At 68.4% G+C, this 55,095-nt stretch carries 52 protein-coding genes (2 of these 52 running past the window's edge); 19 read left to right on the forward strand and 33 right to left on the reverse strand.

Features of this window, described 5'->3' with window-relative positions:
• Positions 1–341, forward strand: partial view of an ABC transporter permease subunit gene (locus tag HSX14_RS02120; protein ID WP_173176589.1) — the final stretch only. The gene continues 544 nt to the left of window position 1, outside the view; only the last 341 of its 885 coding nucleotides appear in the window; its start codon lies beyond the left edge, outside the window; the stop codon is at positions 339–341.
• A 111-nt stretch (positions 342–452) separates the two neighbouring features.
• Here HSX14_RS02120 and HSX14_RS02125 read toward each other — a convergent pair whose 3' ends face one another.
• From HSX14_RS02125 to HSX14_RS02180, 12 genes are all read right to left on the reverse strand, one after another.
• Positions 453–2,105, reverse strand: coding sequence for a GMC family oxidoreductase (locus tag HSX14_RS02125; protein WP_173176587.1), 1,653 nt, complete (start codon positions 2,103–2,105; stop codon positions 453–455).
• 48 nt (positions 2,106–2,153) lie between these two features.
• Positions 2,154–2,990 carry an ABC transporter ATP-binding protein gene (locus tag HSX14_RS02130; protein ID WP_173176585.1) on the reverse strand — a complete coding sequence of 279 codons (837 nt, stop codon included), beginning with the start codon at positions 2,988–2,990 and terminating at the stop codon, positions 2,154–2,156.
• On the reverse strand, positions 2,978–3,781 hold the full coding sequence (locus tag HSX14_RS02135; protein WP_173176583.1) for an ABC transporter permease: 804 nt from the start codon (positions 3,779–3,781) through the stop codon (positions 2,978–2,980). Before HSX14_RS02135 ends, HSX14_RS02130 begins: the two co-directional genes overlap by 13 nt.
• A 10-nt stretch (positions 3,782–3,791) precedes the next feature.
• On the reverse strand, positions 3,792–4,775 hold the full coding sequence (locus tag HSX14_RS02140; protein ID WP_173176581.1) for an ABC transporter substrate-binding protein: 984 nt from the start codon (positions 4,773–4,775) through the stop codon (positions 3,792–3,794).
• A gap of 445 nt (positions 4,776–5,220) precedes the next feature.
• Positions 5,221–6,618 carry an aspartate aminotransferase family protein gene (locus tag HSX14_RS02145; RefSeq protein ID WP_173176579.1) on the reverse strand — a complete coding sequence of 466 codons (1,398 nt, stop codon included), beginning with the start codon at positions 6,616–6,618 and terminating at the stop codon, positions 5,221–5,223.
• A gap of 16 nt (positions 6,619–6,634) precedes the next feature.
• Positions 6,635–8,068: an APC family permease gene (locus tag HSX14_RS02150; protein ID WP_173176577.1), complete on the reverse strand. Its 1,434-nt coding sequence runs from the start codon at positions 8,066–8,068 to the stop codon at positions 6,635–6,637.
• Positions 8,069–8,190: 122 nt separating this feature from the next.
• Positions 8,191–9,243, reverse strand: a complete 1,053-nt coding sequence (locus HSX14_RS02155; protein WP_173176575.1) for an ABC transporter substrate-binding protein — start codon at positions 9,241–9,243, stop codon at positions 8,191–8,193.
• A 147-nt stretch (positions 9,244–9,390) separates the two neighbouring features.
• Positions 9,391–10,881 carry an aldehyde dehydrogenase gene (locus HSX14_RS02160; protein WP_173176573.1) on the reverse strand — a complete coding sequence of 497 codons (1,491 nt, stop codon included), beginning with the start codon at positions 10,879–10,881 and terminating at the stop codon, positions 9,391–9,393.
• Positions 10,882–11,408: 527 nt separating this feature from the next.
• Positions 11,409–12,572: an acetylornithine deacetylase gene (gene argE, locus HSX14_RS02165; RefSeq protein WP_173176571.1), complete on the reverse strand. Its 1,164-nt coding sequence runs from the start codon at positions 12,570–12,572 to the stop codon at positions 11,409–11,411.
• A complete protein-coding gene (locus tag HSX14_RS02170; RefSeq protein ID WP_173176569.1) occupies positions 12,565–13,242 on the reverse strand; it encodes a DUF1028 domain-containing protein in 678 nt (225 codons plus the stop codon). Before HSX14_RS02170 ends, argE begins: the two co-directional genes overlap by 8 nt.
• A gap of 10 nt (positions 13,243–13,252) precedes the next feature.
• Positions 13,253–13,681, reverse strand: a complete 429-nt coding sequence (locus tag HSX14_RS02175) for a RidA family protein (protein WP_173176567.1) — start codon at positions 13,679–13,681, stop codon at positions 13,253–13,255.
• A complete protein-coding gene (locus HSX14_RS02180) occupies positions 13,681–15,027 on the reverse strand; it encodes a flavin-containing monooxygenase (protein ID WP_173176565.1) in 1,347 nt (448 codons plus the stop codon). Before HSX14_RS02180 ends, HSX14_RS02175 begins: the two co-directional genes overlap by 1 nt.
• 328 nt (positions 15,028–15,355) lie before the next feature.
• On the opposite strand from HSX14_RS02180, the gene HSX14_RS02185 reads away from it, so the two are divergent.
• On the forward strand, positions 15,356–16,285 hold the full coding sequence (locus HSX14_RS02185) for a LysR substrate-binding domain-containing protein (RefSeq protein WP_173176563.1): 930 nt from the start codon (positions 15,356–15,358) through the stop codon (positions 16,283–16,285).
• Between the two features lie 290 nt (positions 16,286–16,575).
• Positions 16,576–17,547: an IS110 family RNA-guided transposase gene (locus tag HSX14_RS02190; protein ID WP_116858044.1), complete on the forward strand. Its 972-nt coding sequence runs from the start codon at positions 16,576–16,578 to the stop codon at positions 17,545–17,547.
• A 187-nt stretch (positions 17,548–17,734) separates the two neighbouring features.
• Here HSX14_RS02190 and HSX14_RS02195 read toward each other — a convergent pair whose 3' ends face one another.
• From HSX14_RS02195 to HSX14_RS02215, 5 genes are read right to left on the reverse strand one after another with little or no spacing between them, the layout of a single operon-like run.
• On the reverse strand, positions 17,735–18,832 hold the full coding sequence (locus HSX14_RS02195) for a DmpA family aminopeptidase (RefSeq protein WP_173175259.1): 1,098 nt from the start codon (positions 18,830–18,832) through the stop codon (positions 17,735–17,737).
• Positions 18,825–19,688, reverse strand: a complete 864-nt coding sequence (locus HSX14_RS02200; RefSeq protein WP_173175257.1) for an ABC transporter permease — start codon at positions 19,686–19,688, stop codon at positions 18,825–18,827. Before HSX14_RS02200 ends, HSX14_RS02195 begins: the two co-directional genes overlap by 8 nt.
• The gene (locus HSX14_RS02205) at positions 19,685–20,590 is read right to left on the reverse strand and encodes an ABC transporter permease (protein ID WP_173175255.1); all 906 of its coding nucleotides are present in this window, start codon (positions 20,588–20,590) and stop codon (positions 19,685–19,687) included. Before HSX14_RS02205 ends, HSX14_RS02200 begins: the two co-directional genes overlap by 4 nt.
• Positions 20,587–21,717, reverse strand: a complete 1,131-nt coding sequence (locus HSX14_RS02210; RefSeq protein WP_173175253.1) for an ABC transporter ATP-binding protein — start codon at positions 21,715–21,717, stop codon at positions 20,587–20,589. The genes HSX14_RS02205 and HSX14_RS02210 overlap by 4 nt, the downstream gene beginning before the upstream one ends.
• A 43-nt stretch (positions 21,718–21,760) precedes the next feature.
• The gene (locus HSX14_RS02215; protein WP_173175245.1) at positions 21,761–22,819 is read right to left on the reverse strand and encodes a polyamine ABC transporter substrate-binding protein; all 1,059 of its coding nucleotides are present in this window, start codon (positions 22,817–22,819) and stop codon (positions 21,761–21,763) included.
• A 196-nt stretch (positions 22,820–23,015) separates the two neighbouring features.
• Between HSX14_RS02215 and HSX14_RS02220 the strand changes: the two genes are divergently transcribed.
• Complete coding sequence (locus tag HSX14_RS02220) at positions 23,016–23,849, forward strand: MurR/RpiR family transcriptional regulator (RefSeq protein ID WP_173175243.1); 834 nt, start codon at positions 23,016–23,018, stop codon at positions 23,847–23,849.
• A 168-nt stretch (positions 23,850–24,017) separates the two neighbouring features.
• Here the strand turns inward: HSX14_RS02220 and HSX14_RS02225 are convergent, their stop codons facing one another.
• Positions 24,018–26,399 carry a penicillin acylase family protein gene (locus HSX14_RS02225; RefSeq protein ID WP_173175241.1) on the reverse strand — a complete coding sequence of 794 codons (2,382 nt, stop codon included), beginning with the start codon at positions 26,397–26,399 and terminating at the stop codon, positions 24,018–24,020.
• Between the two features lie 106 nt (positions 26,400–26,505).
• Between HSX14_RS02225 and HSX14_RS02230 the strand changes: the two genes are divergently transcribed.
• Both HSX14_RS02230 and HSX14_RS02235 read left to right on the forward strand, forming a co-directional pair.
• A complete protein-coding gene (locus HSX14_RS02230; RefSeq protein WP_173175239.1) occupies positions 26,506–27,525 on the forward strand; it encodes an AraC family transcriptional regulator in 1,020 nt (339 codons plus the stop codon).
• Between the two features lie 115 nt (positions 27,526–27,640).
• Entirely contained in the window at positions 27,641–28,432 is a 792-nt protein-coding gene (locus HSX14_RS02235; protein ID WP_173175237.1) for a substrate-binding periplasmic protein, read from the forward strand.
• A gap of 7 nt (positions 28,433–28,439) precedes the next feature.
• On the opposite strand, the gene HSX14_RS02240 is transcribed toward HSX14_RS02235, so the two are convergent.
• Entirely contained in the window at positions 28,440–29,021 is a 582-nt protein-coding gene (locus HSX14_RS02240; RefSeq protein ID WP_173175235.1) for a DUF6436 domain-containing protein, read from the reverse strand.
• A gap of 134 nt (positions 29,022–29,155) precedes the next feature.
• On the opposite strand from HSX14_RS02240, the gene bipL reads away from it, so the two are divergent.
• On the forward strand, positions 29,156–30,100 hold the full coding sequence (gene bipL, locus HSX14_RS02245; RefSeq protein ID WP_173175233.1) for a phospholipase BipL: 945 nt from the start codon (positions 29,156–29,158) through the stop codon (positions 30,098–30,100).
• 63 nt (positions 30,101–30,163) lie between these two features.
• On the opposite strand, the gene HSX14_RS02250 is transcribed toward bipL, so the two are convergent.
• Positions 30,164–30,931 carry a DUF2059 domain-containing protein gene (locus HSX14_RS02250; RefSeq protein WP_111264507.1) on the reverse strand — a complete coding sequence of 256 codons (768 nt, stop codon included), beginning with the start codon at positions 30,929–30,931 and terminating at the stop codon, positions 30,164–30,166.
• 239 nt (positions 30,932–31,170) lie between these two features.
• On the opposite strand from HSX14_RS02250, the gene HSX14_RS02255 reads away from it, so the two are divergent.
• Positions 31,171–31,794 (forward strand): 2OG-Fe(II) oxygenase, encoded by a 624-nt coding sequence (locus HSX14_RS02255; RefSeq protein WP_173175231.1) that lies wholly within the window; start codon positions 31,171–31,173, stop codon positions 31,792–31,794.
• A 12-nt stretch (positions 31,795–31,806) separates the two neighbouring features.
• Here the strand turns inward: HSX14_RS02255 and HSX14_RS02260 are convergent, their stop codons facing one another.
• Positions 31,807–32,364: a DUF6160 family protein gene (locus HSX14_RS02260; RefSeq protein WP_173175229.1), complete on the reverse strand. Its 558-nt coding sequence runs from the start codon at positions 32,362–32,364 to the stop codon at positions 31,807–31,809.
• A 192-nt stretch (positions 32,365–32,556) separates the two neighbouring features.
• Here HSX14_RS02260 and HSX14_RS02265 point away from each other — a divergent pair, with 192 nt between their 5' ends.
• The gene (locus HSX14_RS02265) at positions 32,557–33,054 is read left to right on the forward strand and encodes a 2-thiouracil desulfurase family protein (protein ID WP_173175227.1); all 498 of its coding nucleotides are present in this window, start codon (positions 32,557–32,559) and stop codon (positions 33,052–33,054) included.
• Here the strand turns inward: HSX14_RS02265 and HSX14_RS02270 are convergent.
• Positions 33,051–33,713: a substrate-binding periplasmic protein gene (locus HSX14_RS02270; RefSeq protein ID WP_173175225.1), complete on the reverse strand. Its 663-nt coding sequence runs from the start codon at positions 33,711–33,713 to the stop codon at positions 33,051–33,053. The two genes, HSX14_RS02265 and HSX14_RS02270, sit on opposite strands and share 4 nt — an antisense overlap.
• Before the next feature lie 137 nt (positions 33,714–33,850).
• Between HSX14_RS02270 and HSX14_RS02275 the strand changes: the two genes are divergently transcribed.
• On the forward strand, positions 33,851–34,285 hold the full coding sequence (locus tag HSX14_RS02275) for a DUF4399 domain-containing protein (RefSeq protein WP_173175223.1): 435 nt from the start codon (positions 33,851–33,853) through the stop codon (positions 34,283–34,285).
• A gap of 438 nt (positions 34,286–34,723) precedes the next feature.
• Here the strand turns inward: HSX14_RS02275 and serA are convergent, their stop codons facing one another.
• Positions 34,724–35,953: a phosphoglycerate dehydrogenase gene (serA, locus tag HSX14_RS02280; protein WP_111263505.1), complete on the reverse strand. Its 1,230-nt coding sequence runs from the start codon at positions 35,951–35,953 to the stop codon at positions 34,724–34,726.
• A gap of 177 nt (positions 35,954–36,130) precedes the next feature.
• Here serA and HSX14_RS02285 point away from each other — a divergent pair, with 177 nt between their 5' ends.
• From HSX14_RS02285 to HSX14_RS02300, 4 genes are all read left to right on the forward strand, one after another.
• Positions 36,131–37,522, forward strand: a complete 1,392-nt coding sequence (locus HSX14_RS02285; protein ID WP_173175221.1) for an FAD-binding oxidoreductase — start codon at positions 36,131–36,133, stop codon at positions 37,520–37,522.
• Positions 37,523–37,584: 62 nt separating this feature from the next.
• Positions 37,585–38,250, forward strand: a complete 666-nt coding sequence (locus HSX14_RS02290) for a fumarylacetoacetate hydrolase family protein (protein WP_173175219.1) — start codon at positions 37,585–37,587, stop codon at positions 38,248–38,250.
• Positions 38,251–38,313: 63 nt separating this feature from the next.
• Positions 38,314–39,237, forward strand: a complete 924-nt coding sequence (locus HSX14_RS02295; protein ID WP_373874687.1) for an SdiA-regulated domain-containing protein — start codon at positions 38,314–38,316, stop codon at positions 39,235–39,237.
• A gap of 93 nt (positions 39,238–39,330) precedes the next feature.
• Positions 39,331–39,678, forward strand: a complete 348-nt coding sequence (locus HSX14_RS02300) for a NirD/YgiW/YdeI family stress tolerance protein (RefSeq protein WP_173175215.1) — start codon at positions 39,331–39,333, stop codon at positions 39,676–39,678.
• A 118-nt stretch (positions 39,679–39,796) separates the two neighbouring features.
• Here the strand turns inward: HSX14_RS02300 and HSX14_RS02305 are convergent, their stop codons facing one another.
• From HSX14_RS02305 to HSX14_RS02335, 7 genes are all read right to left on the reverse strand, one after another.
• Positions 39,797–40,828 carry a histone deacetylase family protein gene (locus HSX14_RS02305; RefSeq protein ID WP_173175213.1) on the reverse strand — a complete coding sequence of 344 codons (1,032 nt, stop codon included), beginning with the start codon at positions 40,826–40,828 and terminating at the stop codon, positions 39,797–39,799.
• A gap of 38 nt (positions 40,829–40,866) precedes the next feature.
• Entirely contained in the window at positions 40,867–42,225 is a 1,359-nt protein-coding gene (locus tag HSX14_RS02310) for an APC family permease (RefSeq protein WP_173175211.1), read from the reverse strand.
• Positions 42,226–42,498: 273 nt separating this feature from the next.
• Positions 42,499–43,542, reverse strand: a complete 1,044-nt coding sequence (locus tag HSX14_RS02315; RefSeq protein WP_173175209.1) for an ABC transporter substrate-binding protein — start codon at positions 43,540–43,542, stop codon at positions 42,499–42,501.
• 17 nt (positions 43,543–43,559) lie between these two features.
• Complete coding sequence (locus HSX14_RS02320; RefSeq protein ID WP_173175207.1) at positions 43,560–44,348, reverse strand: ABC transporter permease; 789 nt, start codon at positions 44,346–44,348, stop codon at positions 43,560–43,562.
• Positions 44,345–45,259, reverse strand: a complete 915-nt coding sequence (locus tag HSX14_RS02325; RefSeq protein WP_173175204.1) for an ABC transporter permease — start codon at positions 45,257–45,259, stop codon at positions 44,345–44,347. The genes HSX14_RS02320 and HSX14_RS02325 overlap by 4 nt, the downstream gene beginning before the upstream one ends.
• Positions 45,256–46,305 carry an ABC transporter ATP-binding protein gene (locus tag HSX14_RS02330; RefSeq protein WP_173175202.1) on the reverse strand — a complete coding sequence of 350 codons (1,050 nt, stop codon included), beginning with the start codon at positions 46,303–46,305 and terminating at the stop codon, positions 45,256–45,258. The genes HSX14_RS02325 and HSX14_RS02330 overlap by 4 nt, the downstream gene beginning before the upstream one ends.
• Positions 46,306–46,638: 333 nt before the next feature.
• Positions 46,639–47,619, reverse strand: a complete 981-nt coding sequence (locus HSX14_RS02335; protein ID WP_228723531.1) for an AraC family transcriptional regulator — start codon at positions 47,617–47,619, stop codon at positions 46,639–46,641.
• Between the two features lie 160 nt (positions 47,620–47,779).
• Between HSX14_RS02335 and HSX14_RS02340 the strand changes: the two genes are divergently transcribed.
• Positions 47,780–48,703 carry an SdiA-regulated domain-containing protein gene (locus HSX14_RS02340; RefSeq protein ID WP_173175198.1) on the forward strand — a complete coding sequence of 308 codons (924 nt, stop codon included), beginning with the start codon at positions 47,780–47,782 and terminating at the stop codon, positions 48,701–48,703.
• A 52-nt stretch (positions 48,704–48,755) separates the two neighbouring features.
• On the opposite strand, the gene HSX14_RS02345 is transcribed toward HSX14_RS02340, so the two are convergent.
• Both HSX14_RS02345 and rpiA read right to left on the reverse strand, forming a co-directional pair.
• Entirely contained in the window at positions 48,756–49,997 is a 1,242-nt protein-coding gene (locus tag HSX14_RS02345; protein ID WP_173175196.1) for a tetratricopeptide repeat protein, read from the reverse strand.
• Between the two features lie 146 nt (positions 49,998–50,143).
• Positions 50,144–50,815, reverse strand: coding sequence for a ribose-5-phosphate isomerase RpiA (gene rpiA / locus HSX14_RS02350; protein WP_173175194.1), 672 nt, complete (start codon positions 50,813–50,815; stop codon positions 50,144–50,146).
• A 111-nt stretch (positions 50,816–50,926) separates the two neighbouring features.
• Here rpiA and ilvA point away from each other — a divergent pair, with 111 nt between their 5' ends.
• The 4 genes from ilvA to HSX14_RS02370 are packed head-to-tail and all read left to right on the forward strand — an operon-like array spanning position 50,927 to position 54,694.
• A complete protein-coding gene (ilvA, locus tag HSX14_RS02355; protein WP_274384598.1) occupies positions 50,927–52,471 on the forward strand; it encodes a threonine ammonia-lyase, biosynthetic in 1,545 nt (514 codons plus the stop codon).
• A 50-nt stretch (positions 52,472–52,521) separates the two neighbouring features.
• Positions 52,522–52,965 carry a DUF2269 family protein gene (locus HSX14_RS02360; RefSeq protein WP_173175190.1) on the forward strand — a complete coding sequence of 148 codons (444 nt, stop codon included), beginning with the start codon at positions 52,522–52,524 and terminating at the stop codon, positions 52,963–52,965.
• 2 nt (positions 52,966–52,967) lie between these two features.
• Complete coding sequence (locus HSX14_RS02365) at positions 52,968–54,224, forward strand: SDR family oxidoreductase (RefSeq protein WP_173175188.1); 1,257 nt, start codon at positions 52,968–52,970, stop codon at positions 54,222–54,224.
• The gene (locus tag HSX14_RS02370) at positions 54,221–54,694 is read left to right on the forward strand and encodes a DUF2269 family protein (protein ID WP_173175186.1); all 474 of its coding nucleotides are present in this window, start codon (positions 54,221–54,223) and stop codon (positions 54,692–54,694) included. Before HSX14_RS02365 ends, HSX14_RS02370 begins: the two co-directional genes overlap by 4 nt.
• 6 nt (positions 54,695–54,700) lie before the next feature.
• On the opposite strand, the gene HSX14_RS02375 is transcribed toward HSX14_RS02370, so the two are convergent.
• Positions 54,701–55,095 carry the 3' portion of a histidinol-phosphatase gene (locus HSX14_RS02375; RefSeq protein ID WP_173175184.1) on the reverse strand. 259 nt of this gene lie beyond the right edge of the window, so only the last 395 of its 654 coding nucleotides appear in the window; its start codon lies beyond the right edge, outside the window — the gene reads right to left on this strand; the stop codon is at positions 54,701–54,703.

The raw sequence follows: 55,095 nt of genomic DNA on the forward strand, positions 1-55,095 counted from the left end.
TGATCACCATCCCGATGATCGCGCCGTCCCTGGCGGCAGGCGGCATGATGTCGTTCGCCCTGTCCCTGGACGACCTGGTCCTGGCGAGCTTCGTCTCCGGCCCCGGCTCCACCACCCTGCCGATGGAGGTCTTCTCCGCCGTGCGCCTGGGCGTGAAGCCGGAGATCAACGCCGTGGCCAGCCTGATCCTGCTGACCGTCTCGCTGTTCACCTTCTTCGCCTGGTACTTCAGCCGCCAGGCCGAGGAGCGCCGCAAGCGCGCCATCCAGGAAGCCATGGAATCCATGGCCGCCGAAGCCGCCTCCAGCAACAAGCGCCGCGCCGCCAGCCAACCGGCCTGACCGCGCGCCGCCAACGAGAAAGGCCACCTTCGGGTGGCCTTTTTCATGTCCGACAGGGTGGCGCACCTCGCGGGGTGTGCGCACCGTCATCCCCGCGAGCGCGGGGACCCACTAGACCGCTGCCACCGCCACCTCCTCCCGTGCATCGGCCTCGGCCACTCCACCTTCCAGGATCAACTGCGCCGCCTTCTCGCCGATCATGATGCACGGCGCGTTGGTGTTGCCGCTGACCAGGGTCGGCATGATCGACGCATCGGCCACGCGCAGGCCCTTCACCCCGCGCACCCGCAGTTGCGGGTCCACCACGCTCATGGCGTCCACGCCCATCTTGCAGGTGCCCACCGGGTGGAACACCGTGGCCGCGTGCTCGCGGATGTAGGCCATGAGCTGCTCGTCGCTCTGCACCTCGGCCCCGGGCAGCATCTCCCTGCCGCGCAGGCCATCGAAGGCGGCGCCGGCGAGGATGCGCCGCGCCAGGCGGATGCCCTCGATCAGCACCCGGGCGTCCTCTGGGTCGGCGAGGAAGTTGTAGTCGATCTCGATCGCCCCGCGCGCCTTCACCCGCAGCTCGCCGATGCTGCCGGGGCGCAGCACGCAGGTGTGCACCGCGTAGCCGTGGCCCCATTCGAACAGGCGGCCGCGATGGCTGCGGTAGCCCGGCACGAAGTGGAACTGCACGTCCGGCAGCGCGCCGGCCAGGGGCGTGCGGGCGAAGCCGCCGGCTTCCACGTAGTTGGTGGTCAGCCAGCCCTTGCGTTGCGCCAGGTACCTGAAGGGCGAGAGCAGCACGCTGGGCAGCGAGCCCCAGGAGAAGCCCAGGGTCAGCGGGCTCGGCGAACGCACCGTGACCAGGCCGTCGAGGTGGTCCTGCAGGTTCTTGCCGACGCCGGGCAGGTCGACCTGCACCGCGATGCCCGCCGCCTCCAGCTCCGCCCGGGGGCCGATGCCGGAGGCCAGGAGCACCTGCGGCGAGCCGATGGCGCCGGCGGCGAGTATCACCTCGCGCCCGCACTCCAGGCGCAGTTCCGCGCCGTCGCGCTCGACCCGCACGCCCTGGGCGGCGCCGTCCTCCAGCAGCAGCGACAGCACCGTGCAGCCGGTCAGCACCTCCAGGTTCGGCCGCTCGCGCACCGGCGCGACGAAGGCGCGGTAGCTGGACAGCCGTCGCGCGTCCTTCTGCGTCAGGTCGTAGATGCCGACGCCTTCGAGCTGGCCGCCGTTGAAGTCGTCGTTGCGCTTCAGGCCGATGGCCTCGGCGGCCTTGATGAACAGATGCGACAGCGGGTTGGGGTCGCGGGCGCGGTCCACCGCGAGCTCGCCCCGGGTGCCGTGGTAGGCCGGGTCCTGGCCCAGGCGGTTGCCCTCGGATTTCCTGAACAGCGGCAGCACCTCGCGCCAGCTCCAGCCGTCGCAGCCGAGTGCGGCCCAGCGGTCGTAGTCGGAGGCGTCGCCACGGATGTAGATCATCGAGTTCATCGAGCTGGAGCCACCCAGTGCCTTGCCGCGCGGGCAGTGCAGCTGGCGGCCGTTGAGGCGCGTCTGGGGCGCGGAGAAGAAGTTCCAGCTGAAGCGCCGGCTCTTGTACAGGGTGATGGTGCCGGCCGGCGTCTGCACGCGGGGGCTGGCGTCGCTGCCGCCGGCCTCGATCAGGCAGACGCGCACGGTGGGGTCGGCGCTGAGACGGTTGGCCAGGACGCAGCCGGCCGATCCGGCGCCGACCACCAGGTAGTCGAAGCGCCGGGGCGATGGAGTCGAAGCGGGCATGGGGCCCTCCTTGCGGTGGTGCCGGGGCGGGCGCGCCGCCCCGGGCTGTCAGTGCATCTCTTCGAGGTCGTCGTGGAGCAGGCCGAGGATCTCGCGCTTCATCTCGATGAAGGCGCGGTCCATGACCATGTCCAGGTCGCGCGGACGGGGGATGGGCACGTCGAGCTCGCGCTTGATGTGGCCGGGGCGGGCGCCCATGACGTAGATGCGGTCGCCCAGCAGGATGGCCTCGTCGATGTCGTGGGTAACGAACACCACGGTCTTCTTGCTGTGCTCCCACACCCGCAGCAACAGCTTCTGCATCTGCATGCGGGTCTGGCTGTCGAGGGCGCCGAAGGGCTCGTCCATCAGCAGGATCTGCGGGTCGTTGGCCAGCGCGCGGGCGATCGCCACGCGTTGCATCATGCCGCCGGAGAGCTGCTTGGGGTAATGCCCGGCGAAGCTCGCCAGGCCCACCTCGGCCAGGTAGAAGTCGACGATCTCCTGGCGTTCGCCCTTGGGCATGCCCTTGCGCTTGAGGCCGAACTCGATGTTCTCGCGCACGCTGAGCCAGGGGAACAGGGTGTAGCCCTGGAACACCATGCCGCGGTCGGCACCCGGCCCCTCGACGCGCTTGCCGCCCACGTGGATCTCCCCGGAGGTGGGCTCGGCCAGGCCGGCGGTGAGGTACAGCAGGCTCGACTTGCCGCAGCCGGAGGGCCCCACCAGCACGGCGAACTGCTGGTCCGGCACGCTCAGGGAGACGTTCTCCAGCGCGGCGAAGGTCTGTCCGCCCGGGCTCTGGTAGCGCAGGCAGACGTTGTCCACGCGCAGGCGCTCGGCGGGGTTCGCGGGCAGCGCAGGCGCGGCCACGGATTGGTTGTGCATGGCTGCTACTGCGCCCATGAGGCCACCTTCAGTCGGAGGAGTCGGAACAGTTGGTCGGTCACCAGCCCGAGCAGGCCGATGATGGCGATGGCGAGGAAGATCACGTCCACCTGGAAGCCGCGCATGGCCTTCAGGCTGATGTAGCCCAGGCCGCTGCTGGCGGCGACCAGCTCGGCCACCACCAGGTAGGTCCAGGCCCAGCCCATGGTCACCCGCAGGGTGTCCAGCACGCCGGGCAGTGAGGCCGGGCCGAGCACGTGCAGCACCACGTCGCGGCGGCTCGAACCCAGGGTGTAGGAGGCGTTGATCAGGTCCCGCGAGACGCCCTTGGAAACGTCCGCGATCATCACCAGCTGCTGGAAGAACACGCCAAAGATGATCACCGTCACCCGCTGCTCCAGGCCGATGCCGATCCACAGGATGAACAGCGGCACGAAGGAGGTCACCGGCAGGTAGCGGACGAAGTTCACCAGCGGCTCGAGGAAGGCCTGGACGATGCGGAAGCTGCCCATCAGCAGCCCCAGCGGCACCGCCACCAGGGACGACACCGCGAAGCCGATGAGCACCACCTCGACACTCGCCAGCACGTGCTTGCCGAGGGTGCCGTCGCCGGCCAGGCGCGCGGCCGCCTCCAGCACCGCGCCCGGGGTGGGCAGGAACATCGCCGGCACCACGCCGCCGTAGGACAGCCCGGCCCAGAGGCCGAGCACCAGCAGCCAGCCGAGGCTGCCCGCACCGAGTATCAGCTTCGCCGGCAGCTCGACCTTGGGGGTCAGGCAGCGGTTCAGCCAGGAGTGTCGAGAGGCCATGGTCTTCCCCTTACTGGCTGACGAAGCGGGTGTCGACGAGGTCGTCGTAGCTGACCTCGTAGCGCTTGCCCTGCAGGGCGCTCCAGGTCTCGTTGGCCAGGCGGATCACGCCCTTGATGTCACCGGGCTTGCCGGGCACGCCGAGCAGCCCCTCGCTCATGGCCTGGTCGTAGAAGCGCACGCCCTTGGCCGCGTTGGCCAGCTCCACCGGGTCGGCCAGGTAGCCGCCGACGCCCTTGGCCATGATCTCGTGGGCCTTCTCGGGGTTGTCCCTGGTGAACTGCACGGCCTTGTACAGGCCCTTGACCAGCGCCTTCACGTCCTCGGGCTGCTTGTCGATCACATCGCAGGAGAGCGCCACCACGTCGACGATCACGCCGGGGGTCTTGCTGCTGTCGATGAGCACCTTGCCTTCCCCCTTCTGGCGCACCAGCGACAGGTGCGGCTCCCAGGTCACGGCGGCGGGCACGCGGCCGGCGATGAAGGCGGTGGCGGCGTCGTCGGCCGTCATGTTCTGGATATCCAGGTCGGCCATGGTCATGCCGTTGTGCTTGAGCAGGTAGGACAGCCAGAACTGCGAGACCGAGCCCTCGTTGACCGCCACCGACTGGCCCTTGAGCTCCTTCAGGCTGGTGACCCCGTTGCCCACCAGCACGCCGTCGCCGCCGTAGCTCTCGTCCAGCGCGGCGACCGCCTTGAAGCAGAAGTCCTTGGAGCGGTACTTGAGGATCTCGTCGATGGTCGAGGCCGAGCCGGAGAGCTTCCCGGAGGCCTGGGCGGCCATGTACATCGAGGCCTCCTCGATGGTGGTCAGCTCGACATCCAGGCCCTGCTCCTTGAAGTAGCCGAGATCGCGAGCCAGGTACAGCGTGCCGTAGCCGACCCAGGTGGTGTGGCCGATGGACAGGGTGCCCGCCTGCGCGCCGGCGGCGGAGAGCGCCAGCGCGGTGCAGGTGAGGGGAAGGGTGAAGCGACGAAGCAAGGACTGGATCATTGGAACACTCCCGCATTAGTTGTTGGAATTGCTGGGCAGTACGGGCCATTGGCCGAATTCGTTCCGCGCCCCGGGCCTGCGTGGGCTCGGGGTCCTGTTCTGCTGCGGCTCCCTCCATGGGCCGTGGGGCGGTCGGTGCGTCTTGCGGTGCCGCGCCGTGGAGCGGGACCGGGCCATCGCGGCGCCGGCCCCTTTTTGCCGCCACCGAAGTGGGTTCCCGTTATGTAGGGTGGGCTTCAGCCCACCTTTTCCTCCTGCACCGCGGCCTGGAGACGGCCCCGGTTTATCTAGCCGTTGGGAAGGACGGGGCACGTGCGCGGCCCCGTCGCGGGTTGATGCATTGCTGGTGGGCTGAAGCCCACCCTACGGTGCTGTGGCCCCGTCGCGGGTCAATGCATCGCTGCCCACCCTACGGTGCCGTCATTCCCGCGAACGCGGGAACCCACTAGGCAGCGGGCAAAGCCCCCGCTTCGATCTCCCGCGCCGTGCGCTCCACCGCGCGGCGGGTCTTGTCCACCAGCTCGTCCAGCTCGGCGCGGGTGGCCACCAGTGCCGGCGCCATGATCATCCGGCCCAGGGTGGAGCGGATGATCACGCCCTCCTCGAAACCGAGGGTGCGGCAGCGCCAGGCGATGTCGTTCTCGTTGTCGAAGCGCTTGCGCGTGGCCTTGTCCTGGACGAACTGCAACGCCGCCACCAGGCCGGTGCCCTGCACCTCGCCGATCAGCGGGTGGTCGGCGAAGACCTCGCGCAGGCACTGCTGCAGGTAGGGGCCGGTGTCGTTCTTCACCTGGGCGACCACGCCCTCGTCGCGCAGCGCCTTGAGGTTGGCGATGGCCACGGCGGCGGCCACCGGGTGCCCGGAGTAGGTCAGGCCGTGGGCGAACACGCCGCCCTGCTCCACCAGCACCTCGGCGATGCGCTTGCCCAGCACCAGGCCGCCCATGGGCACGTAGCCGGAGGTCAGGCCCTTGGCTATGGACAGGGTGTCGGGCTGGAAGCCGAAGTGCTGGTGGGCGAACCATTCGCCGGTGCGGCCGAAGCCGCCGATCACCTCGTCCGCGCACAGCAGCACGTCGTACTGGCGGCAGATGCGCTGGATCTCCGGCCAGTAGGACTCCGGCGGGAAGATCATCCCGCCCGCGCCCTGGAAGGGCTCGGCGATGAAGCCGGCGACGTTCTCGGCACCCAGTTCGAGGATCTTCTCCTCCAGCTGGCGGGCGCAGCGCAGGCCGAACTCGGCCGGCGTCAGGTCGCCGCCCTGGGCGAACCAGTAGGGCTCGTCGATGTGCGCGACGTCGGGGATCAGCCCGCCCATCTCGTGCATGAACTTCATCCCGCCCAGGGCGGTGGCCGCCAGGGTGGAGCCGTGGTAGCCGTTCCAGCGGCCGATCATCACCTTCTTCTGCGGCTGGCCGAGGATCTGCCAGTAACGACGCACGGTGCGGATCAGCACCTCGTTCGCCTCGGAACCGGAGTTGGTGTAGATCGCGTGGCTGTAGTGGCCGGGCAGCAGGCTGAAGAGCAGTTCGGAGAGTTCCACCACCGCCGGGTGGGTGGTGTGGAAGAACATGTTGTAGTACGGCAGCTGCTCCAGCTGGCGGGCGGCGGCGGCGGCCAGGTCCTTGCGGCCGTAGCCCAGGTTGGTGCACCACAGGCCCGACATGCCGTCGAGGTAGCGCTTGCCGTCGTTGTCCCACAGGTACAGGCCCTCGCCCCGGGTGATCACGCGCGGGCCCTCGGCGTTCAGTGCCTTCTGGTCGAGAAAGGCATGGATGTGGTGCGCGGCATCGGCTGCCTGGTAGTCCTCGGTACTGCGCTGCGGGGTGATGGGAGCGTTCATGGTCTTCTCCTGCTCGTCAAAGCGGTTCGGGGGAAAGGGCGGCGCGGGTCAGCGGCGCCGGCTCGGAAGGGGTCAGCGGCTCGGGCACGAACAGCGGCTTGCCCATCACCAGCCTGATCCAGGCCACGGCGATCACCGAGATCAGGCCGAGCACCACGCCGGCGGTGCCGAAGATCTTCGCGGTCATCTCCGGGGTCGGCGAGACGTGGTAGATGGCAAAGAGCATGCCGGCGATGCCGAGCACCTGGGGCCAGGGATAGAAGGGCGAGCGGAACGGCCGCGCGATGTGCGGGTAGCGGCGGCGCAGGGCGATCACATCGATGTGCACGATGATGTAGGCCAGCAGCCAGGCCAGCGCGGCGGCCAGCAGCAACAGGCTGATGGCGTCCGGGTCCTGGCCGAGCAGCAGGATCGGCAGGCCGGTGATGGCGGCGATGAACAGCACCGCCACCCAGGGCGTGCGGGCGCGGCGGCTGAGGCGCTTGAACTGCGGGAAGGCCTGGCCGTTCTGCGCCATGCCGTAGAGCATGCGCGGCAGCGCGGCCAGGGAGGAGTTGACCGTGCTGCAGGTGGCGGTCACCGCGGCGGCCACCAGGAACAGCTTGCCGGCCTCGCCGAACACGGTGGTGGCGAAGAGGAAATGCGGCAGCGGGTCGGCCGCCAGCTGCTCGCGGGGGATGCACAGCAGCGCGCCGAGGCAGTAGAGGACGATGATGCCGAAGATCAGCGTGAGGCCGATGATCATCGAGCGCGGGATGTTGCGTTCCGGGCGGCGCGTCTCCTCCACCAGGGGGCAGACGAACTCGGCGCCGACGAAGCCCCAGATGGCCATGGCCGCCAGGGTCAGCGTGCCGGCTTGCAACGGGTTCCAGCCCTGGTCCAGGGGCGTCGTGGTGGCGGCCAGGTCGCTGCCGACGGCACCCAGCCCGAGGGCCAGCAGGCTTACCACCATCACCAGCGCCAGGGCGCTCTGCAGGCGGGCGAAGACGTCGATGCCCAGCAGGTTGAAGCCGGTGAACAGGGCGAGCACGCCATAGGCGACCAGCATGGGCGGCAGCGCGCCGGGGTAGACCTTGCCGATGATCAGGTCGAGCAGCAGCAACTCGGCGGAGAGGGCGAACATCGCCACCACCATGTAGCCCGAGAAGGTGGCGAGGATGGCCGGGAAGTGGCCGATGGCGACTTCGGTGTAGCTGCTCAGGCTGCCGGCGCGGGGGATCATCAGCGAGAGTTCGGAGAACGACAGGGCATAGGTCAGCGCCAGCAGGTAGGCGATGCCCAGGGGAATGATGAAGCCCAGGCCGGCCAGGCCGGCGCCTTGCAGCATCAGCACCATCACACCCTGGGACACCACCAGGCCGACGGCGACCGCCACCAGCGGGCCCAGTCCGAGGACGCGGCGCAGGCCGCCCGATTGCCCCGTGGCAGGGATGGAAACACTCGCACTCATGACGCTCTCCCGATCTTCTTGTTATCCGCCTGCGGCTCAGGGGCCGCCGGCTGGTGCGACGGATGCACCCGTCGTTCGGCCCCTCCCGCGCAGGGTTCGCCCGGCGCGGGCGGGGCCATGGCTCAGCGCGCCGCCCAGGCGTTGAAGCGTTCCTCCAGCTCCTCGCCGTGGTTGACCCAGAACTCCGCATCCACCAGCTGCGCCTCGGCGAGGTTCGCCGGCGCGGTGGGCAGTTGTGCCTGGGTGGCCGCGGGCAGCTGCGCCAGGGCGTCCTGGCGCACCGGCCCGTAGGGGATCTGGCTGGAGAACTGCTTCTGGGTCTCGGCCTGGCTGGCGAAGGCGATGAAGCGCTCGGCCAGCGCCTTGTTCGGGCTGCCGCGGACGATGGCCCAGTGGTCCGGGTCGTAGAGGTTGCCGTTCCACACGATGGCGAGCGCGGAACCCTCCTTCTGCGCGGCGGCGATGCGGCCGTTGTAGGCGGCGGACATCACCACGTCGCCGGCCGCCAGCCACTGCGGCGGTTGCGCACCGGCCTCCCACCACTGGATGTGCGGCTTGATCTGGTCGAGCTTGGCGAAGGCGCGGGTGACGCCTTCCGGGGTCGCCAGCACGCTGTACAGGTTCTCGCGCTTCACCCCGTCGGCCAGCAGCGCCGCTTCCAGGGTGTACTTGGCGCCCTTGCGCAGGCCGCGCTTGCCGGGGAAGCGCTCGAGGTCCCAGAAGTCGGCCCATGAGGTGGGCGCCGCCGCCAGCTTGCCGGCGTCGTAGGCCAGCACCATGGACCACACGTAGCTCGCCACGCCGCACTCGCTCAGGGTGCCGGGCATGAAGCTCGCGGCATTGCCGAGCAGGGCCGGGTCGATGGGCTCGAACAGGCCTTCCTCGCAACCGCGCAGCAGCTCGGGGCTCTCCACCTCCACCACGTCCCAGCTGACCTGGCCGATATCGACCATGGCCTTCACCTTCGACAGCTCGCCGTTGTATTCGCCGGCCACCACCCTGGCCGCGCCGCTCTGCTCGAACGGCCTGAAGTAGGCGGCGTCCTGGGCGGCCTTGGTGGCACCACCGAAGGAGATCACGGTGAGCTTCGCGGGCTGGGCCTGGGCGATGCCGAGGCTGCTGAGCAGGGCCAGCCCGAAGGCCGTGGACAGGGTGGGACGCAAGGATCTGGACATGAGAACTCCCTCACTACTTTTTCAGTCGTGTTCAGTTGTCGAGGCAGTTGTGGCCCTGGGGCCGGGGCTCCGCGCGTGCACGGGCGCGGATGGTTTTCTTGTCATGGCGGCCGCGCGGCGAGGCGCGGCCGGGTCGTCGTCGCGACCTCAGCGCAGCTGGAACCAGGTGGTCTTCAGCTGGCTGTACTTGTCGAAGGAGTGCAGCGAGAGGTCGCGCCCGAAACCCGATTGCCGGCCGCCGCCGAAGGGCACGGTGACGTCCAGCGCGTCCACGGTGTTCACCGACACGGTGCCCGCCTTGAGCGCGCGGGCGACGCGGTGGGCGCGGTGCAGGTCGTCGCTCCACACCGAGGCGGCCAGGCCGTAGACGCTGTCGTTGGCGAGGCGGATGGCTTCCTCCTCGCTGTCGAATGCGCTGATGGCCAGCACCGGGCCGAAGACCTCCTCGCGCGCCAGGGTCATGTCGCTGCGCACATCGGCGAAGACGGTGGGCTCGACGAAGTTGCTCGAGCCGTTGAAGGTCAGGCGCCGGCCACCGGCCAGCAGCCGCGCGCCCTGGCCCTGGGCGCCCTCGATGAAGGCCATGACGCGGCCGGTCTGCGCCGCATCGACGATGGCGCCGGCACGGCTGGCCGGGTCCAGCGGGTCGCCGGGCATCCAGTCGCGGGCCTTGGCCAGCAGGCGCTCGATGAATTCGTCCTGGATGGAGCGCTGCACGTAGAGGCGCGAGTTGGCCGAGCACACCTCGCCCTGGTTGAAGAAGATGCCGAAGGCGGCCTTCTCGGCGGCCAGGTCGAGGTCGCGGCAGTCCTCGAACACCAGGTTCGGGCTCTTGCCACCGCACTCCAGCCAGACCTGCTTGAGGTTGGACTGGGCCGAATAACCCATGAAGTACTTGCCCACCTGGGTGGAGCCGGTGAACACCAGGCAGTCCACGTCCGGGTGCAGGCCGAGGGCGCGGCCGGCGCTCTCGCCCAGGCCCGGCACCACGTTGAGCACGCCCTCGGGGATGCCGGCCTCCAGGGCCAGTTCGCCCAGGCGCAGGGCGGAGAAGGGCGACTGCTCGGCGGGCTTGAGCACCACGCTGTTGCCGGCGGCGAGCGCCGGGGCCAGCTTCCAGGCGGCCATGTCGAGGGGGAAGTTCCAGGGCACCACGGCGGCGACCACGCCCAGCGCTTCGCGGGTGATGGTGGCCAGGGTCCCGGGGGCGGTGGGCGCCACCTGGTCGTAGAGCTTGTCCAGCGCCTCGCCGTACCAGGCGAAGACGTTGGCGGCGCCGGGCACGTCGATGGTGTAGGCGTCCATCACCGGCTTGCCCATGTCGAGGGAGTCCAGCAGGGCCAGCTCCTCGCGGTGGGCCAGCATCAGCTCGGCCAGGCGCAGCAGCACCTTCTTGCGCTCCACCGGCGCCATGCGTGCCCAGGGGCCCTGCTCGAAGGCGCGGCGGGCGCTGCGCACGGCGAGGTCCACCTCGGCCTCGCCGCAGGCGGCGACGCGGGCCAGGAGCTGGTTGGTCGCGGGGTTGATGGAATCGAAGGTGGCGCCGGATGCGGCGGATACCAGGCGGCCGTCGATGAGCGCCTGGTCAATGAATGCTTGCCGGGCAGCTCGCTGCTGCCAATAGCCGAGATCGAACACGCTGCACTCCCACTCGACCGTCTTCGCGGTCTGGTTGTTATTCGTGACTGGCTTGATGGTGCGACAGAGTTCGGCTTAGGAAAATTATTAAAAATATGCTCGCTGGATAAGAAAAAGCTCGGTAGCGGAACCGCGCGCAAAGAGGCCTGCCGGCCTGGGCTCCAGCCTGGGGCGTCGGGGGGGCGGGGTGCGCCATCGGGGTGCAGAAACCCAGAAAAACAGGGGGTGCCGAACGGGCTCCTGTAGGGGCGAATTCATTCGCCCGCCGCCCACAGGCGGCCTTGTAGGAGCGGATTCATCCGCGATGGATCCAGGCCCAGGCAAGGCCTCACCTTGGGTCGTCCGCCTCGATCCAACTCCGTAGCCCGGGCTTCAGCCCGGGGGTGGCAGGGCATCGTCCCGGACTGAAGTCCGGGCTACACGAGCAGACCGCGCCGGAGGGGTTCCGCAGGGGGCGCATGTGCCTCGCCGATGCATCGCTGGTGGGCTGAAGCCCACCCTACGGTTGCGGGTGTGCGAAAGGTGGATCAGCTCGGGTCTACCAGGTAGTCGGCCAGGCGCAGGAGCATGGCGTCGCAGGCGTGGAGCTGTTCGAGGCTGATGAACTCGTCGGGCTTGTGCCCCTGGTCCATGCTGCCGGGGCCGCAGACCACGGTGGGGATGCCGGCCTGGTCGAACAGCCCTCCCTCGGTGCCGAAGGCGACGGTGCCGAATTCGCTGGAGCCGGCGATCCGCGCCAGCAGCCGTGCGGCGTCGCTGTCGGGCTGGGTGGCGAGGCCGGGGTAGGCGCTCAGGCTCTGCAGCCGTATGCCGGTATCGGCCTGCACCGCCTGCATCGTCGGCAACAGCTCGGACTCGGCGTAGCGCTGCAGCTCATCCGCCACCTGCTGGGCATCGAAGCCGGGCAGGGCGCGGACCTCGAAGTCGAACTCGCATTCCGCCGGGACTATGTTCAGTGCCCGGCCGCCCTTGATCAGGCCGGTCTGCACCGTGGAGAAGGGCGGGTCGAAGCGCGGGTCGTGGTGCTCGATGCGGGCCAGCCGCGTGCCGATATCGCCCAGCTTGCCGATCAGCCGCGCGGCGTATTCGATGGCGTTGACGCCCTGGGGGGCATAGGCGGAATGGCAGGCGGCGCCCTGCACCTGGCAGCGCATGGCCAGCTTGCCCTTGTGGCCGAGCACCGGCTTGAGTTCGGTGGGCTCGCCGATCAGGCACAACAGCGGCTTGTGCGGGCGCTTCTCCAGCTCGGCGAGCATGCTGCGCACGCCGAGGCAGCCGACTTCCTCGTCATAGGAGAAGGCCAGGTGCACCGGCACCTGAAGCGGGCGTTCGAGGAAGCGCGGCACCGCCGCCAGCACGGACGCGATGAAGCCCTTCATGTCGGCGGTGCCGCGCCCGTAGAGGCGGCCGTCGCGCTCGCTCAGGCGGAAGGGCGGAAGGGTCCAGGCCTGCCCGTCCACCGGCACCACGTCGGTGTGCCCGGACAGCACGACGCCACCCCGCTCGCGCGGGCCGAGGGTGGCGAAGAGGTTGGCCTTGGTGCCTTCCGGGTTGTGGAACAGCTCGCTGTCCACGCCGAAGCCGGCGAGGTAGTCGCGGATGAAGGCGATCAGCTCCAGGTTGGAGTCCCGGCTGACGGTGGCGAAGCCGATCAGCCGCTCCAGCAGGTCGCGGCTGCTCGCCTCACTCATCGCCGGGCACCCCGTAGCTGGGCGCTGCCGTCGGGTCCAGGGCGCGGGTGATGTAGTCCTGCATCTGCGGGCGGTAGGCCTGCCAGAGGCCGTCGAGGCGGCCGATGGGGTCCTCGTCCGCCCAGTCCACGCGCAGGTCGACGATGGGCCAGGTGAGGTCGTCCACTACCTTGAGCGCCGCCGAATGCACCGGGCCGGCCTCGCCCCCGGCGGCCATCGCCGCGTGCATGGCCGCCAGCAGCCGGTCGGCCAGGAGCCCCGGCGCGTTTTCGAAGGCCTGCACCATGGCGTCGATCACCCCGGTGCCCGAGAGCAGGTTGCCGGCCGCCACGCATTGCTCGCCGGCCACGGCGTTGTGCAGGCCCAGGGCCTCCTTGCCGCTGAACAGGGCGGTGCGGCCCTGGCCGTCGATCACCGTCACCTGGCGGTACTGGCTCCAGCCGTTGGCATGCAGCGCCCGGTCCAGGGCGGCGGCGGGTTCGAGGTGCTGGTGCTCCAGCAGGTCGAGGATCTGCGGGCCCAGGGCCGGCAGGGTGACGTTCTGGGTGGCCACCGCGCCGACACCGGCGCGCAGCCAGGGGCAGCGGGCGCCGACGGCGATGCTGGAGGAGCTGATGGCGATGCCCAGCTGCCCGGTGTCCGCGCAGCGGCCGATGATCGAGAAAGTCATGGGTCGCTCCTCAGCGCTGCGGCTGCCAGTCGTCCGGGATCACCGCGATCACGTCGATCTCCATCAGCCACTGGGGCTGCCCCAGGGCCGAGACCACCAGGCCGGTGGAGATGGGGAACACGCCCTTCAGCCACTTGCCCACTTCCTGGTAGACCGGTTCGCGGTAGCGCGGGTCGACCAGGTAGGTGGTGGTCTTGACGATGTGCGAGAGGTCGCTGCCGGCTTCCTCCAGCAGCTGCTTGAGGTTCTTCATGGCCTGCTCGGTCTGCGCGCGCGGGTCGCCCAGGCCCACCAGGTTGCCGTCGAAGTCGGTGCCGACCTGGCCGCGCACGTACACGGTATTGCCGGCGCGCACGGCCTGGCAGAGGTCGTTGTCCAGGGACTGGTTGGGGTAGGTGTCCTTGGTGTTGAACATGCGGATGCGGGTATGGGTGGGCATCAACTTACTCCCATGATGCTGGCTTTCTGGGCGGGCGAATCGGCCTGCGGGGCCCTGGGGCTGCCGTTCAGGCCGCCTTCCTGCTGGCGCTGCGAGGCGTCGCGGTAGGCGAGGTACTTGCGTTGGGTGGCGATGTGGTCGGCGATGTGCTTGGCGTCGTGCCACACGCCCCAGATGAAGGTGGAGCCACGGCGTGACAGCCAGGGCAGCCCGACGAAATACACGCCCGGTTCGCTGGAGACGCCGCGCTGGTGGCGGGGCTTGCCCTGGTCGTCGAAGGCGTTCACCTGCAGCCAGCTGAAGTCCACGGAGTAGCCGGTGGCCCAGATGATCGAGGTGACGCCGGCGGCGGCCAGGTCCAGCTCGAGCAGCGGATGGGTGATGCATTCCGGGTCCGGCCGCTTGCGGCGCGCCTCGGGCTCCTCCGGCAGGTCGAGGCCGTTGCGGGCGATGTAGGCATCGGCGGCATCCAGCAGCGACAGGTAGTTCTCGTCGCCCCGGGCGATGTTCTCGGCCAGGTCGTCATTGAATTTCGCCACGCCGTTCTCGAAGGATTTCGTCAGCCCCACCAGGGTGATGCCCTGGCTGGCCAGGTCGCGGAAGTCCACGGTGTGGCCGCCCCGGGCGCCGCTGACGGCGATGGTGACGTGCTCGCGGCCCGGTTGCGCGGCTTCCGCGTCCCACAGGCCGAGTACGCCCAGCCACCAGCAGAAGTCGCGGTTGCGGTAGCTGCGCGGCGGACGGTCGTGGGCGCCCACCGAGAGGTAGACCTTGCGCCCGGCCCGCATCAGCTCGTCGGCGATCTGTACGCCGGAGGAGCCGCCCCCGACCACCAGCACGGCGCCTGCGGGCAATTGCTGCGGGTTGTAGTAGGCGGCGGAGTGGATCTGGTGGAGCGCGCCCTGCGTCGGGGCGATGGCCGGGATCACCGGCCGCTGGAAGGGGCCGGTGGCGGAGACCACGCGGTTGGCCTGGATCACGCCGATGGAGGTCTCGACGGTGAAGCCCGGGCGGTCGGGGTTGCGCACCACCTTCTTCACCTCGACGCCGGTGCGGATCGGTGCGTTGATCTGCCGGGCGTAGGCGACGAAGTAGTCCGCCACCTGCTCCTTGCCGGGGAACTCATCCGGGCCGACGTCGAATTCCATGCCCGGGAAGCGGTCGTGCCAGGCCGGGCCGTTGGCCACCAGCGAATCCCAGCGCCCGCTGCGCCAGGCTTCGGCGATACGGCTGCGCTCCAGCACCAGGTGCGGCACGCCGAGCTTGCCCAGGTGTTCGCTCATGGCCACGCCGGCCTGTCCCGCGCCAACGACGAGCGTATCGATTTCTATGGTTTCAACGGTCATGTGTCTGTCCTTCTGCAAGGCGATTCGCGGTTGTCGGGCGGTGCTGCGGGGCGGGACGGGGGCGAGGCGCGAGGTGGCCGGGGGCGGACAGGCTGCACTTGCTCGCCGACCGTCTGCGCGGTCCGGGCTTCGTGAGTCGAGTGCAGCGGATGGTGCGATAGAGCTCGGCCGAGGAAAATTATTAAAAATATGCTCGGTGGATAAGAAAAAGCTCGGCAGCGCGGCAGCCCATGCCGCGGTGCCTGGGGTATGTTTCGCAGGGACGATCCCCGCCCACAACAAGCTGCCCGGCCATGACCGCAGGTGGCACGCGACGCCGAGGTGCCCCGTGGCGAACTACACCCTGCGACAACTCAAGTACTTCGTGACGACCGTGGAGTGCGGCAGCGTGGCCGAGGCGTCGCGCAAGCTGTACATCGCGCAGCCGTCCATCTCCACTGCCATCAAGGGGCTGGAGGAAAGCTTCGGCGTGCAGTTGTTCATCCGCCACCACGCCCAGGGCGTGTCGCTCACCCCCAGCGGCTCGCGCTTCTACCGCAAGGCCCAGGACCTGCTGCGCATGGCCTGGGAATTCGAGCAGAACGCCCTGGCGGTGAACGACGTGGTGGCCGGGCAGATCGACATCGGCTGCTTCGAGACCGTGGCGCCGCTCTACCTGCCGGGGCTGATCGCGGGCTTTCGCGAGCGCTACCCGGGGGTGGAGATCCGCATCGGCGATGGCGAGCAGCAGGAGCTGGTGCAGGGCCTGACCGCCGGGCGCTTCGACCTGGCGATCCTCTACCAGCACGAGCTCGACGCCACCATCGAGACCGACCCGCTGATGCCGCCGCAGCGGCCCTACGCGCTGCTGCCGGAGAACCACCGCTTCGCCCGCCAGTCCCAGGTGTCGCTGCGCGACCTGGTGCTGGAACCGATGATCCTGCTCGACGTGCAGCCGAGCCGGACCTACTTCGTCAGCCTGTTCGAGGAGCTCGGCCTGAGCCCCAACATCGGCTTCAGCTCGCCCTCCATCGAGATGGTGCGCGGCATGGTGGGGCAGGGCTTCGGCTTCTCGGTGCTGGTCACCCGGCCGCACTCCGAGTGCACCTACGACGGCAAGAAGGTGGTGATGGTGGACATCGCCGAGCCCGTCACCGGCTCCGGCCTGGTGGCCGCGTGGCTCAAGCGTGCGCAGCTGACCAAGCCGGCGCAGCTGTTCGTCGACTACTGCAAGGAGCACCTACCCGGCGGCAGCGCGCCGGTGACATCCCCGGATTGAAGTCCGGAGGCACTCCGCTTTGATGGGTTTCGTACCTCGCGGAGCGCCGCCCGACCCATCCTTGTATCTCGACTAATACCTCCACAGGGGTAATAGTCCCCGACTGATCATCGGGGGAGGGGCTGGAAGTCGTATCCATCCTTAGGCCACGAGCCTGCAACGTAGATAGTGCTCCGCCCCTCCACACTCACTCGAACAGCCCGAACGGTATCCAGAGCCTCGAGCTCGCATTCACAAGGTTGGGCCGGGTGCAGTGATGATCGCGTCTGAACGGATCGAGAGGAGAATCCATGCCCAGCGTCATCGGCATCGACATCGCCAAACACACCTTTGACCTCGCCACCCTGCAACCCAACGGCAAGTACCGCACCAAGGCCAAGCTGGCCAACGACAAAGCGGGCTTCGCCGTCTTGCGCGACTGGCTGAACAAACACAGCGAACCCGGAGCCTGGGTCGTGATGGAGGCCACCGGCATCCACCATGAAGCCCTGGCCGAATGGCTGTTGGAGCAAGGCTATCGGGTCTGTGTCCTCAACCCGGCACAAATCGCCCACTACGCCCGTAGTCAGTTGCAGCGGGTGAAGACCGACAAGGTCGACGCCAAGCTGATCGCCGAATACGGCGAGCGCCATCAGGACAGTCTGCGTCCCTGGCAACCCGAGCCCCGTGCCGTGCGGCGTTTGAAAGCCCTGGTACGGCGCCTGGAGGACCTGCGCGAAATCGAGCAGATGGAGCGCAACCGCCTGGAAGTGGCCGATGCCAGCGTCCAGGCCTCGATCCAGTCGGTGCTGGAACATATCGGTCAGGAGATCGAAGAGACCCTCAAGGCGATCGACGACCACATCGACAACGACCCGGATCTGCGCGGCAAGCGCGACCTGCTGACCAGCATTGACGGGATCGCCGACAAGACCGCCGCCCTGCTCCTGGCGGAGCTGGGCGACCCACTGCGCTTTGCCAACAGCCGCGCCGTCACTGCCTTTGCCGGGCTCAATCCGCGGCTGCAGGAGTCCGGGAACCACCGGGGACAGACACGTATCTCCAAGACGGGCTCATCGCGCCTGCGGGCCGGCTTGTTCATGCCCGCGATCAGTGCCCTGACGTACAACGAGGCTGTCAGGGCCCTGAGCGAACGATTGAGGGCGAAGGGCAAGACCGGCAAGCAGATCGTCTGCGCCGCCATGCGCAAGCTGCTGAGCATCGCCTACGGCGTCTTGAAATCAGGCCGGCCATTTGACGCAAAACTGGCCCTTGCTCACTAGAAATCAAGACGGTATCTACGAAAGCGTTCCGTATCGGCTGTGAGCCCCAGCCAACCGTAGGATGGGAAGAGCGGAGCGAATCCCATGCTGTTGCCGGGCACTCCGTTGAAGCCTTTCCCGGGCTGAAGCCCGGGCTACCTGTTGTGGGAGCGAATTCATTCGCGAAAGCGGCCCGCAGGGCCGCCTGTTACGCCGTGACCCGCCCCGCTTCCTTCAACAATGCCTTCAAGCGTTCGCCATCCAGGGCCGGGCACACGCCGGCCGGCTTCTGCATCACGGCCTCCTCGGCGGCGAGCATGGCGTTGAGGATGGCCTCGTCGGTGCTTTCCACCGCCGCCAGGTAGAGGGCGTCGATGTGTTCGTCGTTCAGGCACTCCAGGCTGAAGCGCCCGCCCGGGGTGAGCTGCGGCAGGGGGCGCGGGTTGGCCACGCTGAAGGCGAGGAAGATGTCCCCCGAGTTGTTGCCCCCCGGCGTGCCGCCCAGGCCGATGCCGAGGCCGGCGCGCTGGGCCAGGCGGCGCAGCTGGTGGGGCAGCAGCGGGGCGTCGGTGGCGAGGATGACGATGATCGAGCCGCGCTCGCGGTCGAGCCCGCCGGGTTGCTCGCCCAGGGCCTTGCCCACCGGTACGCCGAGCACCTTGAGCCAGTCGCGCTGGCCATGGTTGGCCTGCACCAGGGCGCCCAGGGTGTAGGCCTGGCCGTCGATCTCCAGCACCCGCGAGGCGGTGCCGGTGCCGCCCTTGAAGCCGTAGCAGATCATGCCGTTGCCGCCGCCGACGTTGCCTTCGGCGATGGCGCCGTCGCGGGCGTCCGCCAGCGCCGCCAGGGCGTCGGCCTCGGTGACGTGCTGGCCGTTGATGTCGTTGATCACCCCGTCGTAGGTCTCGGCCACCACCGGCATCGCCCACAGGTGGCTGGCATCCCAGGCCTGCGCGTAGTGGTCGATGGTCCAGCGCGTGGCGGCGTGGTGGACGATGCCGACGCTGTGGGAGTTGGTGATGCACACCGGGCCGACGAAGTAGCCGCCGTGCTCGATCCAGTGGGTGCCGGTCATCTCGCCGTTGCCGTTGAGGGCGTGGAAGCCCGCCCACACCGGCTGCGGCTCGCGCTCCAGGCCCCGGGGGAGGATGGCGGTGACGCCGGTCTTGATGCGCTTGCCGTTGGCGGCGACGGCATCGAGGGTGCGGTAGCCGACGCGCACGCCGGGCACGTCGGTGATGGCGTTGTTGGGGCCGGGCCGGCCGGGGACGGCCAGCCCGAGTTCACGGGCGCGTGGTTTAGCCATGGGCATTCTCGGCAGGGGACGTGGCGGGCTTGCGGTTGCGCAGGTAGAGCCCGAGGGAGGCGATGAGCAGCGAGGCGATCAGCAGCAGGGTGGCGATGGCATTGATCTCGGGCTTGATGCCGCGACGGATCATCCCGTAGATGAACACCGGCAGCGTGGTGGCATCGACCCCGGAGATGAAGTAGGTGATCACCAGGTCGTCCATCGAGATGATGAAGGCCAGCAGGGCGCCGCCGAGCACGCCGGGAAGGATCTGCGGCAGGGTGATGCGGCGGAAGGTGGTCCAGGGCGAGGCGCCGAGGTCCGCCGAGGCTTCCTCCAGGCGCGTGTCCATCCCCGCCAGGCGGGCGCTGACGATGAGGAACACGTAGCTGATGAGGAAGGTGCAGTGGCCGATGATGATCGACGTCTTGCCCAGGGGGATGCCGCTGCCGACGAAGAAGATCAGCAGGGCGATGCCGAGGACGATGTCCGGCATCAGCATCGGCAGGAACAGCAGCACCCGGTAGAAGCCCTGCAGGCGGAAGCGGTAGCGCGCCAGCGCCAGGGCGGTCAGGGTGCCGACCAGGGTGGCGATCAGCGTGGTGCTCAGGGCCACGATGAGGCTGGTGCGCAGGGCGGCCACCAGCTGGTCGGTGGACTCCACGTAGAGCGCGTTCTCGTTCAGCGCGCTGGAGAAGCCGAACAGGGTGCGGTACCAGTCCAGGCTGGCGCCGCTCCAGATCATCATGTTCACCGGGTTGGCGTTGAACGAGTAGGCGACGATCAGTGCGATGGGCAGGTACAGGAAGGCGAAGAAGGCCAGGCTGTAGCCGCCGAGCAGGCCGCGTCCGAGGCGGGCGAGGAGGGCGCTCATGCCACGCCCTCCCTGGATTGCGAACGCGACTGCCAGCGCACGTAGAGCAGCAGGAACACCAGCATCGCGGCCATGATCAGCATCGCCAGGGCGGCGCCGAAGGGCCAGTTGCGCGCGGCGAGGAACTGCTGCTCGACCAGGTTGCCGATCATCACCACCCGTGCGCCGCCCAGCAGCGAGGGCACGATGAAGTTACCCAGGCTTGGGATGAAGACGATGATCGAGCCGGCGGCGATGCCCGGCAGGGTCAGCGGGAAGACGATGCGCCAGAAGCTCTGCCAGCGGCTGGCGCCGAGGTCGGCGGAGGCTTCCAGCAGCTTGCGGTCGAGCTTCTCCACGCTGGCGTAGATGGGCATGAACATGAAGGGGATGAAGATGTAGGTCATGCCGATCAGCACGGCGGTTTCGCTGTAGATCAGGTTCAGCGGCCGGTCGGCCAGGCCCAGGGCCTGCAGGGCCAGGTTGAGGAAACCGGTGGGCCGCAGGATCAGCACCCAGGCGTAGAGCCGCACGATCAGGCTGGTGAAGAACGGCAGGGTGATCAGGAACAGGAAGAAGTTGCGCCGCCGCTCCGGCTGCCGCGCCACCCAGAAGGCCGCCGGGTAGCAGACCGCGAGCGTCAGCACCACGGTGATCGCCGCCAGCTTGAACGAGCGCAGCAGGATCTCCAGGTAGACGATGTCGAACTCTTCGTTGCTGCCGTCGGCCCAGCCGAGGATGCGGCCGAAGTTGTCCGGGTAGAAGGACCACTCCACGCCGCCGTACAGGCCCGGTTCGAGCAGGCTGTAGAGCGCCATGATGGCCATGGGCACGAGGAAGAAGCCGACGATCACCAGGGTCGCCGGGCCGAGCAGGGCCACCAGGCGCAGGCGCGCACGGGCGGCGAGGGAAAGCGCGGTCATGGCCGCGCCTCCTGCGCCAGCAGCAGGTGCGGGGCATCGGTGGCGTACCACAGCTGCACCCGCGCGCCGGCCTCGAGCGTGCTCATCAGCTCCCGCGAGGGGGCGCGCAGTACCGCCTTCACCGGGCTGCCGTGCAGGGTGCGCACGCTCAGCTCGAAGTCCTTGCCGATGAACACCTGCTGCAGCACGCGGCCCTCGATGAAGGCGTGGCGGACCGGGTCGCCCGGGCAGGCGAGGTGGAACTGCTCGGGACGCAGCATGGCCTGGAGCTTCTGCCCCGGCACCAGGTCGGTGCGACGCAGGCGCAGGGTGTCGCCCTGGGCGGTGAGGAACTCCACGGCGTCACCGTGGTGGCGGGTGACGCGGCCGTCGAACAGGTTGCTCTCGCCGATGAAGCCGGCGACGAAGGCGTTGGCCGGGCGGTCGTAGATGTCTTCCGGGCTGCCCAGCTGCTGCACGTGGCCGCCATTGAGCACGACGATGCGGTCGGACATGGTCAGCGCTTCTTCCTGGTCGTGGGTGACGAAGACGAAGGCGATGCCCAGCTCGCTCTGCAGGTTCTTCAGCTCGCGCTGCATGCTCTGGCGCAACTGGCGGTCGAGGGCCGAGAGCGGCTCGTCGAGCAGCAGCAGGGCGGGCTTGTTGACGATGGCGCGGGCCAGGGCGATGCGTTGCTGCTGGCCACCGGAGAGCTGGCCGGGCTTGCGTTTCTCCAGCCCCGCCATGCCCACCAGTTCGAGGGCCTCGGCCACCTGGCGGTTGCGCTGGGCCTTGGCCACGCCACGGATGTCCAGCGCGTAGCCGACGTTGTCGCCGACGCTGAGGTGGGGGAACAGGGCGTAGCTCTGGAACACGGTATGCACCGGGCGCAGGTGCGCGGGTACGTCGTTCATCAGCTGGCCCTGGATGCGCAGCTCGCCGCCGTCGAGGCCTTCGAAGCCGCTGATCACCCGTAGCAGGGTGGTCTTGCCGCAGCCGGAGGGGCCGAGCAGGGTGACGAACTCGTTGCCGCCGACGCACAGGTCGACGCCATCGAGGGCGCGGACGGCGTGGCCTTCCGGGGCACGGTAGTGCTTCACCGCAGCGGTGATCTGGACCACCGGTGCACTGTTGACGATGCAGGTCATGGAGAACTCCGGCGGGCGCTGGCGCGCCCGCTCTCTTGGCGGCTCAGTTGGCGGTGCGCACGCGGGTCCAGGCGCGGTCGTACTTCTTCAGGTCCTTGCCCAGGTCGTTGAAGATCTGCAGCTTGGCCATGACATCGGCCGGCGGGTTGACCTGCGGGTTGTCGCGCAGCTCGGCGGGCAGCAGCTTGAGCGCCTCGCGGTTGGGCGTGCCGTTCATCTGCTGCCGGGTGTTGAGGGCGGCGATCTCGGGGGTGAGGAAGAACTCCATGAAGCGCTTGGCGTTGGCCTTGTTCGGCGCGCTCCTGAGCACGCACATGTCTTCCTGGTACATCGTCGCGCCTTCCTTGGGGATGACGTAGGCGAGGTTCTGCGGGTCCTGCTTCACGTACATCATGGCGCCGACGAAGTAGTGTGCGGCGGCCACGTCGCCCGACTGCACCATGGGCACGCTGTCGTAGGTGAAGGCCGAGACCAGCGGCTTGCGCTCCAGCAGCCACTGCTCGGAGACCTTGAGGTCGGCGGCATCGGTGGTGTTGACCGACTTGCCGTTGACGATCAGGCCGACGCCCAGGGTCTCGCGCATGTCGTCGAGCAGGATGACCTTATTGCCGGATTCGGCCAGGGCGAAGAAATCCGCCCAGGATTCGAGGGGGCGGTCCACCTTGGTCTTGTTGTAGAAGATGCCGACGGTGCCCCAGGCGTAGGGCAGGCACTGCTCGCCCCTGGGGTCGGACTTGGCGCGGAGGAAGGCCGGGTCGATGTTGGCGAAGGCCGGGCTGGCGCCGATGTCGGTCTTCTCCAGCAGGCCCAGGGCGGACAGGGTGTCGTGCATGTGCACGGAGGGGAACACGATGTCGTAGCCGGTGGCACCGGCCTGGAGCTTGGCGAGCATTTCCTCGTTGCTGCCGTAGGTGTCCAGTGACACCTTGATGCCGGTCTCGTCGGTGAAGCGCTTGAGCACCTCGGGGTTGATGTAGTCGCCCCAGTTGTACAGGTGCAGCTCCTCGGCGGCCTGTGCGGCGCCGACGGTGAAGGCCAGGGTGGTGGCGAGCAGCGGCGCGGCGAGGCGGCGCAAAGGATGCAGCAGGGGGTGAGCGGGCATGTTCCTGTTCTCCGTTCTGGGCCCGGCGCGGCTGGCGCGGGCCTGGCTGGGGCAGCTCTTGCATGGCCGATGGGCCGAAGGGATAGCGGAAGAAACGGTATTTTTATTTTTTGCCTCGCCGTGGAGCATAAAGTATCTTTCTTCCAATATTCAATACAGTGACATTAATCTTCCAATATTGGGCGGGAACCGAGGCATGCTGGACAGCAAAGTGGAGCAGATCGAAGGCAAGCTCACGCCGAACGAACGCACCCTGTGGGCCTATATCCAGGCCAACCTGGAGACCATCGCCTTCGAGAACGGCGCCAGCCTGGCGGAGAAGAGCGGGGTCAGCCCCAACACCGTCAGCCGCTTCCTGCGGCGCCTCGGCTACAAGGGGCTGAAGAGCCTGAAGGAGGAACTGCGCGACGACATCCGCGTGCAGTCGCTGCTCAATACCACCCTGATCGAGCGGGTGGAGAAGCAGCCCGATGACCTGCTCGATCACCTCAACGAAGAGATCGACGCCCTCGTCAGCTTCGGCAACCAGCTCAACAGCCAGCACTGGCAGGACATCGTCACGCGCGTCGCCGAGGCCGAGCGTGTGTTCGTCTGCGGCTTCCAGACCATCCGCGGCCTGGCCGAGGACTTCGCCAGCCGCCTGTCGCTGGTGCGCTCGGGGGTGGAGTTCCTCGACCTCTACCGGGGCGTGCTCGGCCAGTGGGTGGACAGCCGCGACGAGCGCTGCTGCGTGGTGCTGATCGACATCGCCCCCTACGCCGATGTCGGCATCGCCTTCGCCAACACCCTCAAGGAGGACACGGACCTCGTGGTGTTCACCGACGAGTACGGCATCGCCCGGCACATCTCCACGCCCTGGATCGTCACCATGAAGACCAAGACCGGGCTCATCCTCGAATCCACCGGCGGCCTCACCAGCGCCCTCAACGTGCTGCTGCACTGCGTCGCCTCCAGGCGCAAGGGCGAACTCAAGGACCGCCTCGCCGCCTACCGGGCGCGGGTCGAGAGCCTGAAGCTGTATCGGAGCTGAGGGGGCCTTGTCCGCTGGATGGGTCTTGGTGGGCCCCCGCGTGCGGGGGGGTGACGGTGGTTGGGGGCGCTTCGCCTCACTCCGTCATCTTCGCGAGCGCGGGGGACACCCAAAGGCCCAAGGAACAGGGCCCCGCATCCGCGGGGCCCCGTCATGCCGGGTTGCGACCTACCTGGCAGGCACCAGCTTCAGCGTTCCCTGGGTATTGGCCTTCACGTCCTCTTCGCTCATGTGCATCGGCACGTACTCGCCCTTGGCGTAGCGCTCGGCCTGGTCGTCGTAGTGGCGGTCGAAGACCACGCCGCTCTGGCCCACCGGGTTGATGCCGATGGCGTGGGCCGGGTCGGCCATGTCGACCAGGCGGCGGGTGGAGGGGCCGTAGACCACTTCCCAGGGTGCCGGGCCGACGCGGTTGGACAGGTTGTTGGGCACCTCGTGGCCGCCGGGGGCGGCGAAGGGGCCGACGTTGAACAGCTTGTCCAGCGGCTTCTGCATGCCCAGCGGGTGGCCGTGGGTGAGGGTGTGGGCGCGGCCCCAGGCCCATTTCGAGCTGTCCGCGCCGAGGGTCTGCTTCAGGTGGGCGAGGCTGGCCTGCCAGGCGGCCTTCACCGTATCGGCGCGGGTCTCGCGGGCGTCGGTGCCGCGCACGTCCCACCAGGGCGAGTCGGCGTCGGCGGCCAGGCGCGGCAGGGCCACGTCGAGCACGCGGGTGGACAGCAGGTTGTCGAAGAAGGCGTCGCCCAGCTCGTCGTGGAAGGCGCCACGGGCCAGCTCGTAGACCAGTTGTTCGAAGACCGTCGCGGCGGTGGAGTCCAGCGGGTGGTCGCCCTGCCAGGCGGCCAGTTGCTCGACCAGGGCGCGCTCGGCGTCGTCGGCCGCGGCGGCGCGCAGGTCGCCCAGCAGCGGGGCGAGCAGGCGCGGGCCGTAGCCGGTGGCGGTCTCCAGCTGCAGGGCGCGGCTGTTGTCCTGGTCCCACTTCACGTCCTTCTGCGCGAGCAGCTGGTCCAGGCGCTGGCCGCGGTCCGGCAGGTTGTAGTAGCCGGGGATGGCGACGCCGGTGGGCGACTGCGGCTGGTAGTTGGCCGAGACGATGTAGCCGCGCTCGGGGTTCTCCTCGTGGGGGTTGGCGCTGAAGGGCAGGTAGCCGGGCTTGTCCGCCTCGCCGCTGGCACCGTCGAGGATGAAATAGGGGTTCACCCCGTCCGGGCGCTGCGGCAGCCTGGCCGAGGCCCACCAGCCGATGTCGCCGGCGGCGTTGGCCCAGACGACGTTGAGGCCGGGGGCGTGGATCTTCTCGGCGGCGCTGCGGGCCTTGTCCAGGGTGTCGGCGCGATTGAGCTGGTAGAAGGCGTCGAGGATGGGGTTCTCGGTTTCGAGGAAGGCCCACCACATGGCGATCGGGGTCTTGCCGGGGGTCGCTCCGAGGGCGTCGTTGACGATGGGGCCGTGGGGCGAGCGGCGCAAGGTCAGCTTCACCGGCTCGGCGTCCTTGACCTGGATGGTCTCCTCGCGGCTCTGGAGGTCCACCCACTGGCCCTGGTACCAGATCTGGCCGGGGTTGTCCGGGTTGACCTTCTCGGCGATCAGGTCGAGGTCGTCGTTCTGGAACATGGTCAGGCTCCAGGCGAACTGCCCGTTGTGCCCCAGCGATGCGGTGGGGTTGAGCGCCTGGTAGTGGCCATAGAGCTCGAAGCCGGGGTAGGAGGCCTGGGCTTCGTACCACACCGCCGGGACGGCGAAGCGGATGTGCGGGTCGCCGGCCAGCAGGGGCTTGCCGCTGGCGGTGCGGCTGCCGGAGACGGCCCAGGCGTTGCTGCCCTCGAACTGCGGCAGGCCGGCTTCCACCAGGGCCTGGTGGCTGAGGCGGGCGAGGCCGTTGAGGGCCTGCCAGTCGCTGGCGGCGAGCTTCTGCCCGACCACGCCCTCGGGGTGCCAGTCGAGGTCGAAGGCCTTGAGGTAGTCGGCGCCCAGTTCGTCACGCACGTAGGTCAGCACCGGCTCGGTGCGGAAGGCGGCGGCGAAGCTGTAGGCCATGTAGCCGGCGACGGAGAGGGTGTCTTCCACCGTGAAGGGGCGCCTGGGGATGCCCAGCAGGTCGAATTCCACCGGTGCCGGGCGGCTGGCCTGGTACTGGTTGATGCCGTCGAGGTAGGCGGTCAGCGCCTGGGCGGCGGGGCTGTCCATGTCCATTTTCTTCGCGTAGACGGCGGCGTGCTGGCGCAGCTCCAGGGTGCGGAACATGCGGTCGGTATCGACCAGGCGGGCACCCAGCACCTCGGCCAGTTCGCCACGGGCGAGGCGGCGCAGCATCTCCATCTGGAACAGGCGGTCCTGGGCATGGACGAAGCCCAGGGCGCGGTACATGTCGGCCTCGTTGGCGGCCTGGATATGGGGCACGCCGCGTTCGTCGTAGCGGACGCTGACCGGCGCCTGCAGGTGTTCCAGGGCCAGCTCGCCGTCGCGCAGCGGCTTCTTGCCCTGGGCGTACCAGGCGCCACCGGCGGCCACTGCGGCCACGATCACGGCGAGGGCTGTGAGGGTGCGTTTCATGGAGGGTTCTCCTTGTTGTAGTGGGCGCATTCTGCGCAGCCGGGAGCACGCTCGCATTGACCAAATGCAGCGAAGCGCAAAGCATAGGGTCAAAACCGGAGGCCCCATGATCCCGCCCCTGCTGCCACGCACCGCGCTCACCCATTCCTCGACCCTGCGCCGCCTGCTCTACGAGGCGCTGGCCGAACTCGGCCTGGACCCGACCGACACCTACCGCCGGGTGTACGGCCAGCCGCCGTCGGTGCCCTGGCTGGACGGCCGCGAGGACCACGACAGCGCGCCGCGTTTCTGGCAGGCGCTGGCAGCCATCACCGGCGACGAGGACATCGGCCTGCACCTGGCCGAGGTGATGCGCCCGCGCCCCATGGACGTGATGGGCTACCTGCTGCAGTCGGCGCGTGACCTGCGCCAGGGCCTCGACGCCTTCGTGCGCTACCAGCATGTGGTTTCCGGGGGCTTCGCCGCGCGCCTGGAGGAGGACGGCGAGCAGGCGCGCCTGGTGATCGACCTGCACTACCGGGGCATCGGCCACCTGCGCCAGCAGGTCGAGTGCGTGGCGTTGCTGATGCAGCGGACCCTCGCCAGCATCATCGGCGGCCCGTTGCCGGTGCTCGGCGTGACCTTCCGCCACCCGCGCCCGCGGCGTCTGGGGGAGCATCGGCGGCTGTTCGCCATGGAGCCGTCGTTCGGCCAGCCCCACGACGCCCTGGTGCTGCCCCGCGAGCTGCTCGGCCGGCCCCTGGGCAGCGCCAGCCCGCGGGTGTTCGAGGTGCTGCTGCAGGAGGCCGCGCTGCAGCTGGAGCAACTGGTGGAGAACCAGTTGCTGGAGCGGGTGCGCTACTGGCTGGCGCTGCACATGGAGCGTGGCGAATGCACCCTGGCCGCCTGCGCCGCCGCGCTGGGGCTCGGCCGCAGCGCCCTGCAGCGCAGCCTGGCGGAGCAGGGCAGCAGTTTCCGGGCGCTGCACGACGAGGCACGGCGCATGCGCGCGCGGGAGCTGCTGGCCGAGGGGCAGGGCATTCGCGAGGTGGCCCGGGCCTGCGGCTTCGCCGAGCTGTCGCCCTTCTACCGCGCCTTCCGCCGTTGGGAAGGGGGCACTCCGCGGGGCCTGGGGCGCGACGCCTGAGCGCCTGCGCTGGACTATGCTCGGTCAACCGCTCGCGCGGTGAACCGGCGTATCAGGGAGGGAACGCCGTACGGGCAGGGAGGCGGTCGATCCCACCCGGACGAGGGTTGTCGGGATGTCCTACCGACTCATCGCAGGTTGCCTGCTGGCGGCCAGTCTCGGTCTCGAAGCTTCCGAGCCGGTGAAGATCTGCCTGGGCGACAGCAACGAATGGCCGCCCTACACCTTCTGGGAGCGCCGGGATGGCCAGGCGGACCGCGAGCGCCTCAGCGGTTCGGCGACGACCCTGGTGCTCACTGCCCTGGATCGCCTCGGGCTGGCCTACCAGGTGACCTACTGGCCCTGGGCGCGGGTGCAGCAGGAGCTGGCCGGCTTCGCCGAGCGCGGCCGTTGCGAGATGACCTGGGACGCCAGCTACACCCGCGAGCGCGCCGCCTTCGCCCACTACAGCGAGCCGCTCTACCGCACCCGCCTGGGGCTGTTCTATTCGAAGCAGCGCTTCCCCCGCTCCCCCGGCATCAACGGCGCCGCAGCCCTGAGCAACTTCCGCCTGTGCGGGGTGATCGGCTACAACTACGAGCCCTACGGCCTGGTGCGCGAGCCCACGCGCTACGCCAGCGTGCAGCAGAACCTCGACCTGCTGCAGCACCTGCGCTGCGACTTCTTCCCCAGCGAGATCGAACCCCTCTACGGCGGCATCGCCCTGGGGGCGTACCAGGCGCACCCCGACCTCGGTTTCGTCGAGCTGCCGGCCAGCAAGGCTTTCTACCTGCTGCTGAGCAAGGGCTCGCCCCGGGGCGAGCAGCTGCTGCAGGCACTGAACCGGGAATTGCAGGTGTTGCGCGAGAGCGGCGAGGCCGAGGCCATCTTCCAGCGCTTCCAGCCGGTGCAGTTGAAGGAGCGCTGAGCGCAGGTCAGTGCGCTGTTTCGTCGGCCCAGGCGCAGAAGCAGCCGACTGCCAGGGTGTTGCTGGCCTCCACCGGGCGATCGGCCATCAGCGCTTCGAGCACCGGCTCGATGAAGCTGTTGGCGGAATTGCAGGTCAGCCCCTCGCTGTAGGGGCCGAAGTAGGCGAGGCGGCCCTGGCGGTCCCAGATCGCCACCGCAGGGCTGGCCGGCAGTTGCTCGCTGCCCGGCAGTGCCTCGATCTCGCGCAGGGCCTGGAGGTTGGCCGGCAGGTTCCCCTCGCTGCCGGGCTTGCGCACCCGGTAGAAGTCGACGCCACGTGGCCCATAGCGTTCCAGCAGTTCCGCCAGGTGCTGCTGGTTGCCGACGTTGCAGGGGCAGGCCGGGTCCCAGAAGTGCACCAGGCGGATGTGGCCCTCGCCGGCCAGCGCCGCCGGCAGCTGCAGGTTGGCGCCGGAGAACACCGCCGCGCGCTGGTCGAAGGGGCGCAGGTAGTGGCCTTCGAACCACCAGAAGGCGACGGCCATGGCCACCAGCCAGAGGGCGACGAGGATCAGGCCGAGCAGGGTCTTGCGGGTGGGGCGGCGCATGGGGGAACCGGTCAGGTGGGGGCCGATAGCTTGCCATGAGCGGCCGCTCAGCTGAATATCGGCAGCCTTCGCCGCCCGTGCTGCCGTGACCGCCCGGTCCGGCCGCGCCCCTGCACAGCCCCTTGGAAGTACCGATGCCAGACGCCCCGAACCCCGATCAGCTGCGCGCGCTCCTGCGACCCTTGGCCGCAGAGGGGGACGAGCCGGAAATGTTCAGGGCCTACCGTGCCTACTACGGGCTGGACTTCCCGGCGCGTGGGGACGGCGTGCGCAGCCGCCTGGGCTGCGTGCAGGTCGCCGGCTATTGCGTGGCCACCCAGGCCTGGTGGCCACGGGAGCCGCGCGGCACGCTCGTGTTGCTGCATGGCTACTACGACCACATGGGGCTTTACCGCCACGTGATCGACTGGGCGCTGGGGCTGGGCTTCGCGGTGATCGCCTGCGACCTGCCGGGCCACGGCCTGTCCAGCGGCGCGCCGGCGAGCATCGGTGACTTCGCCGAGTACCAGGCCACCCTCACGGCGCTGCTGGGCGAGGCCGGGCGCCTGCAACTGCCCGCGCCCTGGCACCTGGCCGGGCAGAGCACCGGCGGGGCGATCATCCTCGACTTCCTGCTCAACGGCGCGGTGCCCGACGGGCTCGGCCGCAGCCTGCTGTTCGCGCCCCTGGTGCGCCCCCGCGCCTGGGGCTGGTCGAAATTCAGCTACCGCATGCTGCGGCCCTTCGTGGAGTCCATCCCGCGGCGTTTCAGCGTCAACTCCAGCGATGCCGAGTTCATCGACTTCCTCCACAACCGCGACCCGCTGCAGCCGCGCAACCTGCCCACCGCCTGGGTCGGCGCGCTGGCGCGCTGGGTGCCGCGCATCGAGGCGTCGGCGCCCTGTGGGCACAGCCCGCTGGTGATCCAGGGCGACGCCGACATGACGGTGGACTGGCGGCACAACCTCAGGGTGCTGGATGGAAAGTTCGCCAGTCCCGAGGTGCTGATGCTGGAGGGGGCGGGGCACCACCTGGTGAACGAGGCGGCGCATTACCGAGAGCGCTATTTCGCCTTCCTGCGCGAGCGCCTGGGGCTCTAGGTCGGCGTCGAGCCGCCGCGAGGTGCGGCATGCGCACTGCGGCAGCTCGAAGAGAGGACGGGCTCAGTAACCCTGCTGCGCCGGCGCCAGGCTGGCGGCGTCCTGGCCCACGGCGAGCCCGGCACGCACGGCGGCCAGGGCGGCCTGGTAGTAGGCCTTGCCCTGTGCGGACTCGGCGAAGGTGACGAACTCCTCCAGCTCCGGATCGGACAGGTCGCGATAGACATAGAGCAGGGTGTTGTCGAGGTCGTTGCTGATCTGCTGCATCACCCGCTGGCGCTGGCTTTCCAGCAGGCCCTGGGCCTGGCCGCCGCCGAGCAGGCCGGGCAGCATCTGGCTGAGGCTGTCGGCGGCGACCCCGGCCAGGGCCAGGCTGACTTCGGCACCGGCTTCCTTGGCCGGCAGCGCCTGGGCCAGGTGGCGCACCTGCAGGCGGCGGGTGGCGCTGGCGTCGATGCGCGGCAGGCCGTTGGCGTTCTTGGCCAACTGGTCGCGGCGGGTGGCGAGCACTTCGGCGGCGGTGATCTTGCGGCCCAGTTCGGACTGGAAGAAGGCCAGCGCGGGGCGCGGGTCCTGCAGCTGGCTGCGCAGGGCGGCCTGGGCGCGCTGGTCGATGGCCTGGGCCTGGAAGCGCTGGTTGCTGTTCTCCACCAGCGCCTGGTAGACGGCGGGTGGCAGGGTCTTCTGGTAGCGCTGCTGGGCGGCCGCCAGGGCGTCGTTGAAGTGCGCCCGCTGCTCCGGCCAGCCCGCCGCCTGGTACAGGCTGGCGTGGTCGTCGGCCAGCGCCGGCAGACCGATGAGCAGGAAGGTGACGGCAAGAAGCAGGCGCATGGTGACTCCTGGAGGCGCTATCCGGTGTTGTTCTAGGACCCCGGGGCTGCGGGTTCGGTTCGGCCGGGGGGATGGGCTGCATGACGGGAGGGGGCGGCTGCCGGGGCTCCGGCCATGATGGCGCGGGGGCTATTCTCCGTGGTGCTGCCGGGGCTTGTCGAGGCGCGCAGGGGGTGGAGTCAGAAATTTATCAGAACGCTGTAGGCGGCATTCTGCGGCCTGATTAGAATGCGCCGACCATGCCGAATCCCCACGCTTTCATCCCCTTCGAGCCCACCAGTGACGACATCGCCCAGCGCGGCTGGTCGTTGCAGCGGGACGCCATCGACGCCGATCTGGTCGCCGCCCTGGCCCGTGAATGCCGTGCCAGGGCGGCGGCGGGCGAGCTGAGCCCGGCGGGGATCGGCCGTGGCGATGGCCAGCAGGTGCGCGAAGGCATCCGTGGCGACCGCATCGACTGGCTGGAGCCCGGCCAGGCCGAGCCCTGCGATCGCTACCTGGCGCTGATGGACGAGCTGCGGCTGCGCCTGAACCGCGAACTGTTCCTGGGGCTGGAGGACTTCGAGGCGCACTTCGCCCTCTATCCGCCGGGCGCCTTCTACCAGAAGCACCTGGATCGCTTCCGCGACGATGATCGCCGCGCGGTTTCGGCGGTGCTCTACCTCAATCCCGAGTGGTTGCCCGGCGAGGGCGGCGAGCTGCGCCTGTACCTGGACGACGGCTCGACGCGCGACGTGCTGCCCGAGGCCGGCACCCTGGTGGTGTTCCTCTCTGGCGAGCTGCCCCACGAGGTGCTGCCGGCCAGCCGCGAGCGCCTCTCGCTCACCGGCTGGTTCCGCCGCCGCGGTGACGGCCCGCTCTGAGGTGCGCGGGGCTCAGTGGCCCCAGACCTTGATGGTGCCGCGCAGGTCGACGATGTCGCGGATCTCGATATTGCCCAGGCTGCTGTCGCCCACGTACATGTCGGCGCCGACCCGCATGCGGATGCGCTGGGCGGGCAGGCCCGACTGGAGCAGTTGGTCGTTGATGGTGGTCAGGTCCGGCAGGGTGAGCACCAGTTGGTCCTTGCCGCTGGCGTTCTTGACCACGTCGATCATCAGGGTCGGCTGGTTGACGCCGAAGATCGGCAGGGTCAGGCCGAGCTGCGCCGGCCCCAGGGCGAAGCTGCCGCCGGCGCCATTGGGGCAGGCGCTGGGGCTGTCGCAGCCGTTGTCGATGCGGATGTTGCGCAGCGAGGCGCTGTTGCCGCTGTCCGTCCAGCTCAGCTTGTCGATGCGTGCCATCACGTCCAGGCGGATGCTGATCCCGGCCTGGCCGGTGACGTCGGCCATCTGCTGGTTGTCGAGGGATTCCATGGCGGCCTGGCCGGTGGCGCAGAACAGCAGGGCGGAGCAGGCGAGGAGCGGGTGCAGGATCGTTCTTGTTATGGGCATGACGGCTGTCCTTCGCGGGTTGGCCGGCGCAGTCTGGTGAGACCCCTGCCGCTGCGCCAGTGCCCGCTGGCGCTTCCCGCCTAAGGATGGGCCAGCCAAAGGCTGGCGCCGGCCCGCGCAGCCGGGGGGTGTTACGTGCGGTGACCGTCGCGGCGTGGCGCGCTAGGCTGGCGCCCTTCGAGGAGTGATTTCATGCAGAAGATTCTGGTCAGCCGCTGCCTGTTGGGGCAGCGGGTGCGATATGACGGCGGCGCCCACGGGCCCTTCGATTTGCTGCAGCGCTGGCAGGACGAGGGGCGCATCGTGCCGGTGTGCCCGGAAGTCGCCGGCGGCCTGCCGACGCCCCGCGCGCCGGCCGAGGTGCCCGGTGGGCAGGGGGCGCAGGTGCTGGAGGGGCGGATGCCGGTGCTGACCGACGGCGGCGAGGATGTCACCGCCGAGTTCGTCGCCGGGGCGCGCATCGCCCTGGAGCTGGTGCGCCGCCACGGCATCGGCGTCGCGGTGCTCAAGGCGCGCAGCCCTTCCTGCGGCAACGAGGAGGCCTATGACGGCACCTTCAGCGGCACCCGCGTGCCGGGGGAGGGGGTGACGGCCGCGCTGCTGCGTGCCGAGGGCGTGCGGGTGTTCAACGAGACGCAGCTGGACGCCGCCGCCCGCTACCTGGCCACGCTGGAGGGCGCGCCGGGCTAGTACTGCTCGGAATCCCCTGCCGGCTGGGGTTGCGACGCCGGCGGCGGTGCGGGCTGCTCCGTCGGGGTGCCTGCGTCGGTCGTGGGCGCCTGGCCTTCCAGCCATTTGCGCGAGAGTTCGTCGAGGCGGCCGCTGCTCTTGAGCTTGCTCAGGGCGTTGTTCAGGGCGCTGCGGAAGGCCGGGTTGTCCTTGCGGAAGGGGATCGCCTGTTCCTCTTCGCTCTTTTCGTCTGGCTGCGCGGCGGGCTTGCCTGGCGCCAGGGACTGGGTCAGGCCGCCTGCATCGGCGCCGCCGGCGAGCTGCCGGCCGCCGCCCTTGCCGTAGGGTTCGCTGAAGTCCAGTTGCTGGTCCTCGCGTGCGGCCTGGGCCTCGCGGCTCAGCACGATGTCGACGTTGCCGCTGCGCAGGCCGTCGAGCAGCTTGTCCCGGGGCACGGGGATGAAATCCGCCTTGACGTTGAGTTCGTCGGCCAGGGCGTGGCCGAGTTCGACCTCGTAGCCGGTCAGCTTGTCTTCCTGGCGGAAGCTGTAGGGCGGCGCGTCCTCCACCAGGGCGATCCGCAGGCTGCCGCGCTCCCAGACGTCGTCGATCAGGTCGGCACGGGCCAGGGGCGCGACGACCAGGGGGAGCAGGGCGAGCAGGCAGTGCAACAGGCGCATTTTCAGGTAAACCTCTGGTTCTTCTCGATGGGTGACCCGGGCTGGTCAGTTCCAGCGTAGCCATTGCCGGCTAGGCTGCAGGTGAACCTCCGCCGCCGCGAAGGGTCAGTGTGTTGCTTACCAACAAGGAGTCAGTCATGAAGCTTGCGTTCGCTCCCCTGGGCCTTGCGGCCCTGCTGGCGGTGGTTTCCACCGCGACGTTCGCCGAGATGCCGCGCACACCGGCGCCCGAAGGCGCGAAGGTCTATTTCATCGAGCCCGCCGACGGCGCCACTGTGGACAAGACGTTCAGCGTCAAGTTCGGTTTGCAGGGCATGGGCGTCGCCCCGGCCGGGGTCGATTCGCCCGCCACGGGCCACCACCACCTGCTGATCGATGTCGACAAGGAACCGGCGATGAACATGCCGCTGCCGATGACCGACAACCTCAAGCACTTCGGCAAGGGCCAGACCGAAACCCAGATTACCCTGCCGCCGGGCAAGCACACCCTGCAGTTGCTGGTGGGTGACAAGAACCACGTACCGCTGGACCCGCCGGTCATCTCCGAGAAGATCACCGTCACCGTGAAATGAACGTGAAATCGCGGGCATGAAAAGGGAGGCCGAGGCCTCCCTTTTCATTGTCCAGCTCTGTCGTCAGGGCTCGCGAGCCAGGGCGAGACAAGGCGGAATCAGCCGAGAAGCGCGGAGTTCACATCTGTAAATGAGCGCTTCCCGGGTGATTCCAACGCCGTATGACCGACGTGCAGGGCTCGCCGGAAGCACCGCGCGGCGGTGCGCGCAGCACACCCTACGGCACGAGCTCATCTTGTCGAGTCTTCAGCTCGAAACGCAGACATGAAAAAGGGAGGCCAAAGCCCCCCTTTTTATTTACCCAGCTCCCTCGTCAGGGCTCGCGAGCTAGAGCGAGACAAGGCGGGAATGGCCGAGAAGCGCGGAGTTCACATCTGTGAATGAGCACTTCGAAGCCGTTTCCAACGCCGTATCGCCGACGCGCAGCAGCCCTGGGGGTCAGAACAGGACGCGGCTGCGAATGGTGCCGTTGACGTGCTGCAGCTTCTCCAGCGCCAGGTCCGAGTACTCGGCGTCGACGTCGATCACCACGTAGCCGACCTTGGCGTTGGTCTGCAGGTACTGGCCGGAGATGTTGATGCCATTGTCGGCGAACACCTTGTTGATCTCGCTCATCACGCCGGGAACGTTGGCGTGGATGTGCAGCAGGCGGTGCTTGCCGGGGTGCGACGGCAGGGCCACTTCGGGGAAGTTGACCGAGGACACGGAGGTGCCGTTGTCGCTGTACTTGACCAGCTTCTCGGCCACTTCCAGGCCGATGTTGGCCTGGGCCTCGGCGGTGGAGCCACCGATGTGCGGGGTGAGGATCACGCGATCCAGGCCACGCAGCGGGCTTTCGAACTCTTCGTCGTTGGACTTGGGCTCGACCGGGAACACGTCGATGGCGGCGCCGATCAGGTGCTCGTCCTTGATGGCGGCGGCCAGGTGGTCCAGCTCGACCACGGTGCCGCGCGCGGCGTTGATCAGGATGCCGCCCTTCTTGATGGCGCGGATTTCCTTCTCGCCGATCATCCACTGGGTGGAGGGCAGCTCGGGAACGTGCAGGGAGACGATGTCGCTCATGCCCAGCAGCTCGTGCAGGTCGCCGATCTGCGTGGCGTTGCCCAGCGGCAGCTTGGTCAGGGTGTCGTAGAAGAACACCTGCATGCCCAGGGCCTCGGCCAGCACCGAGAGCTGGGTGCCGATGGAGCCGTAGCCGACGATGCCGAGCTTCTTGCCGCGGATCTCGAAGGAGTTGGCCGCCGACTTGATCCAGCCGCCACGGTGGCAGGAGGCGTTCTTCTCCGGGATGCCGCGCAGCAGCAGGATGGCTTCGGCCAGGACCAGCTCGGCGACCGAGCGGGTGTTGGAATAGGGGGCGTTGAACACGGCGATGCCGCGTTCGCGGGCGGCGTTCAGGTCGACCTGGTTGGTACCGATGCAGAAGCAGCCCACGGCGATCAGCTTCTTGGCGCAGTCGAACACTTCCTCGGTCAGCTGGGTGCGGGAGCGGATGCCGATGAAGTGGGCATCGGCGATCTTTTCCTTCAGCTCGTCATCGGAGAGCGCGCCCTTGAGGTACTCGATGTTGCTGTAGCCGGCGGCCTTCAGGGTGTCCACGGCGTTCTGGTGGACGCCTTCGAGGAGAAGGAACTTGATCTTGCTCTTGTCGAGGGAGGTCTTGCTCATCTGCGTACCTATTTGTCCCGGTAGAAAAGTTCAGAAGGCTGTGCGGCAGCTACCCCGGAAAAGGCCTGTGAGGCATGATTCACGGGGTGCGTATGCTAGCATGTTCTCCTTTTTCCTTGCTCGGTTGCGACCTGAAACGTTCTCAGGGCGACCATGAATGATTCGAGAGTTCCCTTGATGACCAACGTTGCCCTGATCGAAGAGCTGAAGACCCTGGTTGAGCCTGGCAAGGTGCTGACCGACGCCGATTCCCTGAACGCCTACGGCAAGGACTGGACCAAGCATTTCGCCCCGGCGCCCACCGCCATCGTCTTCCCCAAGACCATCGAGCAGGTGCAGGCCATCGTCCGCTGGGCCAACCAGCACAAGGTCGCCCTGGTGCCGTCGGGCGGCCGTACCGGCCTTTCCGCCGCCGCCGTCGCCGCCCATGGCGAGGTGGTCGTGGCGTTCGACTACATGAACCAGATCCTCGAATTCAACGAATTCGACCGCACCGCCGTGTGCCAGCCGGGTGTCGTCACCGAGCAGCTGCAGAACTTCGCCGAGGACAAGGGGCTGTACTACCCGGTGGACTTCGCGTCTGCCGGTTCCAGCCAGATTGGCGGCAACATCGGCACCAATGCCGGCGGGATCAAGGTCATTCGCTACGGCATGACCCGCAATTGGGTCGCCGGCCTCAAAGTCGTCACCGGCACCGGCGAGCTGCTGGAGCTGAACAAGGACCTGATCAAGAACGCCACCGGCTATGACCTGCGCCAGCTGTTCATTGGCGCCGAAGGCACCCTGGGCTTCGTGGTCGAGGCCACCATGCGCCTGGATCGTGCGCCGAAGAACCTCACCGCGATGGTCCTCGGCACCCCGGACTTCGACTCGATCATGCCGGTGCTGCACGCGTTCCAGAGCAAGCTCGACCTCACCGCCTTCGAATTCTTCTCCGACAAGGCCCTGGCCAAGATCATGGCCCGTGGCGACGTGCCGGCGGCCTTCGAGACCGAATGCCCCTTCTATGCGCTGCTGGAGTTCGAGGCCACCACCGAGGAGGTGGCCAACGACGCCCTGGCCACCTTCGAGCATTGCGTCGAGCAAGGCTGGGTGCTGGACGGCGTGATGAGCCAGAGCGAGCAACAGCTGCAGAACCTGTGGAAGCTGCGCGAGTACATCTCCGAGACCATCTCCCACTGGACGCCCTACAAGAACGACATCTCGGTGACCGTTTCCAAGGTGCCGGCCTTCCTCAAGGACATCGACACCATCGTCGAAGCCAACTACCCCGATTTCGAAGTGGTCTGGTTCGGCCACATCGGCGACGGCAACCTGCACCTGAACATCCTCAAGCCGGACGCCTTGTCCAAGGACGAGTTCTTCGCCAAGTGCGCGACCGTCAACAAGTGGGTGTTCGAGACCGTGCAGAAGTACAACGGCTCGATCTCCGCCGAACACGGCGTGGGCATGACCAAGCGCGACTACCTCACCTACAGCCGCTCGGAGCCCGAGATCGCCGTGATGAAGGCCATCAAGGCGGTGTTCGATCCCAACGGAATCATGAACCCCGGCAAGATCTTCAATTGAGCAGGCAGGCGGTGGAGCGATCCCCCGCCTGTTTTGCATCCACACCGTTCAGGAGTCGGTAAATGAGCTATCAGCACCAGTACGTCGACGGCACCCGCATCCATTTCCCCCTCGGCAAGGTCGTGTGCATCGGCCGCAACTACGCCGAGCACGCCAAGGAGCTGAACAACCCGGTGCCCACCGAGCCGCTGCTGTTCATCAAGCCGGCGTCCAGTGTGGTGGCCATCGAGGGCGGTTTCTCCATTCCCGAGGACCGTGGCGTGGTGCACTACGAAGCGGAGATCGCCGTGCTGATCGGCAAGCCGCTGTCGCGCAACCCCAGCCTGGAAGAGGCCCGTGACGCCATCTCCGGCTTCGCCCCGGCCCTGGACCTGACCCTGCGCGACGTGCAGGCCAGGCTCAAGGAGAAGGGCTGGCCCTGGGAAGTCGCCAAGGCCTTCGACGGTGCCTGCGTGCTGGCGCCCTTCGTGCCGGGCGATGCCATCGAGGCGCTCGACGACATCGGCATCCGCCTGACCATCAACGGCGACGTGCGCCAGGACGGCAACAGCCGCGACATGCTCAACCCGGTGCTGCCGCTGCTCCAGGCCATCAGCCAGCACTTCAGCCTGCAGCCGGGCGACGTGGTGCTGACCGGCACCCCCGTCGGCGTCGGTCCGCTGAACAAGGGCGACGCCCTCACCCTGGAACTGGTCGGCCACTCCTCGTTCGACAGCGGCGTCATCTGAGGGGCGCCAGGGAACTTCGGCGGTGGCAGGCGATCTGACTGCCACCAGCCGAAGCCGTAGCCAATGGCCATGTCCTTTCCCCGCCCCAATTTCCGCACCTGCACCCTTCTGGTGCTGTTCGCGGCCTGCGTCGCCTCCATCCGCTACCTGCACCTCGATGACCGCGCCTCCCTCTGGCTCAGCGAACGCAACCTGAGCAAGGGCGAGCGTGCCGCCAGCATCTGGCTGCCGGGCTACAAGGCGGTGCTGCAGGGCAAGCCCCTGGCCGGCCTCGAGAACGACGAGACCTCCGATCTCGCCTACAACCCGGTCACCGGCACCCTGTTCACCGTCACCGGCAAGGTGCCGCAACTGGTGGAGCTGACCCGCGACGGCGACGTGCTGCGACGCATCCCGCTCAAGGGCTTCTCCAACCCCGAGGGCGTGGCGGTGCTGGAAAACGGCAACGTCGCGGTCACCGACGAGCGACGCCGCAGCCTGTCGATCTTCCGCCTCGACCCGCTGACCCGCGAGCTGGACGTAAGCCAGGGCGACGAGTTCGACCTGGGCTTCCCGGATTCCGGCAACAAGGGCTTCGAGGGCATCGCCTGGGACCCCGCCCAGGGCCGCCTGCTGCTGGGCAAGGAACGCACGCCGGAGATGTTCAGCCTGGCCAGCGACGGCAGCCGCCACCTGGAAGGCGCCCTGCGCCCGCTGCCGGGCTACGGACTGGGCATGCGCAACCTGTCGGCCCTCAGCGTCGACCCGCGCACCGGCCACCTGCTGGTGCTCTCCGCGCAATCGAACCTGCTGCTGGAGCTGGACGAGACCGGCGAGCCGGTGAGCTTCATCAGCCTGCTGGGCGGGCTCAATGGCCTGGCCAAGCGCATCCCCCGTGCCGAAGGCGTGGCCATGGACGAGCGCGGCGACATCTATATGGTCAGCGAGCCCAACCTCTTCTACGTATTCCGCAAGTCCGACGACATCGATGGCCCCGAGCGTGGCTGACGCGATTCAGCTTCGCTTAAGGCGCTTTTAAGGCTCGCTTCAGCGCGCGGCCCTAGCCTGATCCCGTCAACCACATCGAACGGGATCAAGCCCATGAACACCAAGTACCTCGCCCTGCTCCTCGCCCCGCTGTTCTCCAACGCCGCCCTGGCCTCCAGTTACACCGGCCCCGGCTCCACGCCCCAGGTCACCACCGTGGCCGCCGCCATGGAGGCCGCCGACGACGCCGCCGTGGTGCTGCAGGGTCAGATCGTCAAGCGCATCAAGGGCGATATCTACGAATTCAAGGACGCCACCGGCACCATCAAGGTCGAGATCGACGACGAGGACTGGCCGCCCCACGCCATCGACGACAAGGCCCAGGTCAAGCTGACCGGCGAGGTGGATCGCGACCTGATGGGGCGCGAGATCGACGTCGAGTTCGTCGAGCGGGTCAACTGATCCAGCCCCTCCCCACAAACGGCCCCATTACGGGGCCGTTTTTCGTTGGAGGATTTCCTCTTCCGAAAGAGAGGATGGCGCCTGCCGGGTACGACCCGACTCACAGGCCGGAACGCCCTCACGCCACGCTCTCGAACCCCTGCAGCACATTGATCGCGTTGATGCCGATCTCCTCCACCGCGTAACCCCCCTCCATCACGAACAGGGTCTGCAGGCCGAGCTGGCCGATGATCTCGCCCATGCGCAGGTAGTCCGGGCTGTCGAGCTTGAACTGCGAGATGGGGTCCTCCTTGAAGGTGTCCACGCCCAGCGAGACCACCAGCGCATCCGGCGCGAAGGCCGCTATCTGCCGGCAGGCGTCGGCCAGGGCCTGGCTCCACACCGCCCAGTCGCTGCCCTCGGCCAGCGGGTAGTTGAAGTTGAAGCCGGCCCCTGCGCCTACGCCCTTCTCGTCGGCGAAGCCGAGGAAATAGGGGTACTCGAAGCGCGGGTCGCCGTGGATCGAGGTGAAGAGCACGTCGGCGCGGTCGTAGAAGATGTCCTGGGTGCCGTTGCCGTGGTGGTAGTCCACATCCAGTACCGCGACGCGCCTGGCGCCCTTGTCCAGCAGCGCCTGCACGGCGATGGCGGCGTTGTTCAGGTAGCAATAGCCGCCCATGTAGTCGGCGGCGGCGTGATGGCCCGGCGGGCGGCACAGGGAGAACACCCCGCGCGCGCCCCTGGCCAGTTCGGCCTGGCCGCTGAGGGCGACGTTGGCCGAGCTGGTGATGGCCTGCCAGGTGCCGGCGGTGATGGGCGCGCCGGCATCGAAGGAGTAGTAGCCCAGGCGGCCGTCGATGTCGGTGGGCTCCACCTGGCGCAGGCGCCGGGTCGGCCAGGCGATGGGCAGCATGTCGTGGCTGCGGCCCTTGGCCTGCCAGTCGGCCCAGGCGTTCTGCAGAAAGCGCACGAAACCTTCGCCGTGCACCCGCAGGATCGGCGCGAGGCCGAAGTCCTGTGGCGCCTGGATGGCGCCGAGCTGAACAGCCTTGGCGCGGTCCAGCACCATGTCGGCGCGGCTGGGCTTCTCGAAGCAGGGGGTGAACTGGCCGCCGATGAGTTCGTGCTTGCCGTGGTGCAGGTGGTGGTCGTCGCTGTAGATGGTCAGCATGTCCGGCTCCTTGCGGGCTGGTTGGAGGGTCGGTTCGATCAGTGTTCGGAGAACTGCACCTGGGGTGCCGGCCGCCTGAAGCCGCCGGTGTGCCAGGCCAGGTAGAGCAAGCCCATGGCGAACCACGCCAGGCCAATGCCCAGGGTCAGCGCCGAGAGGCTGGTCCACAGCCAGGCGATCAGGCCGAAGCCGATCAGTGGCAGCAGGCCGTAGCGCAGCGTGTCGCCGAGGCCGTGGGGCTGGCCGTCCAGCAGGTGGCTGTGGATCACCGCCAGGTTGACCACGGAGAAGGCCACCAGGGCGCCGAAGCTGATCATCGAGGCCAGGGTGGTGAGGTCGATGACGATGGCCAGCAGCGAGACCAGGGACACCAGCAGGATCGACAGGGTCGGCGTCCGGTAGCGCGGCGAGAGGCGGCCGAAGAGGCGGCGCGGGAGAATGCCGTCGCGGCCCATGCTGAACAGGATGCGCGACACCGAGGCCTGTGACGCCAGGGCGGACCCGGCGGCGCCGGCCACGTAGGCGGCGGTAAAGAAGGCCTCCAGCAGGCCGCCGCCGGCCTTGAGCATCACCTCGGTGGCTGCGGCGTCCGGGTCCTTGAAGGCACTGCCGGGGAACACCAGTTGCGCCACCAGGGCCAGGAGGATGAACAGCAGCCCGGCGGTGACCGTGGTCATGACGATGGCGCGGGGGATGTCGCGGCGCGGGTCGCGGGCCTCCTCGGCGAGGGTGGACACCGCGTCGAAGCCGAGGAAGGACAGGCACAGTACCGCCGCACCGGCCATCAGCGGCACCAGGCCCGGCTGGGTGCCGTCGCCCAGCAGCGGGGCCAGGAGATCGACTTCGCCGCCGGCCAGGGTACGCGCCGACATCGCCAGGAACACCACGACGAACACCAGCTGCGCGCCGACGATGGCGTTGCTCATGCCCGACACCGAGCCGATGCCGCGCAGGTTGAGCAGGGTGACCAGGGCCACCGCCGCCACCACGAAGGCCCAGGCGGGCACGGCGGGGAAGGCGATGTTGAGGAACAGGCCGATCACCAGGTAGTTGATCATCGGCAGGAACAGGTAATCGAGCAGCAGCGACCAGCCGGCGAGGAAGCCCACCGCCGGGCCGAAGCTCAGGCTGGCGTAGGAGTACGCGGACCCGGCCACCGGGTACTTGCGCACCATGAAGCTGTAGGAGAAGGCGGTGAAGAGCATCGCCGCCAGGGTGGCGACATAGGCCAGCGCGGTGCGCCCGCCGGTCATCTCGGTGACCACGCCGTAGGTGGTGAACACCGTCAGCGGCACCATGTACACCAGGCCGAAGAACACCAGAGCCGGCAGGCCGAGGATGCGTCGCAGGTGGGTGCCCTGGGCGCTGTGGGTGAAGTCGTCGAAGGCTTTGCTCATGGGAATACCTCGCTGGCACCTGCCGGGCAGGCGCTGGGGTGGATCGTCGGGCGCGTCGTGCGTCGATGGGCGGGCCGGGTGGCCCGGTGTCAGCTGGCGGGTGGTCGGCCGCTGCGGGGGATGGCGCTGTGGCGGGTGATGCGGGGCATGGCGTTCACTCTCTTGTTCTTGTCGATGGGCGCGGCAGGGCGCGGGTCGCCGGCGCATCGCTCCCATCGACGCGCCTGCTGGCTCGGGGTCGTCCGGCCCGCCGGGCGGCGGGCCGGATGGTGGTCATTTCTTCAGCTTGGTCCATACCTTGCTGCGCAGGTTCAGGGCCTTGGGCGAGCAGAGCTTGAAGCTCTTCAGGCGGTCCAGCTTGTCCTGCGGGGTGTTGATGGCCGGGTCATCGAACAGCTCCTTCTCCATGAACTTCTCGGAGCCTTCGATGGCGTTGTTGTACTTGGCGAAGTTGGAGGCGGCGGCGATGTTCTCCGGCGCCATCATCCAGTTGATGAAGGCGTGGGCCTCCGCGACGTTGGCCGCGTCCTTGGGGATCACGAAGTTGTCGATGAACAGGTGGATGCCTTCCTTCGGATAGACGTACACCAGGCTGTCGCGCTGGGCGTGGGCGCGGTGGTAGGCGCCGTTCCACTGCATGTGCATGGCCACTTCGCCCGCGGCCATGCGCTCGATGGTGCCGTCGCTGTTGTACATGGCCAGCAGGGGCTTCTGGCCCAGCAGCAGGTCCTGGATCTTCTTCGCGTCCTTCGGGTCCTCGGTGCACTGGTCGATGGACAGGTAGTGGGACGCGGCGATGTAGAGGTCTTCGATGGAGTTGAGCGCCACCACCTTGCCCTTGAGTTCGGCCGGCGGCTCGAAGAAGGGTTTCCAGCTTTCTTCCAGGGCCCCGCCTGGCACCTGCTTGCTGTCGTAGCTGTAGCCGGTGGTGCCCCAGAGGTAGGGCACGCTGTAGTCGTGGCCGGGGTCGAAGTCGAGGCTCTGGAAGTTGGCCTTGAGGTTCTTCAGGTTCGGCAGCTGGGCCTTGTCGAACTTCTGCAGCAGGCCGTCGGTGGCCATGATCTGGATGAAGCTGTCCGACGGCACCACCACGTCGTAGGCGCCGCCACCGGCCTTGAGCTTGGCCAGCAGCGTCTCGTTGCTGTCGTAGGCGTCGAGGGTGGCCTTGATGCCGGTGTCCTTCTCGAACTTCTTCAGCAGCTCCGGTGGGAAGTAGTCCGACCAGTTGGCCAGGTGCAGGGTGCCGGCCGCCTGGGCGGTGCCGGACAGGCCCAGGGCGAGCAGCAGGGAGAGCGCGAGCGGTGTGGTGCGGGTCATGACGGGCTCCTTTGGGCTCAGCGCTTGCGCTGGCCGATGTAGTAGGACAACGCAACGAACGCTATGGAAATCACCAGGATGATCGAGGAAATCGCGTTGATCTTCGGCGATATGCCCATCCTGATGGAGCTGAAGATGTACACCGGCAGGGTGGTCGCGCCGGCCCCGGCGACGAAGTAGGTGATGACGAAATCGTCCATGGAAATGATGAAGGCGAGCATCGCCCCCGAAAGGATGCCGGGCGTCAGCAGCGGGAAGGTGATCTTCCAGAAGGCCTTCCAGGGTGAGGCGTAGAGATCGGCGGCGGCCTCGGCCAGGCGCGGGTCCATGCCCTCCAGCCGTGCGCGGATCGGCAGGTAGGCGAAGGGGATGCAGAACACCACGTGGGCGATGAGGATGGTGAACAGCGACAGCTTCAGGCCGACGAAGGCGAAGAACATCAGCGTCGCCACGGCGGTGACGATCTCCGGCACCAGCAGCGGCAGGCCGAGCACGCCGCTCATGGCGATCTGCCCATGGAAGGCGCGGCCGCGCATGCCCAGGGCCGCGAGGGTGGCCAGGGCGGTGGCGATCAGGGTGGCAAAGGTGGCCACCAGCAGCGAGTTCTTCGCCGCGCGGACGATCTCCGGGTCGTTGGCCACCACCGCGTACCACTTGAGGCTGAAGCTCTCCCAGATGGTCGCCGACTGGCCGCCGTTGAAGCTCAGCGCCACCAGCACCAGGATCGGCACGTAGAGGAAGGCGAAGAACAGCCAGGCGGTGGGGCGCACGCCGGTGAAGCGCCAGAGCGGGCCTTGCAGGTTCATGGGTGGCCTCCGGCGGTGCCCGGCTTGAAGCGCAGGCTGTAGAGCAGCATCGCCAGCAGCACGAAGCCGAGCAGGGCGAAGGACAGCGCCGCGCCCAGCGGCCAGTTGTGCGAGGCGCCGAACTGCAGCTGGATGAGGTTGCCGATCATCAGCGACTTACCGCCCCCCAGCAGCTCGGGGATGATGTAGTTGCCGAGCGAGGGGATGAACACCAGGATCACCCCGGCCATCACGCCCGGCATCGCCAGCGGCAGGATGATCCGCTTCAGGGCCTGGAAGCGGTTGGCGCCCAGGTCGAAGGCCGCCTCCACCAGGCGCCAGTCGAGTTTCTCCAGGCTGGTGTAGATGGGCAGCACCATGAACGGCAGGAAGGTATAGAGCAGGCCGATGATCACCGCACCGTCGGTATAGAGGATGCCCAGCGCCTTGTCGGTGAGCCCCAGCCCGTGCAGGCCGCTGTCCACCAGCCCGCCATTGCGCAGCAGCAGGATCCACGCGTAGACCCGCACCAGCAGGTTGGTCCAGAAGGGCACCGTGACCAGGAACAGCAGCAGGTTGCGCTTGCGCTCGTTCTGCAGCGCCAGGTAGAGCGCGGTGGGGAAGCCGATCAGCAGGCAGCCGGCGGTGGTCATCACCGACAGCCAGAACGAGCGCTGGAAGATCTGCAGGTAGTCGGTGTTGAACACCAGGCTGTCGTCCAGGTCCCGCTCGTAGAGGAAGTTGACGTAGGCCTCCAGCGAGTACTCGCCCCACTTCACGCCGCCGTAGTCGCCCGGTTGCAGCAGCGAGACCAGCAACATGATGCCCAGGGGCAGCAGCAGGAACAGGCCGAGAGTGAGCATGGCCGGCGCCGCCAGCAGCAGGCGCCGACGCAGCTGACGGGCCTCGGCCAGGGCGCGCAGGCTGCTCATCGCGGCAGTACCCGTACCGCGCTGGCGGGCACCTGCAGGCGCACGCGGGTGCCGGCCTCCAGGCAGCCACCGGCGCCGTCGCGGTTCTGCCGGCGTACGCGGAAGCCGCTCTGCCCGGCCACGCGCAGCAGGTAGAGGGTGTCGGTGCCGACGTAGACCACCGTTTCCACTTCGCCTTCGAGATTGCCGTCCCGGTCGATGGCGATGCGCTCCGGGCGGATGGCCAGGGTCACCGGGCCACGGCGCTCGCCGGGGGCATCGAGCATCTGGCCATCGGCCAGGCGCACGCCGGCGTCCAGCGCCTCGGCATCGAGGAAGTTGGTCTCGCCGATGAAGTCGGCCACGGTGCGGTCCACCGGCGCTTCGTAGATCTCGGTCGGGCTGCCGACCTGGAGGATGCGCCCCTTGTGCATCACCGCGATGCGGTCGGACATGGTCAGGGCTTCTTCCTGGTCGTGGGTGACGAAGATGAAGGTGATGCCGGTCTCGTGCTGCAGGCGCTTGAGCTCGATCTGCATGTCCTTGCGCAGCTTCTGGTCCAGCGCCGAGAGGGATTCGTCCAGCAGCAGCACCTTGGGCCGGCTGGCCAGGGCACGGGCCAGGGCGATGCGCTGCTGCTGGCCGCCGGAGAGCTGGTCGGCACGGCGCCGGACGACGTCCGGCAGTTTCACCAGCTCCAGCATGCGCTGCACCGTGGCCTGGATCTCGGCCTTGGGGCGGCCCTGCATCTCGAGGCCGAAGCCGATGTTCTGCGCCACCGTCATGTGCGGGAACAGCGCGTAGCTCTGGAACACGGTGTTGACCGGGCGGCGGAAGGGCGGCAGGCCCTGCATCTCCTCGCCGTAGAGGCGGATGGCACCGGCGCTGGGCTGTTCGAACCCGGCGATCAGGCGCAGGAGGGTGGTCTTGCCGCAGCCGGAAGGGCCGAGGAGGGTGAAGAACTCGTTGGCGCGGATCTCCAGGGAAACCTCGTCCAGGGCGCGGACGCCCTGCCCCGGATCGCCGAACTCCATGCAGACACGGTCGATGCTGATCGCACTGGACATGCTTATCGCAAGCTCTAAGGGATTGTTCTTATTGGGCTTTTTCGTGTGACGCAAAGGCCCCTGGCGCCTTTGATTCTGTCAGCGGCGTGCGGGGCGCAGAACGATAGAAACGGTCAAAAGGGGATAATTTCGGACAATTTGCTGGCGGGTGCCGGTGGGAAGGATGGAGGCCTGGGCTCTTTCAGTGGGGCCCCGCGTTCGCGGGGATGACGGCCGGCGAAGGCACCCCGCGACAGTGGTTTCCGCGAACGCGGAAAATCCGCTGGATTGCATCCATAGGAGACGTAGCCCGGGAACGCCCGGAGTGGGGGAGCGGGCGAATGCGGAGCCGGATCAGCGCCGGTACTGGCTCGGCGGCTGGCCGCTCCAGCGCTGGAAGGCGTGGCGGAAACTGGCGGTCTCGGCGTAGCCGAGCTGTTCGGCGATCAGGTAGATCGGCAGGTCGGTCTGCAACAGCAACTGGCGGGCCTTGTCGTAGCGCACTTCGTCCAGCAGGCGCTGGTAGCTGGTGTTGAGGCGCTGCAAATGGCGGCGCAGGGTGCGTTCGGAGCGATGCAGGCTGCGGGCGACGCGGTCCAGGTTGCTGGCTTCGCTGAGGTGGCCGGCCAGGTGCTCGCGGATCTGGTCGAGCACGTCGTGGCGGCTGGTGAGCTGGGCGTCGAGCTTCTGGCACTGCTGCAGGCCGTGGTGGCAGGTCACCGGGTCGGCCAGGGGCAGGGTGCGGTCGAGCAGCGCGGCGTTGAAGCAGAGCGCTGTGCGCGAATCGCCGAAGTCCACCGGGCAGCCGAGCTTCTCCGTGTAGGCGGCCGCATGCAGCGGCGGGCGATAGGGCAGGCGCACCCGCCGCGGGCGCACGGCCTCGCCGAGCAGGTCCTGGATCACCGTGAGCAGCGAGGTGAGGCACAGCTCGCTGTTGAACACCATCAGCTCCGGCGCATAGCGGTAGCCGGTGGCGACCAGCCGGGCCTCGGCGCCGTCCTCCTCCAGGGCCAGGGTGAAGTAGCTGCCCAGCAGCGAGGCGTTGGCCAGGGCGATGTTCAGCGCATCGCGCAGGGTGCGGCTGGCGAGCATGGTGTAGCCGAGGATGCCGTAGGCGGAGACGTGCATGCGCAGGCCCAGGGACAGCCCCAGCGCCGGGTCGCGCGTGCAGCTCAGGGCGTTGGCGAAGACGCGCAGTTCCTGGGCGTGGGTGATCAGCTTGTCGGGGGTGTCGAGGTCGCTGCAGGCGACGCCGCTGCCTTCGAGCAGGCGCGGGCGAGGCACCTCCTCGGCGAGGGTCTCCACCGCCAGGGCGATGGTGTGCAGGGTGGTCATGACCCGTTCGGGTAGCAATGGCGCCGCCATGTTTCGTCCCCTTTGGTAACGGTGGGGTGCCGGGAGGGTGCATGGGCCTGTGCATTAAGTTTCGGTTCAGGCATCACAATGGCGCACTCTTGTATCCTCGGCGCGCCCCTGAACCCTAGAGTTTGTCCCGATGCGATCCTTCCTGACTCCCCGTTGGCTGGTTTCCGGCCTGTTGTTCTGTGTGCTGCTGGTGCTCGGCATCGCCGCCCAGGAGTTTCGCCTGTTCGAGCGCGGCTGGTTCATCGTGCAAGAATGGCGCCACGCTTCGGAGTGGCGCGAGCGCTCGATCTGGCTGCCGGACTACCGGGTGACCGTCGAGGCCCTGCCCATCGAGGGGCTGGACGACGATGTCTCCGCGCTTACCTACGACCCGGACCGCCACAGCTTGCTGACGGTCACCAACCAGCGCCCGCAGATCATCGAGATGTCCCTGGACGGCCACATCATCCGGCGCATCGACCTGGAAGGCTTCGGCGATCCGGAGGCCGTCGAGTACATCAGCAAGGGCGTCTACGTCATCACCGACGAGCGCCTGCAACGCCTGGTCAAGGTGCGCCTGGACGAGGACACCACCCGCCTGGACGCCAGCGAGTCGCAGCAGCTCTCCCTGGGCATCGGCCTCAACGGCAACAAGGGCTTCGAGGGGCTGGCCTACGACCCCGCCGGGCAGCGCCTGTTCGTGGCCAAGGAGCGCGACCCGGTGCGCATCTACGAAGTCCACGGCTTCCCCCACACCAATCCGGACAAGCCCTTCGCGGTGCACGTGGTGGACGACCCCAAGCGCGACGCCGGGCTCTTCGTCCGCGACCTTTCCAGCCTGCAATACGACGACCGCAGCGGCCATCTGCTGGCGCTGTCCGACGAGTCGCGGCTTGTGCTGGAGATCAACGCCGACGGCAAGCCCATCAGCAGCCTGTCGCTGCTGCGCGGCATGCACGGCCTGACCCGCGGCGTGCCGCAGGCGGAGGGCGTGGCGATGGATAACGAAGGGAATCTGTACCTGGTCAGCGAGCCGAACCTGTTCTACAGGTTCAGCAAGCCGGCGGGGGAGTGACGCTCGATGTTCCACGGGGCGCTTCGCAAGCGACGCGCCCCGTGGACTGGGCTCAATACCAGGGACGCTCTACCTGGGGCAGGCTGAGGGTCTTGTCGCGGTAGTTGGCCTGGGCGGCCTTGATGTCGGTGCGCAGGGCTTTGGCTTCCCGCAGCAGGTCGTTCACCTCGGCTTCCGGGGGGTTGAAGCCGGCCCCTGCGAGCCGCGTGATTACCAGGGTGCCGTCACGGTTACCTTCCACCAGGGCGATGGTCGCCCAGATGAATGCCTGCTTGTACTCACCCTTGAGCAGGTTGAGGGCGGCGACAGTGCTCTGGCCGAACGGTTCGCCCTTCCGGGCCTCGGCGTCGCACCAGGCGAGCACTTGCTGGGCTTGGGCCGGATCGCCGGCGCCATTGGCGCGTATCAGGCCCGGTGCGAAGATGCGGCAACCCAGGCTCGATGCCAGGCGATCGCCCTTGGCGGACGCGTCAGCGAGCAGCTTGCGGTAGTCCGCCTCGCTGATGAGCGCACCCTCACCCTCGCCAAAGGCCCCGGCCAGATAAAGCATCTTCACCTGGGCGTTGCTCTGGCCGTATTGCTCGTAGACCGCCTTGCGCCGGGCCGGGTCCTCCAGCGCGGGGATGTGGCCGTCGAACAGCCCCATCAGCACCGACGGGTAGCCGGAAGGGCCGTGCTGCGCCAGGTACTCGTAGGCCTTCACGACCTTTTCCTGGTCGAGCTTGCCCAGGGTGGCATCGCCATACAGGGTAGCCAGGCCCTGCTGGGCATGCAGGCGATGGCCTTCGACGGTGGCTTTCTCGGCGACTTCCTGCAGCAGGCTCTCCGCCTTGTCGAGGTCCTGCTGGAAGGGGGCGTTGCCGTTGAGCAGGGCCAGGCCCAGCAGCAGCTTGGCGGTGTAGGAGCCTTGGGCGGCACCTTTCTCCAGGAAGCCCTTCGACTGCTGCAGGTCGACCTTCTGGCCGAACTGCTCGTCTTCCAGGTACCGGCTCAGCATGTAGGAGGCATCACCGTTGCCGTTGAGGGACGACTGGGTGTAGAGCGCGAAGGCCTTGTTGAAATCCTGTGCGACGCCGTCGCCGCGTTCGTACATCTTGGCCAGCATGTACTGGGCGCGGGGTTCCTTTTCCTCGGCGGCGCTTTCCAGCAGCTCATGGGCTTCCTGCATCTGCTGCGGTGCGGTGGTATCCGGGCGGTACAGGCCGATGGCCTTGTCGGTCTTCTCGACGGGGGTTTCGAAGCAGCCACTGAGCAGCAGGCACAGCGACAGCGTGATGAAGGCTTCCTTCTTCATGGCATTCCTTTATGGGAGGGGAGTGTTTCGCGGGGGCAGAGCCTATCAGAGGTGGAGGCTTGATGGCATTTTGATGCTGAGGTGCCGGGCAGTGGCCGGTTGTCGCATTACAGGAGCCCGGCACGTTGCATGCCGGGCTCGGATTCTTACGCCTTCAGCGTCTTCACGCCTTCGGCTGTGCCGAGCAGCAGCAGGTCGGCGGGGCGGGCGGCGAAGAGGCCGTTGGTGACCACGCCGACGATGGCGTTGATCTGCGCTTCCAGGGTCACCGGGTCGGTGATCGAGAGGTTGTGCACGTCGAGGATGATGTTGCCGTTGTCGGTGACCACGCCTTCGCGGTAGACCGGGTCGCCGCCCAGCTTCACCAGCTGGCGTGCCACGTGGCTGCGGGCCATGGGGATGACCTCCACCGGCAGCGGGAAGGCGCCGAGCACCGGCACCAGCTTGCTGCCGTCGGCGATGCAGATGAAGGTGCGCGCCACGGCGGCGACGATCTTCTCGCGGGTCAGGGCGGCGCCGCCACCCTTGATCAGGTTCAGGTGCGCGTCGCTCTCGTCGGCGCCGTCCACGTAGAACTCCAGGGCGTCCACCGCGTTCAGGTCGTAGACCGGGATGCCGTGGCCCTTCAGGCGTTGGGCGGTGGCTTCGGAGCTGGCGACCGCGCCGTCGAAGGCCATCTTGTGCTGAGCCAGGGCGTCGATGAAGAAGTTGGCGGTCGATCCGGTGCCGACGCCGACGACGCTCTTGCTGTCGAGCAGCGGGAGGATATGGTCGACTGCGGCCTGGGCGACTGCCTGCTTGAGCTGGTCCTGGGTCATGCTGGTGGTCCACGTATGAAAGGAAATGCGGGCGCGGATTATAGCCGGTCGGCGCGGTAAAACCCCGCATTCTCTGTGGTCGGGCGACGAAGCCCTGGGGTAGACTCGCCCATCCCCGCATGCCCCGCCAGTGAAGCCGTGATGCTCGAAGACTACGTGAAGAAGACCCTCACCTCGCGCGTTTATGACGTGGCGGTGGAAACCCCCCTGCAACCCGCGCTGCGCCTGTCCGAACGCCTCGGCAACCAGGTGCTGCTCAAGCGCGAGGACCTGCAGCCGGTGTTCTCCTTCAAGATTCGCGGCGCCTACAACAAGCTGGCGCAGCTCACTGCCGAGGAGCTGGCGCGTGGCGTGGTCACCGCCTCGGCCGGCAACCACGCCCAGGGCCTGGCCCTGGCGGCCCGCGAGCTGGGGATCAAGGCGACCATCGTGATGCCGCGCACCACACCCGAGCTCAAGGTCCAGGGCGTGCGCGCCCGGGGCGGCAAGGTGGTGCTGCACGGCGATGCCTTCCCCGAGGCGCTGGCCTATTCGCTGAAGCTGGTGGACGAGAAGGGCTACGTCTATATCCACCCCTACGACGACCCGCACGTGATCGCCGGGCAGGGCACGGTGGCGATGGAGATCCTCCGCCAGCACCCCGGGCGCCTGGACGCCATCTTCGTGCCGGTGGGCGGCGGCGGCCTGATCGCCGGCATCGCCGCCTACGTGAAGTACCTGCGCCCCGAGGTGAAGGTGATCGGCGTCGAGCCGGACGACTCCAACTGCCTGCAGGCCGCCATGGCCGCCGGCGAGCGCGTGGTGCTGGGCCAGGTCGGGCTGTTCGCCGATGGCGTGGCCGTGGCGCAGATCGGCCAGCACACCTTCGACATCTGCCGCGAGCACGTGGACGAGGTGATCACCGTCAGCACCGACGAGATCTGCGCGGCGATCAAGGACATCTACGACGACACCCGCTCCATCACCGAGCCGGCCGGCGCCCTGGCCGTGGCCGGGATCAAGAAGTACGTGGAGCGCGAAGGCAGTACGGGGCAGACCCTGGTGGCCATCGACTCGGGCGCCAACATCAACTTCGACCGCCTGCGTCACGTGGCCGAGCGCGCCGAACTGGGCGAGAAGCGCGAGGCGATCATCGCGGTGACCATCCCCGAGCGCCCGGGCAGCTTCAAGGCCTTCTGCGAGGCCATCGGCAAGCGCCAGATCACCGAATTCAACTACCGCTACAACACCGAGGCCGAGGCGCACATCTTCGTCGGCGTGCAGACCCACCCGGAGAACGACCCGCGCGAGGCTCTGGTGCAGAGCCTGCGCGACCAGGGTTTCCCGGTGCTGGACCTGACCGACAACGAGCTGGCCAAGCTGCACATCCGCCACATGGTCGGCGGGCATGCGGCGCGGGTGGAGGACGAGTCGATCTTCCGCTTCGAATTCCCCGAGCGCCCCGGCGCGCTGTTCAACTTCCTCAACAAGCTGGGCGGGCGCTGGAACATCACCCTGTTCCACTACCGCAACCACGGCGCCGCCGACGGCCGCGTGGTGGCCGGGCTGCAGGTGCCGGCGGACGAGCGCCACCTGATCCCCGCGGCGCTGGAAGAGATCGGCTACCCCTATTGGGACGAGAGCGACAACCCGGCCTACCGGCTGTTCCTCGGCTGACGGCGGCGGCCATCTACACTTTGCTCGTCGCCCGGATGGAGTGAATGACAATGGATGACTACCTGATGCTGCAGATACTGCACGGCTCGCTGACCTTCCTGCTGTTCGTCGTCGCCGGCGGCCTGCTGTGGGGCGTGCTGCGAGCCTGGCACGGCGGCCTGGGTGGCTGGGCGCCGAACCTGCGCCAATCGGTGCTGTTCGGCGTACCGGCGTTGCTGGCCCTGGGCGTGGCCCTGCCGATCACTGGCTGGTGGCTGCTGGCCCTGGCGCAGATCCCCTTCGGCCTGACCTGGGTGCTGGGCAGTTCCATCCTCTATCTGCTGGCCGGCATCGCCTGGCTGGCCTTCACCCGGCGCCTGCTGGTGCTGCACGCCGGCGACGCGCCGAATGCCGCCCCGCGCAGCCGTTTCCTCGGCTTCAGCCTGGGTTATGGCGCGGTCGGCTTCCTGCTGCTGCTGGCCATCCTCGTACTGACTCTGGCCAAGCCGGCCTGAGCTTGACCAGGCGCATCCTGCTGGTCGGTGCCAGCGGCTTCATCGGCCGTCATCTGCTGCGTGCCCTGTCCGCCGGTGGCCACGAGGTCGTCGCCACCTCCCGCTCGGGGGCGGGCGACGACCTGCCGGGCGTGGCCTGGCAGCCGCTCGATCTGCAACGCCTGGCTGACGACCCCCTTCAATTCCCCTGGCCTGCCGGCATCGACCTGGTGATCAATGCCGCCGGTGCCCTGGACCCTGACCTGGCGCGCCAGGCCCACCTGCAGGCCGACGGCGCCTGCGCCCTGTTCGATCTCGCCGCCCGCCATGGTGCGGCGGTGCTGCAGGTGTCCGCCCTCGGTGCCGGGGACTGCGAGGTGCCTTTCCTCGCCAGCAAGGCGCGCGCGGATGCGCACCTGCTGGCCCTGGGCATTCCCGCCGTGGTGCTGCGCCCCTCCCTGGTGCTGGGCGAGGGCGGGGCCAGCAGCGCCTGGCTGGAGCGCCTCGCACCCCTGCCGCTGGCGCCCCTGCTGGACACCCGCGCGCGAAGCATGCCGCTGCATGTGGACGACCTGGTCGGTGCGGTGCTGGCGTTGCTGCGGCGCTGGCCGGAACAACCGCAGGTGCTGGAGCTGGTCGGGCCCGAGGCGCTGACCCAGGGCGAGCTGCTCGACCGCCTGCGTGGGCGCCTGGGCTGGAGCCCGGCGCGCTATCTCCAGCTGCCGGGAGCGCTGGCGGGCATCGCCGCGCGCCTGCACCTGCTCGATCCGCAACTGCTGGAGCTGGCACGGCGGGACAACCTGGGCGACGCCGCGCCGCTGGAGCGGCTCGGTGGCTTTCGCCCGGCGCGGCTCGACCAGCGCCTGGACTCGGCCTGGCCGCAGAAGGCCCGTGCCGTGAACGGCTGGCTGCGCCCGGCGATGATCATCGTCCTGGCCTTGATCTGGCTGGGCACCGCGCTGGTCTGCCTCGGCCCGGGTTTCGACTGGGGGCTGAGGATCATGGCGGAGATGGGTGTCACCGGCGTGCCGGCCAAGCTGGCGGTGGTCGGGGGCGCGCTGCTGGATGGGCTGCTGGGCATCGGCATGCTGCTGCGTCGCTGGCGCCGCCACGCGCTGCTCGCGCAGCTCGGCCTGATGCTGGCCTATACGGCGCTGATCAGCCTGCTGCTTCCGCACTACTGGGCCGACCCTTATGCTGCGGTCGGCAAGAACCTCGTGCTCATGGTCGCCACCCTCTGGGTGCTGTGGCTGGAGCCCTCGCAACGGAAAACCGGATGAGCCTGTACCTGCTGCTGAAGACCCTGCACATCATGTCCTCGACCCTGCTGTTCGGCACCGGCCTGGGCTCGGCCTACTACGCCCTGCGTGCCTGGCGCAGCCAGCGGGTGGAGGTGATCGCCGTGACCTTCCGCCACCTGGTCACCGCCGACTGGCTGTTCATCGCCACCACGGCGGTGTTCCAGCCGCTGAGCGGCCTGGCCCTGGCCAAGCTGGCGGGCTGGCCGCTGAACCAGGTCTGGCTGCTGTGGAGCGTGGGGCTCTATGTGTTCGCCGGGCTCTGCTGGCTGCCGGTGGTGTGGCTGCAGATCCGTGTGCGCGACATGGCGCGCGATGCGCTGGCCGGGGGCCAGGAGCTGCCGGCCAGGGCCCACCTTTATATGAAGGTCTGGTTCGCCCTGGGCTGGCCGGCCTTCATCGCCTTCGTCGGCATCTTCTTCCTGATGGTGATCAAGCCGCTCTCGCTCTGAGGCGGCTCAGCGCAGGGAGATCACCGGCCAGCCGCGACGCTCGGCCTCGGCGCGCAGCTTGGGGTCGGGGTCGACCGCCACCGGGCGGGTCACCCGCTCCAGCAGCGGCAGGTCGTTCAGCGAGTCGCTGTAGAAGCTGGCGCCTTCCAGGCTCAGGCCGGTCTCGGCGAGCCAGCGCTCGAGGCGGGTCACCTTGCCTTCGCGGAAGCAGGGCACGTCGGTGGTGCGCCCGGTGTAGCGGCCGTCCGCCATCTCGCACTCGGTGGCCAGCAGTGTCTCGACCCCCAGGCGCGCGGCGATGGGGCCGGTGACGAAGCGGTTGGTGGCGGTGATGATCACCAGCTTGTCGCCTGCCGCGCGGTGCTCGGCCAGCAATGCCTCGCCCTTGGCCAGGATGATCG

It is taken from the genome of Pseudomonas tohonis (assembly GCF_012767755.2).
GTDB classification, from domain to species: domain Bacteria; phylum Pseudomonadota; class Gammaproteobacteria; order Pseudomonadales; family Pseudomonadaceae; genus Metapseudomonas; species Metapseudomonas tohonis.

Excerpts from the sequence above, each read along its gene's own strand:
- HSX14_RS02125 (WP_173176587.1), bottom strand. The coding sequence starts at position 2,105 with ATGCCCGCTTCGACTCCATCGCCCCGGCGCTTCGACTACCTGGTGGTC.
- HSX14_RS02130 (WP_173176585.1), bottom strand. The coding sequence starts at position 2,990 with ATGGGCGCAGTAGCAGCCATGCACAACCAATCCGTGGCCGCGCCTGCG.
- HSX14_RS02135 (WP_173176583.1), bottom strand. The coding sequence starts at position 3,781 with ATGGCCTCTCGACACTCCTGGCTGAACCGCTGCCTGACCCCCAAGGTC.
- HSX14_RS02140 (WP_173176581.1), bottom strand. The coding sequence starts at position 4,775 with ATGATCCAGTCCTTGCTTCGTCGCTTCACCCTTCCCCTCACCTGCACC.
- HSX14_RS02145 (WP_173176579.1), bottom strand. The coding sequence starts at position 6,618 with ATGAACGCTCCCATCACCCCGCAGCGCAGTACCGAGGACTACCAGGCA.
- HSX14_RS02150 (WP_173176577.1), bottom strand. The coding sequence starts at position 8,068 with ATGAGTGCGAGTGTTTCCATCCCTGCCACGGGGCAATCGGGCGGCCTG.
- HSX14_RS02155 (WP_173176575.1), bottom strand. The coding sequence starts at position 9,243 with ATGTCCAGATCCTTGCGTCCCACCCTGTCCACGGCCTTCGGGCTGGCC.
- argE (WP_173176571.1), bottom strand. The coding sequence starts at position 12,572 with ATGAGTGAGGCGAGCAGCCGCGACCTGCTGGAGCGGCTGATCGGCTTC.
- HSX14_RS02170 (WP_173176569.1), bottom strand. The coding sequence starts at position 13,242 with ATGACTTTCTCGATCATCGGCCGCTGCGCGGACACCGGGCAGCTGGGC.
- HSX14_RS02175 (WP_173176567.1), bottom strand. The coding sequence starts at position 13,681 with ATGCCCACCCATACCCGCATCCGCATGTTCAACACCAAGGACACCTAC.
- HSX14_RS02180 (WP_173176565.1), bottom strand. The coding sequence starts at position 15,027 with ATGACCGTTGAAACCATAGAAATCGATACGCTCGTCGTTGGCGCGGGA.
- HSX14_RS02190 (WP_116858044.1), top strand. The coding sequence starts at position 16,576 with ATGCCCAGCGTCATCGGCATCGACATCGCCAAACACACCTTTGACCTC.
- HSX14_RS02195 (WP_173175259.1), bottom strand. The coding sequence starts at position 18,832 with ATGGCTAAACCACGCGCCCGTGAACTCGGGCTGGCCGTCCCCGGCCGG.
- HSX14_RS02200 (WP_173175257.1), bottom strand. The coding sequence starts at position 19,688 with ATGAGCGCCCTCCTCGCCCGCCTCGGACGCGGCCTGCTCGGCGGCTAC.
- HSX14_RS02205 (WP_173175255.1), bottom strand. The coding sequence starts at position 20,590 with ATGACCGCGCTTTCCCTCGCCGCCCGTGCGCGCCTGCGCCTGGTGGCC.
- HSX14_RS02210 (WP_173175253.1), bottom strand. The coding sequence starts at position 21,717 with ATGACCTGCATCGTCAACAGTGCACCGGTGGTCCAGATCACCGCTGCG.
- HSX14_RS02215 (WP_173175245.1), bottom strand. The coding sequence starts at position 22,819 with ATGCCCGCTCACCCCCTGCTGCATCCTTTGCGCCGCCTCGCCGCGCCG.
- HSX14_RS02220 (WP_173175243.1), top strand. The coding sequence starts at position 23,016 with ATGCTGGACAGCAAAGTGGAGCAGATCGAAGGCAAGCTCACGCCGAAC.
- HSX14_RS02225 (WP_173175241.1), bottom strand. The coding sequence starts at position 26,399 with ATGAAACGCACCCTCACAGCCCTCGCCGTGATCGTGGCCGCAGTGGCC.
- HSX14_RS02230 (WP_173175239.1), top strand. The coding sequence starts at position 26,506 with ATGATCCCGCCCCTGCTGCCACGCACCGCGCTCACCCATTCCTCGACC.
- HSX14_RS02235 (WP_173175237.1), top strand. The coding sequence starts at position 27,641 with ATGTCCTACCGACTCATCGCAGGTTGCCTGCTGGCGGCCAGTCTCGGT.
- HSX14_RS02240 (WP_173175235.1), bottom strand. The coding sequence starts at position 29,021 with ATGCGCCGCCCCACCCGCAAGACCCTGCTCGGCCTGATCCTCGTCGCC.
- bipL (WP_173175233.1), top strand. The coding sequence starts at position 29,156 with ATGCCAGACGCCCCGAACCCCGATCAGCTGCGCGCGCTCCTGCGACCC.
- HSX14_RS02250 (WP_111264507.1), bottom strand. The coding sequence starts at position 30,931 with ATGCGCCTGCTTCTTGCCGTCACCTTCCTGCTCATCGGTCTGCCGGCG.
- HSX14_RS02255 (WP_173175231.1), top strand. The coding sequence starts at position 31,171 with ATGCCGAATCCCCACGCTTTCATCCCCTTCGAGCCCACCAGTGACGAC.
- HSX14_RS02260 (WP_173175229.1), bottom strand. The coding sequence starts at position 32,364 with ATGCCCATAACAAGAACGATCCTGCACCCGCTCCTCGCCTGCTCCGCC.
- HSX14_RS02265 (WP_173175227.1), top strand. The coding sequence starts at position 32,557 with ATGCAGAAGATTCTGGTCAGCCGCTGCCTGTTGGGGCAGCGGGTGCGA.
- HSX14_RS02270 (WP_173175225.1), bottom strand. The coding sequence starts at position 33,713 with ATGCGCCTGTTGCACTGCCTGCTCGCCCTGCTCCCCCTGGTCGTCGCG.
- HSX14_RS02275 (WP_173175223.1), top strand. The coding sequence starts at position 33,851 with ATGAAGCTTGCGTTCGCTCCCCTGGGCCTTGCGGCCCTGCTGGCGGTG.
- serA (WP_111263505.1), bottom strand. The coding sequence starts at position 35,953 with ATGAGCAAGACCTCCCTCGACAAGAGCAAGATCAAGTTCCTTCTCCTC.
- HSX14_RS02285 (WP_173175221.1), top strand. The coding sequence starts at position 36,131 with ATGACCAACGTTGCCCTGATCGAAGAGCTGAAGACCCTGGTTGAGCCT.
- HSX14_RS02290 (WP_173175219.1), top strand. The coding sequence starts at position 37,585 with ATGAGCTATCAGCACCAGTACGTCGACGGCACCCGCATCCATTTCCCC.
- HSX14_RS02295 (WP_373874687.1), top strand. The coding sequence starts at position 38,314 with ATGGCCATGTCCTTTCCCCGCCCCAATTTCCGCACCTGCACCCTTCTG.
- HSX14_RS02300 (WP_173175215.1), top strand. The coding sequence starts at position 39,331 with ATGAACACCAAGTACCTCGCCCTGCTCCTCGCCCCGCTGTTCTCCAAC.
- HSX14_RS02305 (WP_173175213.1), bottom strand. The coding sequence starts at position 40,828 with ATGCTGACCATCTACAGCGACGACCACCACCTGCACCACGGCAAGCAC.
- HSX14_RS02310 (WP_173175211.1), bottom strand. The coding sequence starts at position 42,225 with ATGAGCAAAGCCTTCGACGACTTCACCCACAGCGCCCAGGGCACCCAC.
- HSX14_RS02315 (WP_173175209.1), bottom strand. The coding sequence starts at position 43,542 with ATGACCCGCACCACACCGCTCGCGCTCTCCCTGCTGCTCGCCCTGGGC.
- HSX14_RS02320 (WP_173175207.1), bottom strand. The coding sequence starts at position 44,348 with ATGAACCTGCAAGGCCCGCTCTGGCGCTTCACCGGCGTGCGCCCCACC.
- HSX14_RS02325 (WP_173175204.1), bottom strand. The coding sequence starts at position 45,259 with ATGAGCAGCCTGCGCGCCCTGGCCGAGGCCCGTCAGCTGCGTCGGCGC.
- HSX14_RS02330 (WP_173175202.1), bottom strand. The coding sequence starts at position 46,305 with ATGTCCAGTGCGATCAGCATCGACCGTGTCTGCATGGAGTTCGGCGAT.
- HSX14_RS02335 (WP_228723531.1), bottom strand. The coding sequence starts at position 47,619 with ATGACCACCCTGCACACCATCGCCCTGGCGGTGGAGACCCTCGCCGAG.
- HSX14_RS02340 (WP_173175198.1), top strand. The coding sequence starts at position 47,780 with ATGCGATCCTTCCTGACTCCCCGTTGGCTGGTTTCCGGCCTGTTGTTC.
- HSX14_RS02345 (WP_173175196.1), bottom strand. The coding sequence starts at position 49,997 with ATGAAGAAGGAAGCCTTCATCACGCTGTCGCTGTGCCTGCTGCTCAGT.
- rpiA (WP_173175194.1), bottom strand. The coding sequence starts at position 50,815 with ATGACCCAGGACCAGCTCAAGCAGGCAGTCGCCCAGGCCGCAGTCGAC.
- HSX14_RS02360 (WP_173175190.1), top strand. The coding sequence starts at position 52,522 with ATGGATGACTACCTGATGCTGCAGATACTGCACGGCTCGCTGACCTTC.
- HSX14_RS02370 (WP_173175186.1), top strand. The coding sequence starts at position 54,221 with ATGAGCCTGTACCTGCTGCTGAAGACCCTGCACATCATGTCCTCGACC.